Here is a 55,880-nt window from a genome sequence, read left to right on the forward strand (position 1 = left end):
ACTCATGACGATGCTGTCTTCGCCATCGTCCATCAGGTTCGCGGCATTGCCCTCGCCCGCTTTTGCCAGGTCATCCATCAGTCCGCTGAGCAAGGTGTTCACCGGCAATTGCATCTGTTTGGCGAACGACAGAATCAGCGCGCGCTGTAACAGCGGCGTGTTTTTCGCCTGCTTCGAATAGACCTCCAACACCCGCTGCCAGTGCTCTGGCGGCAGGCTCAGCTCCAGCACTTTGCTGGCGTGCCAGTCGGCGTAATAGGCATAGGCGGTCAGGAACGCGTCCGGCTCGCCGTCCATGCCCCACCAGGTGAAACTCGCCGACGGCCCGGCCATTTGCACCAGCCGCAAGCGGCTGTTCTGCATGATCAGGCGCAAGCGGTCGCGGACCTGCGGGTTCGACGCCAAGGTCGGATAGGCCATGCTCAGTGGCAACAAACGACTGGCGGTTTGTTCGACGCCGCCATAGGGGTAGCTCAGCAGATCATCCAGTGCCGAACGGAACAGCGCTTGCGGGCTGTCATCCAGGCGCAGGCGAATATCCGTGGCGTCGGCCGGCAGCGTCAGCGGCGTATCGCCGACGCTCACGTCCAGGCTTTGGCTCTTTGTGACCTGCCACCCTTCACCGGTGGCGGTCAGGCGCACGGCCAAGGCATCAGCGGTTTTGCCGCCCTGCACCAACTCGGCGGTCCACTCGCCACTGGCCAGGGAGAACTCAGGCAACGCGATGTAGTTGATGCCGTTGCTCAGCGTCACGGGCACGCGCTGCTCGTTGCCCGCGTAATGAGTCACCAGCTCGGCCTTGACCGGGTTTTCTGCCTGGCTGAAGGCGAACACGCCGAGATTCGGCTTATCGCCCGTGCGGAATGTGCTCGGCCCGCTCCATTTCAGGTACAGCGGTTTCTCCGAACGCACGAACTGTTTTTTCTGCCCGACCAGACCGTCATCGGCGATGGCCCGGGCGGTGATGCGCCAGCGGGTCAGCGAATCCGGCATCTTGAAGGTGAAACGGGTCTTGCCACTGGCATCGGTCACCAGCTCCGGCTGCCACGCAGCGGTGTCGACGTCTTCGCGGCGCGGCCGTTCCAGCACCTTCACGCCACGTTCGCTGCGGTTGGCCTTGCCCGGTGCACCAGGGCTGCCCGGCAACGCCACGTCGTAGCTGATAAACGACAGGCTGGCGCTGGTACGCACGTTATTGCGCCGTGGGTGGTAGAAGAACTGGTCGATGGTCGGCGAGACTTCCGGCTGCAACGCGTAGACCATTTCGTCGACCACGCTGACCGTCAGGTGCGCCGGGATCGGCTTGCCGGCGAACTGGGTGGTCAGGTCCACCGACACGGTATCGCCGGGTTGATAGGTGTCTTTATCGGTGGCGATGGCCACGTCTATCTGCGGCGCAATCACCTTGATGCCGGCGTTCTGGAAACTGTACTGACCGCCCTTGGTGTACAGCACCGAGAAGGTCAGGTTCGGTGCGAAACTGTCCTTCACCGGAATGCGCGCGCGGTATTGGGTGTCGCTGAGTTTTTCCATCTTCAGCCAGTCACCGCCCCTGGACAGCAACGCGGTGGCCTCGACCTTGTCACGTTCGAGCGACAGCAGTGCATCACTGATCGGCTCGGGGAACGTCATCAACGCCAGGGCTTCGTCGCCGGCCTTGTACTCGGGTTTGTCGAGGACAATTTCAACGGTGCCCGGCACCGCTTTGACGCCGTCTCCGGTGACCGAATGACCGGTGGCGCCAAGGGTTCGGCCGTGGTCATCCCTGAGTGTCAGGTTGTAGGTACCAGGGCGCTCGAACGCCAGGGTGAAAGCCTTGTCGGTGGCCGTCAGTTTGCCTTCGCCGGTGCTCTGGTCCTCCAGACGCACCCAGCCATAACTGCTCGGCGTGACCGACTGGCCCTGCTCGCTTTCATTGGCGTAGCTGAATACCACCTTGTCGCCCACCGCGCTGAAACGCTGCGGCGCGCTCAAGCGGAAATTCGCGGCGCCGCGATCGATGAGGATTTCCTTGGTGGTCTTGACCCGATACGCCGCGCCATCGCTGGCGAACACGGTGAGCATGTAGCGACTCGGTTTCTCCGCAGCCGGCAGTTCGAGGGTGGCGTTGCCCTTGGCGTCGGTGGTCAGTTCGGTGCTGGTCAGCTCCACCGGGAATTGACCGAGGTATTGCAGCTCGTTGTCGACCATCGACAGCTGCTGAGCACGCAAGCTCAGGCTCAATTTGGCATTGGCTACCGGTTTGCCGTCTGGATACAGCAACACGAGACTGCCCTTGACCGCTTCGCCGGTGCGGTAGTCCTGCCTGGACAGGTTCAGTGAAATCTCGAAGTGCGGCTTGATGTACTCGGCGACCCGGAAGGCGCTGCTGTAGGCTTGATCCTTGTAACTGAAACGCAGCTCATAACCGCCGGCCACGGCATTGTCGGGCAACTGGAAACGCGCCTGGGTGCCGGCCTTGGAATCCAGTTTCAAGTCCAGGGTTTGCAGGGCCGTACCGGTGGCATCGAGCACGGTCATGTTGATGTCGGCGGCGCCTGGCGGCACCGAATCCCGGGCGTTCTTGAACTCGCGACCGACGATTTTCAGCGACACCCAATCCCCCGGCCGGTACAGCGGCCGGTCGGTGAAGGCATAGAGTTTGGTGTCGTAGATTTCGCTGTCGTAGTAGAAGTTTTCCGAGACGAATACGCCGCCTTCTTCGTCTTCGCCTATCACGAACGAGCGCTCGGGGCTGACGTGTTTCAGGCGCAGCAGACCCTCGGCATCAGTGGCGCCGCTGCTCATCACGCCGAGGCCGTCGGTCCACAACACATTGACCTTGGGCACCGCACTGCCTTCGTGCTTGCGCGCCGCCCACACCAGCAATTCATCGCCGGCAATCTTGCTCACGGCCACGGTGTTGGAAACGAAGACCATGGTGGTTGCCCGGTACTTGCCGATCAGCGCTTCCACCAGATACAGGCCCGGTTTCAGGTTGCCCAACGGGATATAGACGTTGCCCGGCGCGACGCTGACGAACTCGCTGGAGGAGCCCGCGAGGTTCACCCCTTCCGGTGGCTGGATCGGCTTGGCCTGCCACAACGGGTAGCGGAACTGACTGACCACTGGCAGCCCCGGAATCAATGCGAATTGCGGCTGCGCGTCGTAGGGCGTTGGCGCGGCCATGGCGTTGCCCATCTTCAGTTCCGGCACGTGCTCGGTGACTTGTTTACGCGACTCGTAGGAAAACGCCCGCTGCATCACCCGGCGAGACTTGCGGTACCAGTTGTCCCACAGGTACGCGAGGGTATTGGACAGGCCCTCGCCCTTGAACTGGCCGTCGCTGACCACCCGGTGCAGGTTCTTCTGGCGCTTGAGGAAATCCAGCGGCTTGTCGATGCGATACACGCGAATGTCGGCGCCGCCGTAGGGTTCCATGCGGAACCGGCGATAGTCGCGGCCTGGTGCTTCGAGACGCACCATCGCCTGTTCGTCGCTGGCGAAACTGCTGTCGGCCAGCAGAAAGAAACTCTCCCCGGCCACCGGCGTATAGCCACTCGGTTCAACGGTGTCTTCGGCATTCACCACCGAAAAAGGCAGCGCCATTAGCAACAGCAGAGGCAGAAAACGCAACATGCGGGCACCGATCATTGGGAGAGAAAATTCAGTCGATAAACGCCGATGAAGTTGGGGTTGGCTGCATCGGGTATCCATCGGGTGTCCTTCCATGTCATGAGTTGTTGCAGGCTTGCGGAGCGCATGCCGTTGTCAGTGGGTGTGGTGGTGCCGGTGTGATAGGCGATGTAGCGACCCATCCAGATCATCAGGTGCTGGTCGTCGCCCTGATCGAAAAACATCAGGTCGCCGGGACGCGCCTGGGCCACATCACGGCCGACCAGATGGCTGTTGAACTGAATCAGCTTGATCGCGTTGACGTACGGCCCGACCTTGCCGCCGCCCTGCTGCCATTGCCGGGCGAGACCGCGCTGGGCATCACTCAATGGCAGCTCTGGCGGCAGGTAGCGATTGGACAGGCCATTGCTGCGCAGCCATTTGTCGTCATGGACTTTCAGCGCTTCATTGGCGGCGAAACGCACCAGCCCGGCGCAGTCCTGTTGATACCAGCGCGGGCTCGGGCCCTGGCTCAATTGCTCCTGAGCGATGCGCACGAACCAGGCGCGGAACACTTGGGATTGCTGCGGGTCGAGCGCCGGGGTTTCGACAGCCCGGGCAGCCGCGCTCAGCAGCAGCGCGAGCAGGCCGAGGCTTCGGATCAATCCAGTCACAGGGCTTTCCATTCCAGTGGCAGCCATTGCCAGTGGCCGTCGGGTTCGCTGCCTTCAGGCAAGGTCAGTGCGTACTTGCCGTAACCGCCGAGCTTGCGCAGTTTCGGGATGAGGTAGGTTTGCGCGGCGTTGTAGAACACCGGCTCCATGTCCTGGGGCAGGCTGTCGAGGGTTTCCTGTTGCATCAGCTGGGCCATGGACTCCGGGCCGAAGTAGATCGGCATCAGCAGGTCTTTCGGCACCACGTCGGCCATCGGTGGGAAGCGCTTGTCGAGGGTGCCGAGCGCCTTGTCCACCAGTTTGTCGTCGAGGGAGAACAGCAGCGTCGAACCGTGACGCGCCAGGCTGACGCGCATGAAAGCCTTGCCGGTGATCGCGTCCGGGTCTTCGGCGTCTTTGGCCGCGTACGGACCGAAGTTTGAGCTGACCTGGCGCTGCCACTGATGGGTCGGGCCCTCCTGTTTTTCGACCACCGGGAACGCGTGATCTTCGACCTTGCCTTCGTAGGCGCCGACCATCGAGCCGAACAGTTTGCCCAGATCACCATCGAGTCTGGCGCTGTCCTTATCGTTCAGGCCGGCCACCAGCAGCGGCGTGTACAGCCGCGAATCGGCGTACCAGCACAGGCCCGCGGCTCCGGCCATGTGTTCGGTCAAGGCCTGCGCCACCTTCTCGTCGGCGCCGAGTTTTACCAGCAGCGGTTTCTGTTGTTCGGCGGCAAGCGGCAAGGCCACGCAGGCGCTGGCACCCATGGGCATGGCTTGCCAGATCGGTTTGAAATCGAAGCCCGGCTGATCGTCCAGTTCATCCATGGCGAGGAAGCTGTGCCAGCCCTTGTCGTCCATGTCGAACCGCAGCCCGGCGAAGTTCGGAATGAAACGCTGATACCCCATCGCCAGCACACTGGCGTTGACCGACAGGCGTTGCTTCACTTCAGGCGCGCGCGGCGGCAGGCCGAATGCTTCGGGGAACAGTTTGTCGCCGTTGAGCAGCGCGGCGATGGCGGCTGTCGAGACACTGCCCGGCTCCTCGGCCTGGCCACTTTGCGGGTCGTAGAGTTTCGATGGATTGGACAGCACCACCAGTTTGTCGCCATGGGAGGCAAACACCAGCGCCTTGCTGGCGTTGTAGGTGAGCTGATAGAGCGCGACATCGTCGCTGCCAACCTTCACATCGGCAATTTTGCTCAGCTGTGAATCATCCAGCGCCACCTTGGCCAGTGGTTCCAGCACCTTGGCCAGTCCGCCGCGATCCATCACCAGCAGGAAATCCTTGAGCCGACCATCGGCCCCGCGCCACAGCGCCACGTCGGCGGGTTGATCGAAGAGCTGTTCGATCAGGCTGTCCTGCAACTTCAGGTCATGCTCGTAAATGATCCGCCGCAGACTGCCGATCAGCCCGAGGCGATCCGCGTGGGTTTCGTAATAGAAGACGAAATCTTCGGTGAGGGTTTCCTTGAGGAACGGCACCGCCAGCAGATCCTTGGGCAATTGGCTCAAGGAGTGGGTTTCCAACAGGCCATCCGGCCGGCTCATGCCCAGCTTGTCGCTGGCCAATACGGGCGCAGGCACCTTGGGTTTGTGCAGAAACCACCCCACCCCGCCCGCCACAACGGCGGCCAGGCCCAACCCAAGCAATAGCGCCGGCCAGCGCCGGGAAGGTTTGGCGGCCGATGCATCGGCGGCTGGGGACACGATGTTTTCACTCATTTCACAAAACCCAATTCATCCGTGGTGCGGGATGTTTAATAGTTGAAAGTCTTGACCAGCAGCAGGTCGCCGATCGCACGCAAGGGCACGATGAAGGTTTCGCGTTTTTCGTCGACGGTGTTTTCGTTGAGCACCAGGTTGATCTGCGAGGTGATTACCTCGTTCTGGTTGCTGGCCTCATCGAAGTTATAGCCGCCACTGCCAAAGTTGCCCCAATAGTTCACGTAAACCAGATAGGTGCCATGCAGCGGCGCGGTCATGGTGAACATTTCCGGGCCGGGACCATCGACGCCATCAGGGTCCAGGCCGCCGCCGTTGGTCAGCGCCGTATGAGCCCAGAACGCATGCTGACCATCCGGGGTAATGATGTGCAGGTCGAGCTCAGCTTTCGGGTCGTCCCAACCGAGTACCACCCGAATCCGCGCCGGGGTGCGCAGGTTGTTGGCTTCATAGAACTGAACCCGCTTGAGCGACTGCCCCTCGACACTGCGCACTTCGACGCTGTTGGAGCCGGCGCCGAACGCATAGGGCCGGGCGAAACGCCCCTGATCGTCGGTGTACAGGTTCAACGGATTGCCGTTGACCGCCAGGGTATGGGGGCCGCGTTGCGTGCCAAGGGCCTTGAGCTGACCCTCGATCATCGTGCGATTGCGCTGCACGCCCCTGTCGATGGGCGGCGTGGGATAGGCCACTTGCGGGTTTTCCGTCCGGTCCAGCAGGCCGTTGTAGCGCCAACCACCAATGGGCTCCGACACCTCGGCACTCGGCGCGGCCAGGAGTGCAGGCGCACAGAGCCAGCCGAACAGCAGCAAAAGAATTGAACGCATGTGATGCCTCCTGCCATGCATGACGAAACCTTGCGCCCGATCCTCGGCGCGTTACAGAGGTTGATACTGCGTTTCGTCTGAAAGACCCGTGACTGTCGGGTCGTATAGGGCGCGAAGGTTAGCCGCCATGGCCGCAGCTAACAATCACATCCCTCTGAAAATGCGGCGCAAATCACGCAGGTGAGTGGACGGTGAGCCGAATAAGGGTCATATTCGGCTCAGTATATGAGCCGAATAGCCCTTCTAATCGGCTCACTCACCCCAGAGCATCAAATACATGGCACCTCACTGGATCTGGCAACAGCCTGATTGGCCGAATTTCACTTGGCACGCCGAGCGCTTGGCACCGTTACTGCGCGAGTGCGTCCAGGCACAAGGTCGATTGATGGGCATGGTCAGTTCCGTCGGCAGTTCGCTGAGTGCGCAGAGCGAGCTGGATGCATTGCTGCAAAACATCGTCACCTCGTCCGCCATCGAAGGTGAACAGCTGAATGTCGGCTCGGTCCGCTCTTCACTGGCGCGGCGTTTGGGACTTGAAGTGATGGGTGGCGATAACGTCAGCCAACGCAGCGAAGGCCTGGCCCGCCTGATGCTTGATGCAACGCAGCATTTCGCCGAGCCGTTGACCCTTGAGCGCTTGCTGGATTGGCATGCATGGCTGTTCCCGGATCAGGACACTGATCTCGCCGCACGGAGTATCCGTGTTGGCGCATTGCGCGGCGATGATCCGATGCAAGTGGTGTCGGGCCGTCTCGACAAGCCCACAGTCCACTTCGAAGCGCCGCCCCGCCGGGGCCTTGAACAACAACTCGAAACCTTCCTCGACTGGTTTGAAAGCAGCCGTCATCAGGCCGCGCTCGATCCGCTGTTGCGTGCCGGCGTCGCGCACTTCTGGTTTGTCACGCTCCACCCTTTTGACGATGGCAATGGTCGCTTGACGCGAACCATCACCGACCTTGCGCTGGCTCAAGGCGAGGCTCAGGCAATCCGTTTCTACGCCATGTCGGCGAGCATTCTCGAGGATCGCTCAGGCTACTACCGCGTCTTGGAAACCAGCCAGAAAGCGACGCTGGACATCACCGAATGGCTGCAATGGTTTTTACACACCTTGCTGCGCAGCCTGCAGCAGGCAATGGCGAGGATCGAGTCGGTGCTGGCCAAAGCGCGTTTCTGGCAGGCGCACCGGGAATCCGAACTGTCGGTCGAACAGACCAAAGTACTGAATCGCATGCTCGATGGCGGAGAGCGCGGTTTCGAAAGCGGGATCAGCGCAGCTCAGTATCAGGCCGTGGCGAAAGTGTCCAAAGCCACTGCAACCCGCCATCTGGCCGAACTGTTGGAAAAAGGCTGTTTGCAACGCCTGCCGGGTGGCGGGCGCAGTACCCGCTATAAAATCCGTGATCCGGATGGCTCGACTCCATCACCCTATGGCAAGTGACCTCGCTCCCTCGCCACAGGGTTTAGCCGCCAAATGCCCCGCTCATTTGCCCATAAACCCCATGTCTGCTAGTGTCGCGCCGGTTTAACGTCAACCGGAAATCGCCGCCATGGCCCGCAAAAAAGCTGCACTGGATTTCGAACAATCTCTCGCCGACCTGCAAACGCTGGTCGAGCGCCTGGAGAATGGTGAATTGTCGCTGGAAGACTCGCTGACCGCTTTCGAGCAAGGCATCGGTCTGACCCGCGATTGCCAGGCGGCGCTGGCCCAGGCCGAGCAAAAGGTTCAGGTGCTGCTCGAGCGTGATGGCGAGTTGGCCGAGGAACCCTTCGACGCGGATCAACCAGAATGATTGCAGCGTATTCAGCGACCAGCCAGGCTCGAGTCAATGCGGCTCTGGAAACCCTGTTCACCGCACCCGGCCCTGAGCTGGCGCGCCTGTACGAAGCCATGCGCTACAGCGTGATGAACGGCGGCAAGCGCGTGCGCCCGCTGCTGGCCTACGCCGCGTGCGAAGCCCTGGGCGGCAAGGCCGAGCAAGCCAACGGCGCGGCCTGCGCGGTGGAGCTGATCCACGCCTACTCGCTGGTGCACGACGATTTGCCGGCCATGGACGACGACGACCTGCGTCGCGGCCAGCCCACCACGCACAAAAAATTCGATGAAGCGTGCGCGATCCTCGCTGGCGACGGTTTGCAGAGCCTGGCCTTCAGCGCCCTGCTCGACCCGCGCCTGAGCAACGCCGACGCAGAGATTCGCCTGCAGATGGTCAGCGCCCTGGCATTGGCCGCAGGCCCGGCGGGCATGGTCGGCGGTCAGGCCATCGATTTGGGTTCGGTCGGTCTGAAGCTCGATCAAAAAGCCCTTGAATACATGCACCGACACAAGACCGGTGCGCTGATCGAAGTCAGCGTCAAGCTCGGCGCACTGGCCAGTGGTCACGCGCAGAAGGACGAACTGAAGTCCCTGCAGACTTATGCACAGGCCATTGGTCTGGCATTCCAGGTCCAGGACGACATTCTCGACGTTGAAAGCGATACCGAAACCCTCGGCAAACGCCAGGGCGCCGACATTGCCCGCGACAAGCCGACCTACCCGGCCCTGCTCGGCCTCGAAGCCGCCAAGGCCTACGCCCTGGAATTGCGCGATCAGGCACTGCACGCGCTGCGACCGTTTGACGCGGCGGCAGAGCCTCTGCGCGATCTGGCCCGCTATATCGTCGAGCGCCGCAGCTGACGGCCAATCGGTCAAAAAAGACCAACGCGTGGGCAGGGACCGATGCATCAGGTAAACTGCCGCATCTTTTATACCTATAACGATTCGCCTGATGCCCACGACGTTTCATGAGATTCCCCGCAAGCGCCCAACCACGCCCCTGCTCGACCGCGCGAACACGCCGGACGGCCTGCGCCGGTTAGGCGAAGCCGAGCTGGAAACCCTGGCCGATGAGTTGCGCCTGGAATTGCTCTACACGGTCGGTCAGACCGGTGGGCATTTCGGTGCCGGCCTGGGCGTGATCGAGCTGACCATCGCGTTGCATTACGTCTTCGACACCCCGGACGACCGGCTGGTGTGGGACGTGGGTCATCAGGCTTATCCGCACAAGATCCTAACCGGTCGTCGCGAGCGCATGGGCACCCTGCGCCAGAAGGACGGCATCGCCGCCTTCCCGCGCCGCTCCGAGAGCGAATACGACACTTTCGGCGTCGGTCACTCCAGTACCTCGATCAGCGCAGCGCTGGGCATGGCAATTGCCTCGCGCCTGCAAAACAATGATCGCAAGGCCATCGCGGTGATCGGCGACGGCGCCTTGACCGCCGGCATGGCGTTCGAAGCGCTGAACCACGCGCCGGAAGTCAACGCCGACATGCTGGTGATCCTCAACGACAACGACATGTCGATCTCGCACAACGTCGGCGGCTTGTCCAACTATCTGGCGAAGATCCTGTCCAGCCGCACCTACGCCAGCATGCGCGAAGGCAGCAAGAAAGTGCTGTCGCGCCTGCCCGGCGCCTGGGAAATCGCCCGTCGCACCGAAGAATACGCAAAAGGCATGCTGGTGCCCGGTACCCTGTTCGAAGAACTGGGCTGGAACTACATCGGCCCGATCGATGGCCACGACCTGCCGACCCTGATCGCCACCCTGCGCAACATGCGCGATCTGAAAGGCCCGCAGTTCCTGCACGTCGTCACCAAGAAGGGCAAGGGCTTCGCGCCTGCTGAAGTCGATCCGATCGGCTACCATGCGATCACCAAGCTCGAACCGCTGGACGCCCCTGCCGCTGCGCCGAAAAAGGCCAGCGGACCGAAGTATTCCGGTGTGTTCGGTGAGTGGCTGTGCGACATGGCTGCGGCCGACCCGCGCCTGGTGGGCATTACCCCGGCGATGAAGGAAGGCTCCGACCTGGTGGCTTTCAGCGAGCGCTTCCCGCTGCGCTACTTCGACGTGGCGATTGCCGAGCAACACGCCGTGACCCTTGCCGCCGGCATGGCCTGCGAAGGCGCGAAACCGGTGGTGGCGATCTACTCGACCTTCCTGCAGCGCGGCTACGACCAACTGATCCATGACGTGGCAGTGCAGAACCTCGACGTATTGTTCGCCATTGACCGCGCAGGTCTGGTGGGCGAAGACGGCCCGACGCACGCCGGCAGCTTCGACCTGTCGTTCCTGCGCTGCATTCCCGGCATGCTGGTGATGACCCCGAGCGACGAAAACGAGCTGCGCAAAATGCTCACCACCGGTCATCTGTACGAAGGCCCGGCGGCTGTGCGCTACCCGCGCGGCACCGGCCCGAATGCGACCATCGAGAAGAACCTCGAACCGATCGAAATCGGCAAGGGAGTGGTGCGCCGTCAAGGCAGCAAAGTCGCCCTGCTGGTGTTTGGCGTGCAACTGGCCGAGGCGATGAAAGTGGCCGAGACGCTGGATGCCACCGTGGTCGACATGCGTTTCGTCAAACCACTGGATGAAGCACTGGTACGTGAAATCGCCGCCAGCCATGAGCTGCTGGTGACCGTCGAAGAGAACGCGATCATGGGCGGCGCCGGTGGTGCGGTCAGCGAGTTCCTTGCCCGGGAAAACATCCTCAAGTCGATGCTGCATCTAGGCTTGCCGGACACTTACGTCGAACACGCCAAGCCTGCGCAAATGCTGGCCGAGTGTGGATTGGACGAGGCCGGAATCGAAGCCGCGATCCGCGAACGGCTGCAACTGCTTAACCGCTAAACACACTTTCCCTGTGGGAGCGGGCTTGCCCGCGAAGAGGCCGGCTTATCCAACATCAATGTTGGCTACCGACGCCTTCGCGGGCAAGCCCGCTCCCACAGTGTTTTGTGGGCTCTCAAAACTGTATTTGCCTCAAAGCACCATCGGACTATCAATGAAGTTTGCCCGCGTCGCCCTGCCCCTGCTTCTGCTACCCGCCGCCAATACCCTCGCCGAGACTTTCGAACGCGATCAAGCCCTGAAACTGCCCGACGTGCTGATCAGCGCCAACCGCCAGGTCGAAGCGCGCAACGACAGCAGCGCCGCCAATACCGTGTTCACCCGCGAAGACATCGACCGCCTGCAACCGGACAGCGTCACAGACCTGCTGCGTCGAGTGCCGGGCGTGCAAGTGGCGCAAACCGGTGGTCGTGGCAGCTTGCCCGGGGTTTATATCCGCGGCACTCAATCGGCCCAGAGCCTGGTACTGGTGGACGGCCAACGGATCGGCAACTCGACCTCCGGTGACAGCAACCTGCAACACATCAACATCGAGCAGGTCGAGCGCGTGGAAGTGCTGCGCGGCTCCCGCTCGGCGATTTACGGCAGCGATGCGATTGGCGGTGTGATCCAGATCTTTACCCGTCGCGGCGACCAGCAAGGCCTGCAACCGCGCTTGCACATGGGCTTTGGCAGCAACCAGACCTGGGAGCGCAGCCTTGGCCTGTCCGGCGGCGATGAGCGTACCCGTTTCAACCTGGGCACCAGCCTTGATGAAACCGCCGGGATCAACCGCACCCGCGAGTCGTATCCCAGTGATGGCGATCACGACGAATACCGCAACAAGTCGCTGAGCCTGAGCCTGAGCCACGCACTCACCGACGACATCGAAGTCGGCGCCAACCTGCTGGATAACCACGGCAAAAACGCGTTCGACAACCCGTTCGGGCGCTTTGATCCCGTTACCTTCGAGTCGGTGCAGCAGCAGCCCTACAGCGAATTCGACGTGAGCAGCGTCAGCAGCTACATCGACGCGCGGGTGAATGACCTCTGGAAAACCCGCGTCGAATTCGGCCACAGCGAAAACCGCGACAAGACCCTCGACAAACTCAGCGATGAACGCAGCGTTTTCAACACATACCGCGACTCACTGACCTGGCAGAACGATCTGAAGCTCAACGAGCGCAACAGCCTGATCCTCGGCGGCGACTGGTACGAAGACCGGATCAACAGCAGCACGGACTTCGACGAAGACAGCCGCTGGAACCGGGCGGCGTTCATCCAGCACCGCTATCAGGCGGACAGTTTCTCCACCGAGCTGGGCCTGCGTCACGATGACAATCAGCAGTTTGGCGGCCAGAACAGCTGGAGCGGCACGTTCACCCTGCCGTTGAACCCGGATAACGATGTGCTGCTGAGTTACAGCGAAGGCTTCCGCGCGCCGACCTTCAACGACCTGTATTACCCGGACTTCAGCAACCCGGACCTGAAGCCTGAAACGTCAAAGAGCTATGAGCTGCAATGGCGCAGCCAGTTGACCGAGGACAGTCGCCTGGAAGCCTCGCTGTACCGCACCGATTTGCAAGACGCGATCATCTTCGGCAGCAACTCACGCCCGCAGAACGTGGCTTCGGCACGGATCAACGGCTTCGAAGCGGCGTTGAAACAAGAACTTTTCGGCTGGCAGAGCAATCTCGGCGTGGCAATCATCGATCCCCGCGATCGCGACACCGGCCATACCCTGGCGCGGCGTGCCCGGCGCACCTTGAGCCTGGATCTGGATCGGCAGTTCGACCGGCTGGGCCTCGGCGCCAGCTGGCAAGCGGTGAGCAGCAGCTATGACGATCTGAACAATCAACAGCCCTTGGGCGGCTATGCCTTGTTGGGGCTGCGCAGCAGTTGGGAACTCAATCACGAGATCAAGCTGGAGCTAAAAGTCGATAACCTGCTGGACAAGGACTACACCCGGGTACTGTATAGCCATGAAGGCAGTCAGTATGGGTATCGAGAGGAAGGTCAAACCTGGATGTTCGGGGTGACGTGGACCCCGGAGATCTGATCTGAAATGAGCGGTGTTCGGGCTGGCCTCATCGCGAGCAAGCTCGCACACAGGGGATCTGCGTTGTCATTGCTGACGCCTCGGCCTCAACGATCAGGTGCGATCAACTGGCAAAGCTTGGCGGTCGCTTCGATCATTTGCCCGCTGGGTCGCTCCAGGCCTTTATCCGTCACCAACAGCAACTGCCCCTTCGCCACCGCCTCCACCTGCGGCCATGCCTTCCACGCATCAAGTTGCGCCTGATCGCCGGCCAGGATCACCTGCGGATTGCGCTGCAGCACCGCCTCCACACTGATCTGCGGCGCGGCCAGCGTCTGGTCGCCGAAGACATTCCGCGCCCCACAGACTTCGAGCGCATCACTGATGATCTGCCCACCCCCAATGGTGTACAGCGGCCGATCCCAGACCTGATAAAACACCCCTAATGGTTGATCACGGCGATAACGTTGACGCAATTCCGTCAGCCGTTGCCTTAACCCCGTCGCCCGTGAGACACCGCGCTCCGGACGGCCGAGTTGCGTGGCAATCGCCTCGATTTGCGCGGCGAGTTGGTCCAGGTCATGTGGCTCGGCGACGTAGGTCGGGATGTTCAGGTGCTTTAGTTGTTCACGCTGGGCCGGGCCGACGCTGTCGGGCCACAGCAGCAGCAAGTCGGGCTTCAGGCTGAGCAGCCGCTCCATGTCCAACTGGCCGTAGCGGCCAACGGACGGCAGGTCTTTGAGTTCGGCAGGACGCTCACCGGCATCCAGCACCCCCACCAGCAGGTCGGCTGAACCCAGTTCGACAACGATTTCAGAGAGCGATGGCGCCAGGCTGACCACCCGCTCGACCGCTGCTGCCGAGGCGCTGACGGCCAGCAGCAGAACCGCCAGCCAGGCAGCACGCATCAGCCGAGTTGACGCGGAATGCGGTAGAGGTAGAACAGCACCGTGGTCGACAGTGCCAGCAGCACCAGCGGCACGGCTTCGAGGCCGACGAACACGGCCAGGGCACCGATCCACGCCGGCAGGCCGGCAGCGAGAAATGCCGTACGCCGTGTGGCGGCCAGACTGATCCAAGCGGCAGGTTCTTCAGGGGTATCGAGGGCTTTCTGGGTGGCGATCAATGCGTGTTTGTAACCACCGAAAAACTTCAGGCTGACAAACATCGAAGCCACACCGCCGACGAACAATGGCATCGCCAGCACCGGCAAGATCGCCTCGCTCTGGCCGAACACGCCGTTGATCACGAACAGCGGCAACAAGGCCAGCGCCAGGTATTGCCACCAGTTGACGGCCAGTCGCCGCCGCACCTGACCGCGTGTCACGCCCGGTCAACCTCGCCCTGATGCTCATTGCCCATCATGTGGTCAAGTTTGCTGGCCTTGGTCGCCAGGTAGAGTTTGTTATGGGGATTGTGACCGGTGTGCAACGGTACGCGCTCGGCAACCACGATGCCCATGTCGGTCAAGGCTTTGACCTTGCGTGGGTTGTTGGTCATCAAACGCAGGGATTTCACGCCCAGGTGCTCCAGCATCGGCAGGCACATGGCGTAGTCGCGCTGGTCAGCGGCAAAGCCCAGGCGCTCGTTGGCTTCAACGGTATCGGCACCGCCATCCTGCAGCTCATAGGCGCGGATCTTGTTCAGCAGGCCAATGCCACGGCCTTCCTGACGCAAGTACAGCAATACGCCGCGACCTTCGCGGGCAATCGCCTGCAACGCGGCCTCGAGTTGCGAGCCGCAGTCACAACGCTGGCTGAACAAGGCATCGCCCGTCAGGCATTCGGAGTGCAACCGGCCGAGTACCGGGGCACCGTCGGCAATCTCGCCCAGGCTCAGCACAACGTGCTCACGGCCGGTGGCTTCATCAAGAAAGCCATGCATGGTGAATTGCGCAAAAGGCGTTGGCAGCTTGCAAGCGGCGACAAAAACGACAGGCACCTGTGTGCTCCTGATCTAAAAGTCTGAAGATTCGCAGGCCGGCATTGTAACAGCAGGTTCCGGATGGCGCTTAGGCTGAATTATCGGGGATAACTATCAAAAAGTTTGATATGCCCCCCCTGACGACACCGCCCCTGTGGGAGCCCTTCAGTTCTCATCAAACGGGTAAGGCTGTTTCCAGCGTTCGAAGATGGGCTTGAGCTCGCCGCTTTTCACCAGCTGTTCCATGCGCTGGTCAAACAAGGCCATCAGCGTGCGGGCCTGCGGGGTTTTGGCGAAGCACAGGTAGAGGGGCAGTTCGGCGATATGGGTGCGTCGCAGCTGCGCCGGATCCTTGGCCCGGTTGAGGACGTAATCAACCTCGGTCAGGGCGTCGATGTAAAAGTCGGTACGCTTGTGGGTCAGCATCGACACGATGCCGGTACGCCGCTGCACTTCAGCAAAGTGCTGCACATTGGGCAGGTAATGCTGGTAATCGTAGCCACGCACCCAAGCCAACCGATAATTGCCCAGGGTTTCCGGGGTTGGCACCGGGCTGCTGGTCAGCCCCAAGGCGTAGATGTGGTCGGTATCGAAGTTCCAGCGGGGATAAAGCAGCTCGCTGGATTCGTCGCGATAGGAACCGACACAGGCGTCGACCTCGCCGCGCTCGGCCAGGCCTACCGAGCGCAGGTAGGGTTCAGTGCGAATGTCGAGCTTGACGCCCGCCGGTTCGAAGACTTGTCGCAGCACGTCCCAGCCCAGTCCATGGCCGTCGGCGGCGGTGTAATCCTCCCAGTCTTCGCTGGCCAGGTGAATGACCGCCGGTGGCGTCCCGGTCTCCTGTGCCTGCGCGAGGGAGCAAAACACGGCAAGCACCATCCCTATCAACCCGCGTAGAGCCATCCTTAGTTCTCCCACTTGGCGCCTCATGACCTCTGCGGTCAGGTCAGGCGAAAATCCATACCAGTCCCTGCATCGCCAGCCATGCAAACACACCCGCCAAAACATCATCGAGCATGATCCCGACGCCACCATGCACGTGCCGGTCGATCCAGCGAATCGGCCACGGCTTGAGAATATCGAAGAAACGGAACATCAGGAAACCCGCCAGCAACCACTGCCAGCCTTCCGGCACCAGCCACAGGGTGATCCACATCCCGACCATTTCGTCCCAGACGATGCCTTCATGGTCGTGCACCCGCAAATCGTTCGCGACTTTGCCGCACAGCCAGAAGCCGAACAGCATGGTGATGCCCAGCATCAGCCAGTATCCCCAGTCCGGCAGCATCTGCCACAACGGAATAAAGGGCAGCGCCACCAATGAACCCCAGGTGCCTGGGGCCTTTGGCAAGGTGCCCGAGCCGAAGCCGAACGCCAGGAAATGCCACGGGTTGCGCCAGACCGACGGCGGTACGAACTCCCCCGGGACCTGTTTGGGATGATCTGTCACGGTGACTCCCGAAAATGTTGATAACCCCGGGTTTGCGGGGTGATGTCTTGCCCATCGCTATCGAGCAGCGTCACGCCCTGCCCCGCCACAATCCGCCCGACTACATGAATCGGCCAGCCCTCGGCCAGCAATGGCGGTAACTCGACGGACGGTAGCGTGAAAGCCAATACGTAATCATCGCCACCGCTGAGCGCCGCGTTCTGCGCCCCTGCCTTCCCGAGGAAAGCGACCAGCGCACTGGACAACGGCAAGCGATCGCACTCGACTTGAACGGCGACCTTCGATGCCAGGGCAATGTGCCCACAATCAGCGAGCAAGCCATCGGAGATGTCCAGCGCCGCCGTTGCCTTGCCACGCAGTGCCTGACCCAGCGCCAACTGCGGTTGCGGCGACCAGTAGTGCGCCAACAGCGGATCGGCGATGGCAGGTTCGGCGGTGCGCTCACCGAGCACCAGCGGCAAGGCGCCAGCGCCATTGCCCAGTTCACCGCCGACGCACAACAAGTCGCCCGGTTGTGCGCCGCTGCGGGTCAGGGCCAGGCCGTTGGGCACGCGCCCGAACACGGTCATGGTCATGCTCAGCGGCCCGCGGGTGGTGTCACCGCCGACGAGCGCCACGCGGCAGCTTTGCGCCATCAGGCTCAAACCACGGGCATAGGCCTGCAACCAATCGGTAGTCACCGTCGGCAAGGTCAGGGCAAGGGTAAAGGCGATGGGGGTGGCGCCCATGGCGGCCAGGTCACTGACAGCCACGGCCAGCGAGCGCTGGCCGAGCAGAAAGGGATCGCAAGGGTCGGCGAAGTGCACACCGGCCACCAGCGTATCGGTAGAAATCGCCAGCTGTTCCCCTGTGGGAATAGCCAGCAAGGCGCAATCATCACCGATCCCGAGGGCAACGCCTTCGCCGCCCTGCGCACAAGGCGCGGCGGCGAAGAAATTGCGGATCAGCTCAAACTCACCCATGGTAATGGCAGTTCAAGCGCAGGTTAGCGCTTGAACGCCTTCACTTCAGCTTCACGCAGACGCGGGGCCAGTTTGTCGAGCACACCGTTGACGAACTTGTGGCCGTCGGTGGAACCGAAGACCTTGGCCAGTTCGATACCTTCGTTGATCACAACGCGGTACGGCACGTCGACGCGCTTGAGCAGCTCCCAGGTGGACAGGCGCAGAACCGCCAGTTCAACCGGGTCGAGCTCTTCGATGGTCAGGTCCAGGCAAGGCTTGAGTGCGGTGTCGATTTCGGTCTTGAACTGCGGAACCCCGTGGAGGATCTCGCGGAAATAAGCACCATCGACATCGGTGAAATCGTTATCGACCCGGAACTGCGCTTCGATCTCGTTCAGCGACTGCTTGGCCATGTGCCATTGGTACAGCGCCTGGGTCGCGAGCTGACGGGCTTCGCGACGCTTGACGCTTTTCGATGGCTTGCCGGCATCCGCAGGCTTTGGATCGCGCGGGTTAAAACGATCGCTTTCGTCGCTAATCACTTGGCCTCCAACTGCGCCAGCAGGCTGACCATTTCCAGAGCGGACAGGGCAGCTTCAGCACCTTTGTTACCGGCCTTGGTGCCGGAACGTTCGATGGCTTGCTCGATGGAATCAACGGTCAGGACGCCGAAGGCAACCGGAACGCCGAACTCCATGGACACCTGGGCCAGGCCCTTGGTGCATTCGCCTGCCACGTATTCGAAATGCGGAGTACCGCCACGAATGACCGCGCCCAGGGCGATGATTGCCGCGAATTCACCCTTCTGAGCGACTTTCTGCGCAACCAGCGGGATTTCGAAGGCGCCAGGCGCACGGATGATGGTGATGTCGCTTTCGCTCACGCCATGGCGAACCAGGGCATCAACTGCACCGCTGACCAGGCTTTCAACGACGAAGCTGTTGAAACGGCCCACTACCAGAGCGTAGCGGCCTTTAGGGGCGATGAAGGTACCTTCGATGGTCTTCAGGGTCATTCGTTAGATCTCTTAAAGAGCCGGGACGCGTCTTCTACGCGCCCCTCAGTGATATTTGAACCGCGAATTCAAGGCCGGAAACAACCGGTCATTATTCGGAGGGCACGTATTCTACAACTTCCAGATCGAAACCGGATATCGCATTAAATTTCATCGGTGCAGACATCAGGCGCATTTTGCGCACACCGAGGTCACGCAGGATCTGCGAACCGGCACCGACAATGCTGTAGGTGGTCGGTTTTTTCACGGCCGCGTGGTCCGCGGTTTCGCGGATGTGCGCCAGCAACACGTCGCCATCGAGCGGGTGTCCGAGCAACAGCACCACGCCGCTGCCGGCCTCGGCAACCGCAGCCATGGCGGCGCGCAGGCTCCAGCGACCCGGTTGCTTGACCATCAGCAAGTCGCGCAGCGGGTCCATGTTGTGCACGCGAACCAGGGTCGGTTCCTCGGCGCAGACATTGCCCAGGGTCAGTGCCATGTGCACGTCGCCCTCCACCGAATCACGATAGGTCACCAGGTTGAATTGGCCCAGTTCGCTGTCCAGCGGCTGCTCGGCAATCCGCTGAACGGTACGTTCGTGGATCATCCGGTAGTGAATCAGATCGGCGATGGTACCGATCTTGATGTCGTGTTCGGCTGCGAAAGCTTCCAGTTCCGCGCGACGGGACATGGTGCCGTCGTCGTTCATCACTTCGCAGATCACGCCGCTCGGCTCGAAACCGGCCATGCGCGCCAGGTCGCAGGCGGCTTCGGTGTGGCCGGCGCGAGCCAGGGTGCCACCGGCCTGGGCCATCAGCGGGAAGATGTGGCCCGGGCTGACGATGTCTTCAGCCTTGGCATCACGGGCGGCAGCCGCTTGTACGGTGCGTGCGCGGTCGGCGGCGGAGATGCCGGTGGTCACACCGGTGGCCGCTTCGATCGACACGGTGAACTTGGTGCCGAAGCCGGAACCGTTGCGTGGCGCCATCAGCGGCAGCTTCAGCAGCTCGCAACGCTCGCGGCTCATCGGCATGCAGATCAGGCCACGGGCGTGCTTGGCCATGAAGTTGATGTGCTCGGGCTTGCAGCACTCGGCGGCCATGATCAGGTCGCCTTCGTTCTCGCGGTCTTCGTCATCCATGAGGATGACCATCTTGCCTTGGCGGATGTCTTCAACCAGTTCTTCGATGCTATTGAGCGCCACAAGGCACCCCCTTGAGTCAGGATTTGAGGTAGCCGTTGGCGGCCAGAAAGCTTTCAGTAATGGTGCTGCCAGCCGTAGGCTCTGCGGCCTTGTCGCCCAGCAACAGGCGCTCCAGGTAACGTGCCAGCAAGTCCACTTCCAGATTCACCCGGCGACCCGGCTGGTACGACGCCATGATGGTTTCGCTCAGGGTGTGCGGAATGATGGTCAGCAGGAACTCGGCGCCATCGACCGCGTTCACCGTCAGGCTGGTGCCGTCGACGGTGATCGAGCCTTTATGGGCGATGTACTTGGCCAGTTCTTTCGGCGCGCGGATGCGGAATTCCACGGCACGGGCATTCTCGGTGCGGGCCACCACTTCACCCACGCCATCGACATGCCCGCTGACCAGATGCCCGCCAAGACGGGTGGTCGGGGTCAGGGCTTTTTCCAGGTTCACCGGACTGCCGCTTTTGAGGTCGTTCATGGCGGTGCAGTCGAGGGTTTCGCGGCTGACGTCGGCCGCAAAGCCGTTGCCCGGCAACTCAACGGCGGTCAGGCACACGCCGTTGACCGCGATGCTGTCGCCCAGTTTGACGTCGCTCAGGTCGAGCTTGCCGGTTTCTACATGGACCCGCACATCTCCGCCTTTTGGGGTCAATGCACGAATACTGCCGATGGATTCGATGATGCCGGTGAACATGGGGTTCTCCTCGAGAACAAAGCCAGCGCTATAGCGATGGCCGAAAATTATACGCTCGCTGCTGGCAAAGGAATGGCAGTGATTCGCCAGTCATCGCCAACCGCGCGAATTTCGGTAATTTTGAGCGACGGCGCATCCTTCATTTGCGCAAGCGGCCAGTCCAGCAGCGGACGCGCCAAGGAGCCCAGGAACTTGCCGGCCATGAAGATCACAAACTCGTCGACCAGACCTTGCTGAGCAAAAGCCCCGGCCAGGCGCGGCCCGGCCTCGACCAGCACTTCGTTGACACCGCGAGCGGCAAGTTCGACCAGTAACTGGCGCAAATCGACCTGGCCATCGTAGCCCGGTACGATCAGGCATTCTGGTCCGTTGGCGTATTGCTCCTCCACCGCCATGCACGTGGCCACCAGCGCCGGACCGGCCTTGAAGAATGGCGCATCCAGCGGCACGCGCAGACGACCGTCGACCAGCACGCGCAGCGGCGGACGGCTCATGGCCAGTGCGGTTTGCCCGGCGTCCAGCCCCAACTCGTCGGCACGCACGGTCAAGCGGGCGTTATCCGCCAGCACCGTGTCGGTACCGGTCAATACCACACTGGCCTGGGCACGCAGACGTTGCACCGCCGAACGCGCCGCCGGGCCGGTGATCCATTGGCTTTCACCGCTTTCCATCGCCGTGCGGCCATCGAGGCTCATGGCCAGCTTGACCCGCACGAACGGCAAGCCGTGCTCCATGCGTTTCAAGAAACCTTGATTGAGCGTGCGCGCCTCGCCTTCCAGCACGCCGCTTTCAGTGGCGATGCCGGCCTGCTCCAGGCGTTGCAAGCCACGACCGGCGACTTCCAGGTTCGGGTCCTGCATGGCCGCGACCACCCGCGCCACACCGGCATTGACCAGTGCATCGGCACAGGGTGGTGTCCGGCCGTGGTGGCTGCAGGGTTCGAGGGTTACGTAAGCGGTGGCGCCACGGGCGAGTTCACCGGCGGCGCGCAAGGCGTGGACTTCCGCGTGGGGTTCGCCGGCGCGTTCGTGCCAGCCTTCGCCGACAATCTGCCCGTCCCGCACGATCACGCAACCGACCCGGGGGTTGGGGTGGGTCGTGTAATGACCTTTGCGCGCCAGTTCGAGGGCGCGGGTCATGAAATGGGCGTCGAGGATGGCTTGTTCTGCGGGCAGGCTCATTCTTTCACCGGCTCTCGGGCCAGGCGATCGATCTCTTCGCGGAACTCGTTGAGGTCCTGGAAGCGGCGATACACCGAAGCGAAACGTATGTAGGCGACTTCGTCGAGCTTCTGCAGCTCGGCCATCACCAGTTCACCCACCACGAGGGATTTGACCTCTCGCTCACCGGTGGCACGCAGTTTGTGCTTGATGTGCACCAACGATGATTCCAGGCGTTCTACACTCACCGGGCGCTTTTCCAGCGCGCGCTGCATGCCGGCGCGGAGTTTTTCTTCGTCGAACGGCTGACGACTGCCGTCGGTTTTGATCAGGCGCGGCAACACCAGTTCGGCGGTCTCGAACGTCGTGAATCGCTCGCCGCAGGCCAGGCATTCACGCCGGCGGCGCACCTGTTCGCCCTCGGCGACCAGACGCGAGTCGATGACCTTGGTGTCGTTGGCACCGCAGAAGGGACAGTGCATGGTGGCAGGCAACAAAAAAAGGGAGGGCCATGGTAGCGCATCCCCGTGGCAAGACAAGCCATAGGGTTTGCGGTATACAGACGCCATGATCTTTAGATCCATGGAATTTACCTTTAACGGAGCTGCCAATGTCGCTACGACCGCTCGTTTTGCTCAGCCTGTTCAGCCTGCTGGTGGCTTGCGGCAGCAATGCGCCCAAACCCCAGCCACCGACACCAGGCCCCGCGCCGGAGCAGGCGCAGAAGAAAGCCAGGGAGTCTGCCAATCTCGGTCCGCTGCCGGCCTATCAACGTGAATTGAGCGGCACCCTGCAAGGCGTGCCGGCGGGCGCCGAAGTCGAACTGGCGCTGCTGGTGATCGACGAAAAAGGCCGTCCGCAACAGTTACTCGCCAGTTCGAGCCTGATCGGCAACAACCAGGTGCTGCCGTTTCACCTGCGCTTCAATCCGGAATCCTTCCCGGCCGGCGCCCGGGTCGAACTGCGTGGCCGCGCCAGTCAGTCCGGCCAATTGATCCTGCATCTGCCATCGCAATTGATTACCCAACCGACCACCCAGGTGCTGGGTCAACTGCAATTCGTCACAGCCCCATGAGTACACCGCTCGACCTGCAACAGGCCTTGGGTGAATTGCTCGGTGACGCGCGCCTGGTAGCCGGTGAGCTGCCGGGCACCGACCTGAAGCTCTGGTTGATCGACGGCGACAACATGGACCGCGCCTTCACCCCGGAAGAAACCCGACGGATTCTGCATGAACCGCCTTACTGGTGTTTCTGCTGGGCCAGCGGTTTGGCTGTAGCCCGTTATCTCGCGCAATTTCCCGAGTGGGTCAAAGGCAAGCGTGTCCTGGATTTCGGCGCCGGCTCCGGCGTCGCCGGGATTGCGGCGGTGAAGGCCGGAGCGCTGGAAGTGGTGGCTTGCGACCTCGACCCGCTGGCGATTGCCGCCTGTCGGGCGAACGCCGAACTCAATGACGTGCAGCTCAGCTATTCGACGGATTTTTTCGCTGAAGCCGATCGCTTTGATCTGATCCTGGTCGCCGATGTGCTGTACGACCGCGCGAACCTGCCGCTGCTCGATGAGTTCTTGAGTCGAGGCCAGGAAGCGCTGGTGGCCGATTCGCGAGTCAGGGATTTTCGCCATCCGCTGTATCGTCGAATCGAAATGCTTGAAGCCATGACCCTGCCGGATCTGGCCGAGCCGGAAGAGTTTCGGCATGTGAGCCTCTACCATGCGCGGCGCGCCTGAAAGCATCGCGAGCAGGCTCGCTCCCACAGGATTTGTATTCGACACACAACCACTGTAGGAGCGAGCCTGTCACGCAACGCACCTTTCACGCCCCCGCTTCCGGCCACACCCCGCCAGGCCGTATAGTTGCCCCATTCACGCTTCTACGAGATCCCCCATGAGTCAGGAAACGCCGTACATCTTCGACGCCACGACCGCCGACTTCGACCAGTCGGTGATCGAGAATTCTTTCCACAAACCGGTGCTGGTGGATTTCTGGGCCGAATGGTGTGCGCCGTGCAAAGTGCTGATGCCGATGCTGCAGACCATTGCCGAGAGCTACCAGGGTGAGTTGCTGCTGGCCAAGGTCAACTGCGACATCGAACAGGACATCGTCGCCCGTTTCGGCATTCGCAGTCTGCCAACCGTGGTGCTGTTCAAGGATGGTCAGCCCGTCGACGGTTTTGCCGGGGCCCAACCGGAATCAGCCGTGCGCGCGCTGCTCGAGCCTCACGTGCAAATGCCGCCGCCGGCCGCTGCCGACCCTTTCGTACAGGCTCAGGCGCTGTTCGACGACAGCCGCTTCGCCGACGCCGAAGCCATCCTCAAAGTGCTGCTGGGCGAAGACAACACCAACGCCAAGGCGCTGATCCTCTATGCCCGCTGCCTCACCGAACGCGGTGAACTGGGCGAGGCACAAGCGGTGCTCGACGCGGTCAAGACTGATGAACACAAAGCTGCATTGGCCGGTGCCAAGGCGCAGATCAAGTTTCTCGGCCAGGCCAAGGACTTGCCGGATGCCGCCGACCTGAAGGCGCGCCTGGCAAAAAATCCGCAGGACGATGAGGCGGTCTATCAACTGGCGGTGCAGCAACTGGCCCGCCAGCAATACGACGCCGCGCTGGATGGCCTGCTCAAGCTGTTCATCCGCAACCGCAGCTACAGCGAAGGCTTGCCGCACAAGACCTTGCTGCAGGTGTTCGAACTGCTCGGCAACGATCACCCGCTGGTGACCACCTACCGTCGCAAGTTGTTTGCCGCGCTTTATTAAGCGCGGCCCTGTAGGCGCGAGCTTGCTCGCGATGGACATAAGGGCGCCGCAGTTATGCAGGTAGCCCGCGTCAGGATTGACATCCTTCGCGAGCAAGCTCGCTCCTACAACCAGCGATAGAGCGGCGTATCCCCGCCGCTCTCCAACTTCACGTCCGGGCTATGGCGCAAACGCACCAACAGTCGTTTGCCCGCCGACGCATTGCCGGTCAGCCCTTCCAGTTGCTCCAGCAGATCCGGCCCACTCAACTGTCCAGCCTTGCGCAGCAGGTCCCTGGCGATCTGCCACAGCGCATCATCCTGATTCTGCGGTTTAGCCGGCGCGGCAGTGACCCCGGTTTTCTCAACAGTCAACTGCGCCCCCAGCCGCGCCCAGTCGGCGTCGTCCATCTCCAGCGTCAAATCCACCGGCCAGTCGCCGATGCTTCCGCGAATTCGCAACATGAGTCAGCTCCTGCACATTTCTGTCCGGCATGCTCCCATGGGACTTGTGCAACGCCAAGCAGACGGTCAAACTCTCCGCCATAACGTTATAAGATTACATAACAAATTCTTCATTTTACTTTCGGAGTTACGCCCATGCATCGTCTGCTGCTCGCCTTGCCATTTGCCCTGTTGCCGCTGGCTGTCGCACACGCGGCTGATGAACATGACCACGACCATGAGCACGGTAGCCTCGGCGCCCACGAACACGGTGTCGGTCGCTTGAACGCAGCACTGGACGGTCAGACCCTGGAGCTGGAGCTGGAAAGCCCGGCAATGAATCTGGTGGGCTTCGAACATGCCGCCACCACCGATGCCGACAAGGCCAAGGTTGCTGCTGTCCGTGCCCAGTTGGAAAAACCCTTGGCGCTGTTCGCCCTGCCGAAAGCCGCCGGTTGCGAGATCGCTGGCACGGAACTGGAAAGCCCGCTGTTCGGCGACAAACCGAAGGCTGACGACGATCACGACGAAGACGCCAATGACGCCAAAGACGAACATCACCACGAGCACAGCGAAATCCACGCCCATTACAGCTTCACTTGCGCCACTCCCGCTGCGCTGAAGACTCTGGATCTGGCGAATATCTTCAATACGTTCCCGGCCACCCAGAAAATTCAGGTACAACTGATCGGCCCGAGCGGACAGCAAGGGGTTGAGGTGACGGCGAAGGCGGCGGCCCTGAAATTCTGAATTAGCTGAAGATCACCTGTAGGAGCGAGCCTGCTTGCGAAGGAGTGTCAGCCACGTTGATGTTGACTGACACACCATCGCGAGCAGGCTCGCTCCCACAAGGTTCACCCACTACCAGACCGGTTTCACATGACCCAAGCACTCATCGAACTGTCCGACCTGGGCTTCAGTTGGCCCGGTCACCCACCGTTGCTGGACATCCCGGCGTTTCGCCTGGAGCCGGGGGAAACCCTGTTCCTCAAAGGCCCGAGCGGAAGTGGCAAGACTACCCTGCTCGGCCTGCTCGGCGGTGTGCAGAAACCGAATCGCGGCAGTATCCGCCTGCTCGGCCAGGAACTGACCGAACTCTCGGCCGGTGCCCGCGATCACTTTCGCGTCGATCACACCGGCTACATCTTCCAGCAGTTCAACCTGCTGCCATTTCTCTCGGTGCGCGAAAACGTCGAGCTGCCTTGCCGCTTCTCCAAGTTGCGCGCGCAACGGGCAATCCAGCGCCATGGCAGCATCGATCAGGCGGCTGCCACGTTGCTTGCGCATTTGGGCTTGAAAGACGAAAGCATCCTCAGTCGCCGCGCCGATTCGCTGTCCATCGGCCAACAGCAAAGGGTCGCTGCCGCACGGGCATTGATCGGCCAGCCGGAACTGGTGATCGCCGACGAACCGACCTCGGCCCTGGATTACGACGCCCGCGAAAACTTCATTCGCCTGCTGTTCGCCGAATGCCGCGAAGCCGGCTCGAGCCTGCTGTTCGTCAGCCATGATCAAAGCCTCGCGCCGCTGTTCGATCGCCACCTGTCGCTGGCCGATCTCAATCGCGCCGCCACCCCGTCCGAGGTCTGAGATGTATTTGTTTCGTCTTGCCATGGCCAGCCTGGCTAACCGCCGCTTCACCGCGATCCTCACTGCGTTCGCCATCGCCCTGTCGGTCTGCCTGTTGTTGGCGGTAGAGCGGGTGCGCACCGAAGCCAAGGCCAGTTTCGCCAGTACCATCAGCGGCACCGACCTGATCGTCGGTGCGCGCTCCGGCTCGGTCAACCTGTTGCTGTATTCGGTGTTCCGCATCGGCAACGCCACCAACAACATTCGTTGGGACAGCTTCGAACACTTCGCCAGCAACCCGAAAGTGAAGTGGGCGATCCCGATATCCCTGGGCGACTCGCACCGCGGTTATCGGGTGATGGGCACCACCGAGGCGTACTTCGAGCATTACCAGTACGGCCGCCAGCAACACCTGGAACTGGCCGACGGTCGTGCCTTCGCCACCGACCCGTTCGAAGTGGTGCTGGGGGCCGAAGTGGCCGATGCACTGCACTACAAACTCGGCGACAAACTGGTCCTGGCCCATGGCGTCGCGGCGATCAGCCTGGTCAAGCACGACGACAAGCCCTTCACCGTGGTCGGCATTCTCAAGCGCACCGGCACCCCGGTGGACCGCACGCTGCACATCAGTCTTGGTGGTATGGAAGCCATTCACATCGATTGGCACAACGGCGTACCGGCCAGGGGTGAAGGTCGGGTCAGCGCCGATCAGGCGCGCAACATGGACCTGACGCCGCAAGCGATCACCGCGTTCATGCTGGGCCTCAACAACAAGATTTCGACCTTTGCCTTGCAGCGTGAAATCAACGAATTCCGCGGCGAACCCATGCTGGCGATCCTGCCGGGCGTGGCGTTGCAAGAGTTGTGGAGCTTGATGGGCACGGCGGAAAAAGCCTTGTTCGTGGTGTCGCTGTTCGTCGTGCTGACCGGATTGATCGGCATGCTCACGGCCATTCTCACCAGCCTCAACGAGCGTCGTCGCGAGATGGCGATCCTGCGTTCGGTGGGCGCGCGGCCGTGGCACATTGCAACGCTGCTGGTGCTGGAGGCGTTTGCCCTGGCGTTGTCCGGCGTGGTCGCCGGCGTGGCGCTGCTGTACCTGTGCATCGCCGCCGCCCAAGGTTATGTGCAAGCCAATTACGGCCTGTTTCTGCCGCTGTCCTGGCCGAGCGAATATGAATGGACGCTGCTCGGTGGCATTCTGCTCGCTGCGCTGCTGATGGGCAGCGTGCCGGCCTGGCGCGCTTATCGCCAATCCTTGGCCGATGGCCTGTCGATCCGTTTATGAGGACGTTGAAAATGCCCCGCGCCCTGCTTGCGCTGTTGATGCTGGTCGCCCTGCCCCTATGGGCGGCCGAGCCGAAAGAGCTGACCTGGCCGGAAATGATCCCGCCGGACGCCCCGGCGCAAGTGCCGAACATGAAGCCACTGCACGACCTGTCGCAGATGAGCAGCACACTGTCCGCCGAATCAGCGCCCGCAGCCAAGCAGGAAATGCCCAACGCGCCGGTAGTGAAAGCCCTCGATGGGCAGCGCATTCGTTTGCCGGGTTACATCGTGCCGCTGGAAGTGAGCGAGGAAGGACGCACCACGGAGTTTTTGCTGGTGCCGTATTTCGGCGCCTGCATCCACGTGCCGCCACCGCCATCGAACCAGATCGTGCACGTCAAAAGTGAAGTCGGGGTAAAGCTGGACGAGTTGTACCAACCGTACTGGATCGAAGGAGCAATGCAGGTCAAACCGTCCACCAGCGAATTGGCGGATGCCGGGTATCAGATGGAGGCGGAAAAGATTTACGTGTATGAATTGCCGGAGTGAGTCCGCTGTTTTTTGCGTTGTCAGATCATCCGCCATCGCGGGCAAGCCCGCTCCCACAGGGAATCGCGCAACCCTGTGGGAGCGAGCCTGCTCGCGAAGAGGCCCGCAAAATCGCCCACAAAATTGCGCACACCCCACTTTCATTGAGCTGAGTCAAAAGACGAAATCAAACGGCTGTTTACCATTGGACATCAAACATTTTTAACGTCCTCTGGAGCCCCCATGAACAAGTCCTTGCTCAGCGTCGCGCTGTGTTCCCTAGCGCTCGCCGCCCCGCTCGCCCACGCCCACGAAGCCGGTGACATCATCCTTCGTGCCGGTGCAATCACCGTTAACCCGAAAGACGACAGCTCCAGCGTAAAGGTCGATCAAGGCCCATTGGCGGGTACCGATCTGGGTGGCAAGGCGACCATGAACAGCGACACGCAACTGGGCTTGAACTTCGCCTACATGTTCACCAGCAACTGGGGGATCGAGTTGCTCGCGGCGACGCCGTTCGAGCATGACGTCAAACTCAAGGGCACTGCCCTGGGCGCGGCGAATGGCAAACTCGGCTCGCTGAAACACCTGCCACCGACCCTCAGCGTTGTGTACTACCCGCTGGACGCAAAGTCCGTATTCCAGCCTTACGTCGGTGCCGGTATCAACTACACCTGGATCTATGACGAGCACGTCAGCAGCCAGGCCCAGGCCAACGGCTTCAGCAATTTCAAGGCGGATAACTCCTGGGGCATGGCGTTCCAGGTCGGTGCGGATTACATGCTTACCGACAACATCATGCTCAACGCCCAGATGCGCTACATCGACATCGACACCCGCGCGACCGTGGAAAACGACGCCGTGGCACCGGGCACCCGCGCCCGCGTCAATGTGGATGTGGACCCGTTCATCTACATGGTGGGCCTGGGTTACAAGTTCTAAAGGATGTTCACGTGGTGGTGAACCTGGCTTGTGTGGTGAAGGGGCTCGCCCCTCGCCACAGGAAATACATCGCCCCAGAAGCGATATCCGGGCCACAAAAAAGGCGCCTTCCAAGGCGCCTTTTTTGTGCTCGCAAGAATCTCAGCGCCCCAACAACCGCGCCAGCCCGACACTCAACGGTGTCTGTTGCGGGCGGGTAAAACGCTCCAGCAGACGCTGGTTATTGGCCCGTGAATGGCGGATGTCACCGGAACGCGCCTGGCCATAGCTCACCGGCGGCAGCTTGCCGACCACCGTCTCGAGCGCCGTCAGCATCTGCTTGAGACTGGTCGCCTGGTTCCAGCCGACATTGACCGCCCCGACTTCCACCTGAGGCTTCTCGATACTTTGCACCAGCAGGCCGACCAGATCCTCGACGTAGACAAAATCACGTGTCTGCTCACCGTCGCCAAACACCGTGATCGGCAGGCCGTTCTGCGCGCGCTCGCTGAAAATGCTGATCACCCCGGAATACGGCGAGGACGGATCCTGACGCGGGCCGAAGATGTTGAAGAAGCGGAAAATCACCGGCTCCAGTCCGTGCTGGCGTCGATAGAAATCGAAGTAATGTTCGCTGGCCAGTTTGTCCGCGGCGTAAGGGGTCAATGGCGCCTTGGGCGTGTCTTCATCGATTGACTCACCTTCGCCATTGTTGCCGTACACCGCCGCGCTGGAGGCGAACAGCACTCGCTTGACACCCGCCTGACGCATGGCTTCGCAGACATTCAGCGAACCGATGAAATTGCTCTGGTGCGTTTTCACCGGGTCGTCCACCGAGGCCTGCACCGACGCCACTGCCGCCAGGTGCGCCACGGCGCTGCAACCGACCATAGCCCGGGCCACCAGCGCGGCATCGGCGACATCACCGACGATCAACTCGATATCGGGATTATCCAGTGGCAGATTGCTGCGCTTGCCGGTCGACAGGTCATCGAGCACCCGCACCTTATGCCCGGTGGCGAGTAAGGCATCGGCCAGGTGCGAACCAATGAAACCGGCACCGCCGGTGATTAAAACGGGGCCTTCAGCCATGGCGATAGAACCTGTCGAGTAGGCCCGGAAGGGCCGCACGCCAGGCGCGTGGCTTGATCCCGAACGTGTGCAGAATTTTCTTGCAGGCCAGCACCGCGTGTTGCGGCTCTTCGGCGGCGTCCGGTCGCGCGGCGTGAGCCTGGGCGGTCGGTGCTTCGATGGCCAGCGGATGCAGGGCGCGTGCTTCGGTGAGAATTGCCTGGCCCAGGGCCAGCGGCGTGGTCGCTTCATGCCCGGCGTAGTGGTAGGTGCCCCACAATGGCGCCGCGCAGTCGAGCTGTTTGAGTACGGAAATGATCACCCGGGCGGCGTCATCCACCGGGGTCGGATTGCCCCGGCGATCGTCGGCCATCAACAGCTCTTCGGGACGTTCGGCCCGCTCGAGAAAACGCCCCAGTGTGCCCTCGGGGCTGTCATCGAGCAGCCAGCCGAAACGCAGCAATACGTGCTGCGGGCACGTGGCGCGCACACTTTGTTCGATGCGCCACAATGCCTGACCACGCAGGCCCAGCGGCACCGGTTCATCTTTTTCGCTATAGGCGGTTGCCCGGGAGCCATCGAACACGCGATAGCTCGAAGGTTGCAGCAGGACGATGTTGTGGTGCTGGCACAGTTCGGCCAGGCGCTCGATCGCCCGCTCCTGCGCGGCCAGACGCTGCTCGCTGACCGTCTCCGCCTGAAACCAGTCGAAGTAGTAGGCGAGGTTGATCAGCGCGTCCGGGCGGGTGTCGTCGAGCAGTTGCGTCAGGCTCGCGGCATCCCAGCCGTCTTGCGGTGGGCGGGGGGCGAGGAAACCGATGTCTTCTTCCGCACCGAGGCGAATCAGCGCCTGCCCAAGGGCATTTCCGCCGCCCAGTAACATAAGGCGCATTCGCATAGAGTCAGCAGGCCCAGTCTGATTGGAACGAGGGTTTGTCGACAGCGCTCGCGAGCGGTGTCGTTGAAAGTAGCCAGAATCGTTGCATTTTGCGGGTTTAGTGCGCAACCGTCATCCGTAAAGTGTAGATGTGCGGGAATTGTGGTGCCTTCGCCAGCCCCATCGCGAGCAGGCTCGCTCCCAAATGGGATTTGCGGTGTACTCCAATGCATTGTGGGAGCGAGCCTGCTCGCGATAAGGCCCTAAGACTCAACGAAGGTCTTGAGCGGTACTTGCATCTTACGCCCCCCACCCGCATAAATTGTTGCATGAACCTGCCCATCCCCGCAGACAGTGCCCTGAACGGCTTCCACCCCGCCGTCAGCGCCTGGTTCAGCAAGACCTTCGCGACGGTGACCGCCGCCCAGGCCCGGGCGTGGCCGTTGATCCGCCAGCGTCGCTCGACCCTGATCGCCGCGCCCACGGGTTCCGGCAAGACCCTCACCGCGTTCCTCGCCGTGATCGACGACCTGGTGCACCGTGGCCTGGCCCAGTCCGAAGGCCTGCCGGACGAAACCCTGGTGGTCTACGTCTCGCCGCTCAAGGCACTGTCCAACGATATCCGCATCAACCTGCAAGACCCGCTGGCCGGGATCACCGAACAGTTGCGCGTGCTGGGCTTGCCCGAACTGCAGATCACGACGGCCGTGCGCACCGGCGACACGCCGCAAAAAGAGCGCTCGGCGATGCGCAAGACGGCGCCGCACATTCTGGTCACCACCCCGGAGTCGCTCTACGTGCTGCTCGGTTCCGATTCGGGCCGGCAAATGCTCGGCACCACACGCACGGTGATCGTCGATGAGATCCACGCCATCGCCGCCAGTAAACGCGGCAGCCACCTGGCCCTGAGCCTGGAACGCCTGCAAGCGCTCTGCGCCGAGCCACTGGTGCGCATCGGCCTGTCCGCCACGCAGAAACCCATCGAAGCGGTGTCGCGCTTCCTGGTGGGCCGTGACCGACCGTGCGAGATCATCGACATCGGCCACGCCCGCCCACGGGACCTGGATATCGAAGTACCGCCGGTGCCGTTGTCAGCAGTGATGGCCAACGATGTCTGGGAACTGGTGTACGACCGCCTCGCCGCCCTCGCCCGCGAACACCGGACCACGCTGATTTTCGTCAACACCCGGCGCCTGGCCGAACGTCTGAGCCGCCACTTGAGCGAACGCCTGGGCAAGGACGCCGTGGCCGCCCACCACGGCAGCCTGGCCAAGGAGTTTCGCCTGGATGCCGAGCAACGGCTCAAGCGCGGCGAGTTACAGGTGCTGATCGCCACGGCGTCGCTGGAATTGGGGATCGACATTGGCGACGTCGACCTGGTCTGCCAGATCGCCTCGCCGCGCTCGATTTCGGCTTTTCTGCAACGGGTCGGTCGTTCCGGGCACCAGGTCGGCGGCACCCCCAAGGGCCGTTTGTTCGCCACCACCCGCGACGACCTGATCGAATGCGCCGCCCTGCTCGACTGCGTACGCCGGGGCGAACTCGATACCCTGCAAATCCCCGAGGCTCCGCTGGACGTGCTGGCCCAGCAGATCATCGCCGAAGTCAGTTGCCAGGAATGGCCGGAGGACGCGCTGCTGGCGCAGTTCCGCCAAGCCTCGCCCTACGCCGCGCTCGACGACAAACATTATCAGGCGCTGCTGCGGATGCTCGCCGAGGGCTACAACGGTCGCCAGGGTATCCGCAGCGCTTACCTGCACCGCGATGCAGTGACCCGAAGCCTGCGCGGTCGCCGGGGCGCCAAGCTGACGGCCGTGACCAGCGGCGGGACCATTCCGGACAACGCCGACTACAGCGTGCTGCTGGAGCCGCAAGGGTTGAACATCGGCAGCGTCAACGAAGACTTCGCGGTGGAAAGCATCGCTGGCGACGTCTTTCAGCTGGGCAATACGTCGTACCGGATCCTGCGGGTCGAGACCGGCAAGGTCCGGGTCGAGGATGCCCAGGGGCAGCCGCCGACCATACCGTTCTGGCTCGGTGAAGCGCCGGGGCGCAGCGCGGAACTGTCGTTTGCCGTCGCGCGCCTGCAAGCGCAACTCGATGAACGGCTCGGTGCCACGCCGGGCAACTTGCAGCCGAGTCTCGACTGGCTGACGCAGACGCTCGGCCTGAACCTGGCCAGCGCCGAACAACTGGTGGAATACCTGGCCCGCGCGCGCCAGGCCTTCGGCGCCCTGCCCTCGCAAGACACGCTGCTGATGGAACGGTTTTTCGACGAGTCCGGCGGCACGCAACTGATCATCCACACGCCATTCGGCAGCCGCATCAACCGCGCCTGGGGCCTGGCCCTGCGCAAGCGTTTCTGCCGCACCTTCAACTTCGAATTGCAGGCCGCCGCCAGTGAAGACGCCATCGTGCTGTCGCTGTCCACCAGCCACAGCTTTGAGCTGGATGACGTGTGGCGTTACCTGCACAGCAACAGCGCCGAGCACACGCTGATTCAAGCCGTCCTCGATGCGCCGCTGTTCGGCGTGCGCTGGCGCTGGAATGCCGGGGTGGCGCTGGCGTTGCCACGCTATACCGGCGGGCGAAAAGTCCCGCCGCAGATCCAGCGGATGAAGAGCGAAGACCTGATCGCCAGCGTGTTTCCCGATCAGATCGCCTGCTTGGAGAACCTCGTCGGCGAGCGGGACATTCCCGACCATCCGCTGGTGGAACAAACCCTCGACGATTGCCTGCACGAAGCCATGGACAGCGAAGGCTGGCTTGCACTGTTGCGACGCATGGAGCGCGGCGAGATCCGGCTGATCAGTCGCGACCTGCCGGCGCCCTCGCCATTGGCGGCGGAGATTCTCAGCGCCCGCCCCTACACCTTTCTCGACGATGCGCCGCTGGAAGAACGCCGCACACAAGCGGTGCTCAACCGCCGCTGGAGCGATCCGGAATCGACCGACGACCTCGGCGCGCTGGACGCCGAAGCGATTGCCGCCGTGCGCGAAGAAGCCTGGCCGGCCCCCAATGGTATCGATGAGATGCATGAGGCTTTGATGAGCCTGGCGTGCATCACCGAGGCTGAAGCCAAAGCCACCCCGAACTGGCTCGACTGGCTCAACACCCTGGCCGATAGCGGCCGCGCCTGCCGCCTCGACTCGTCGCTGTGGCTGGCACGGGAACGGCTGACCTGCCTGCGGGCGATTTATCCACAGGCTGATTGGCTGCCGGCACTGGAGGCGCTGCCGGGGTTCGATGAAGACTGGGACGCGGACGATGCGGTGCTCGAAGTCATCCGCGCCCGACTCAGTGCTTTTGGCCCGTTGCCGTTGAAGGCGATTGCCGATCCGCTTGGCTTGCCCGCAACACAGGTCGCCCAGGCACTGGCGCAGCTGGAACGCGAAGGTTATGTGCTGCGCGGCCGCTTCACGCCGGGCGCGACCGAGGAACAATGGTGCGAGCGTCATTTGCTGGCGAGGATTCATCGCTACACGGTCAAGCGCCTGCGTCGGGAAATCGAGCCGGTGGCGTTGCAGGATTTCATGAGGTTTCTGTTCGACTGGCAGCACTTGTCCAGCGCCACTCAGGGCCAGGGCAGTGCGGTGTTGCCGACGATCATCGCGCAGCTCGAGGGCTACCCTGGCGCCGCATCAGCCTGGGACAGCGACCTGCTGCCGGCACGCCTCAAGGACTATGCACCGAGCTGGCTGGATGATCTGTGCCGCAGCGGCAAACTGGTCTGGACCCGCCTCAACGCGCGCCACAAAAGCGCCGGCACCGCACTGCGCAGCACGCCGATTCTGTTGTTGCCGCGCAATCGGGTCGGTCTCTGGAGCGACTTGACCGAGCAAACGCCCATCAGCGAGCTGTCGCCAAAAACGCAAAAGGTCCATGCCGCACTCAGTCAGCACGGCGCACTGTTTTTCGATGAATTGATTCACGAGGCCCACCTGCTGCGCTCGGAGCTGGAAATCGCCTTGCAAGAGCTGGTGGGCGCCGGCCTGGTGAACGCCGACAGCTTCGCTGGCCTGCGGGCACTGATCACGCCGGCCAGCAAACGCCTGAACCGCAGCAGCCGTCGCGGGCGCGGCGCGTTTGTCGGTGGTATGGACGATGCCGGACGTTGGGCACTGTTACGGCGCGGGGCTGTCACGCCAGTTGTGGATAACAAGCGGCCGTCAGTCACGCCTGCCGAGACCCTGGAACACATCGCCATGACCCTGCTGCGTCGTTATGGCGTGGTGTTCTGGCGCTTGCTGGAGCGCGAGGCCGATTGGTTGCCGAGCTGGCGCGAATTGCTGCGCACCTTCCATCGACTGGAAGCGCGGGGAGAGATTCGCGGTGGACGCTTTGTCAGTGGCCTGGCGGGCGAGCAATTCGCCCTGCCCGAGGCGATTGCGCTGCTGCGCGAAGTCCGGCGCCGGCCCCATGACGGCAGCTTGATCGCAGTGTGCGGCGTCGACCCCTTGAACCTCGCCGGCACCCTGCTGCCCGGCCCCAAAGTACCGGCACTGGCGAGCAATCGACTGGTGTACCGCGACGGTTTGCCGGCCGCGGCCGAGATCGCCGGCAAACCGTATTTCTGGCTGGAACTGGATCAACGGGCCATGACTGAAGTGCGCAATCGGCTGATCCAGCACAATCCCCTGTAGCTGGCTTGCCAGCGATGGCGCCGGCAAATCCAACATTGATTCGACTGACATACCGCAATCGCTGGCAAGCCAGCTCCAGATTGAGGTGTTATTGAGGACGCGGCGAATCGGGCATTAACACCGCCGAATGCTCCGGTTCAGCCGCCCCATCCTGCAGCGGCTCGACCCCGCGCTGCCTTGGCATCAAAACCTGCTGTGGATAAGTCTGCGCGAAATGCACCCACGGGCTGTTATCCACAAGCTTTTTCAAACGCTGGTTGAACGCCCGGCTCACTGCGTACTGCCCGCCCGACACGGTGCGAAACTGCGCCGTCAGCACCACGCCGTTGAGGTCCATCTTGTCGACGCCGAAAACATCCAGCGGCCCTTGCAGGTTGTACTTGAGGAACGGGTCGTCGCTGATGGAATACCCGGCCTCGCGAATCAGGCCGATGGCTTGGTCGACATCGGTGTCATAGGTGAACTGCACCGAAAAGAACGCATAGGCAAACTGCCGCGATTGGTTGGTCACGGCCTTGATCTGACCGAACGGCACCGAGTGCACGAAGCCCTTGCCGTCGCGCAGGCGCAAGGTGCGAATGGTCAGGCCTTCGACCGTGCCGGCATGCCCGGAATCGAGCACCACCCAGTCGCCGATGGACAGGGTGTCTTCGATGATGATGAACAAACCGGTGATCACATCCTGCACCAGTTGCTGGGAACCAAAGCCGATCGCCAGACCGATGACCCCGGCGCCCGCCAGGAACGGCGCGACGTTAATGCCCAGGTTCGCCATGGTGGTGATGGCGCAGATCACCACCAGGATGATTTTGATCGCGTTGCGCAGCAGCGGCAGGATGGTTTTGACCCGCGTACTCGGCTGACGCGCCGAGCGTTTGTTGGTCGGTGGTTTGAGGGCTTCCTGAATCGCCGTGTCCAGTACGACCCAGACCATCCAGGTCACCAGGAAAATCAGGCCGATGTGGCTCAGTGAGTCGCTGATGGCACGGCCGAAAGAGTTGCTCACGGCAAAATCGAACAGCGACACGCCCCAGATGCGTCCGAGAACATCGATGAACACGATGGCCATGGCAATGCGCAACAACGCGTGGGACAAGCTCAGAAACCGCTCTTTGTACGCCCCGATGTGGCGCACCTCGGATTCGCTGTGGGACTTGAACAGATGATGCAGTGTGGTGCTCAGAAACACCGTGGCGATCAGCAACACGGTGGTGAGCAGCGCGCTGCGCAGCACTTTCTGATTGTCATCACCAATGCCGATCAGGTTGATGATCGAGACCAGTACCATCAACAGAATCGGCCAGTACCAGATACCGGAAAATATCCGCAGTGTTTCACGCAAGGCCGGCTGCGCCCGACGCTGGGCCAGCGGCAGGATCCGGATCACATGGGCGACCGGGCGACGCATGCGCAATACCAACAGGCCGAAGGCGATCGAGGCCGCCAGCCCGGTAAAGACGGCGATGCTGCTGGTGAGATTGCTACCCAATTGATGGGCGATCTGCGGACTGGTCAGGGCATCGCTCAGCGCCACGAGAAAACCGATCGCGAACAGCGGCCGTGGGCTTTCCTGGCGAATGATGTGTACCGCACGGCGCTTGTGACCGGTATTGAACAGCACCGCCAGGGACATCACCAGGGAGGCGGCGAAGACACCGGCACTGGTGGCGTAGGCAAAGCACAAGGCCAGTGCCCGACCGGCCGACACGGGCAACACCTGACTGGCATAAATCGTCAGCGGCAAACTGATCACTGCAGGGACGCTGTAGGGCAAAACGTAGCCCAGTAACGCCTGACCACGTTCTCGACTGAGCAACACACGATGCTGGCACAGACGTTCGGTCAACCACCTGCCGAGTATCCAGAACAGACCGAAAACCCCGGCCCACACCGCCGTCAGCAGCAGGAAATCCCCCGACACGGCCCAGCCCGAACGGGCCGATGGGCGATTGACCAGTTGATCCACCTCATTGGCCGCACGGTCAGCGCGCAGGCGCCACGCGTTCAGCAGGTCTTCGTTGAGATCGAGCTTGCTCTGGACTTCATCGATGCTGGAACTGATGGCGCCCAACAGCCCGCCTTGCACCAGAGGTTCAGGTTGGGCCGCTGATGTCGCGGCGGTGGCGGCCGCCGGCAGGCCCGGTATCGCCGCTGCGGCTTCCAGCTCCTCGCTGCCGAGTAGCAACAACGCCCCCAGTAATATCGCTGTCTTGAGCTTGATCAACGCTTCGGCTCCTTTGGATAAGACTGTAAGGGACTGATCGGGAAATGCCGGTTAAGTTCGGTGATGGTTCACGGAGGAAGGGGTTGTTTACCCTTCCGTGGTGAGGGACTTGGGCATATTTGACCGCTGCGCAAATATCAAATGCTCATCCCTGTATTTTTCCGCCTGCCTCAAAACCCGACACTGCGCTCCATCGAATCAACCCACCGGAGTTGCAGCCATGCCCATTGCCTTGCTCGCGCTGACCCTCAGCGCTTTTGCCATCGGGACGACCGAATTCGTCATCGTTGGCCTGTTACCCACCATTGGCGCCGACCTGGGTGTCAGCCTGCCGTCCGCCGGCCTTTTGGTCAGCCTGTATGCGCTGGGCGTCGCGGTCGGCGCCCCCGTGCTGACCGCCCTCACCGGCAAAGTACCGCGCAAAATGTTGCTGTTGTCGCTGATGGTGCTGTTCACCCTGGGTAACCTGCTGGCCTGGAAAGCGCCGAGCTATGAATCGCTGATCATTGCGCGGATCGTTACCGGCCTGGCCCACGGGGTGTTTTTCTCCATCGGCTCGACCATCGCCACCAGTCTAGTGCCCAAGGATAAAGCCGCCAGCGCGATTGCCATCATGTTCACCGGACTGACCGTGGCGCTGGTGACTGGCGTGCCGTTGGGCACCTTCATCGGCCAGCATTTCGGCTGGCGTGAAACCTTTCTCGCCGTGTCCGCACTGGGTGTCATCGCGTTCATCGGCAGCCTGCTGTACGTGCCGAAAAACATCGCCCACAGCAAACCCGCGTCGTTGTTGCAGCAATTGCAGGTGCTCAAGCAGCCACGGTTACTGCTGGTGTACGCCATGACGGCGGTTGGTTACGGCGGTTCGTTCATTGCGTTCACCTTCCTGGCACCGATCCTCCAGGACATTTCCGGCTTCAGCGCCAGCACCGTCAGCCTGGTGCTGCTGGTCTACGGTGTCTCGGTGGCCGTGGGCAACATCTGGGGCGGCAAACTGGCGGACAAACGCGGTCCGATCAGCGCCTTGAAAATCATCTTCAGCCTGCTCGCCGCCGTGCTGTTCGTACTGACTTTCACGGCCGGCAACCCATGGCTGGCGCTGGCCACCGTGCTGGTCTGGGGTGCCGTGGCCTTCGGCAATGTGCCGGGGTTGCAGGTGTACGTAGTGCGCCAGGCCGAACATCACACGCCAAACGCGGTCGACGTGGCTTCCGGCCTGAACATCGCCGCGTTCAACCTCGGCATCGCTGGCGGTGCCTGGGGAGGTGGCTTGATCGTCGCGCAGATGGGTTTGATTCATACGGCGTGGATTGGTGGCCTGGTGGTGCTGGTGGCACTGGCGCTGACGGCCTGGAGCGGTCGCCTTGACCGCTTGGGTCCGGTGTATGCCGAATCCTCGACCCGTATCGTCGTCGGTCACTGATCCCCCGTAGGAGCCAGCCTGCTGGCGATGGACTCCAGTGCACCGCGTTTATCCAGATCACACGCGTTATCGTTGACGCCCATCGCCGACAAGCCGGTTCCTACAGGTTTTGCGGTGATCAGTGAAATACCTGCCACCTGTAGTCCCGTCGAAACTTTCGCCCTTGCCCCGCAGTCATCAAAAGACAGGGGCACTCGGACCGGAGGCGACATGGCGGCGATTCATATCGGGATTTCAGGTTGGCGCTACACGCCTTGGCGGGGGGATTTCTACCCGAAGGGCCTGGCCCGGAGGCGCGAATTGCAATTCGCTTCGCGGGCGGTCAACAGCATCGAAATCAATGGATCGTTTTACGCCCTGCAACGGCCAGAGCGCTATGCCGAGTGGTACAACGACACACCGGCGCAGTTCGTTTTCAGCGTCAAGGCGCCACGTTTCATCACTCACATCAAGCGCCTGCGCGACATTCATAAACCCCTGGCGAATTTTTTCGCCTCGGGGGTTCTGGAGCTGAAAGAAAAGCTCGGCCCGATCCTCTGGCAATTCCCGCCCAACTTCAAATTCGATGCCGATCTGTTCGAAACCTTCCTCGAACAATTGCCCCACGACACCGAACAAGCCGCTGCCCTCGCCCGCCAGCACGACGCGCACGTCAATGGCCACGCCAGCCTGAAGGCCTACAAGAAAAAGCCGGTTCGCCACGCCGTGGAAATCCGCCATGACAGCTTCATCGACCCGGCGTTTGTGCGTTTGCTCAAGCGCTACAACACCGCGTTGGTCATCGCCGACACCGCCGGCAAATGGCCGTACCGTGAAGACATCACCAGCGACTTCGTCTACCTGCGCCTGCACGGTGCCGAAGAGCTCTACGCCAGCGGCTACACCCCGCAGGCTCTGAAACGCTGGGGTGACCGGATCGAGGCCTGGCAGCATGGTCGGCAACCGGATGACCTGCATCTGATCGCGCCGAGGCTCAAACCCAAGGCGTGCAAGTCCCGCGAGGTGTTCTGTTATTTCGACAATGACATCAAGGTACGTGCACCCTTCGATGCGCGGCGCTTGCTCGAACGTTTCGACCTCGACAAGGACCTGGCCACCGCCCCCGGCGAGCCGGCAGCCGAAGGAGTGCTGGCATGAGCATTCCCGAGCCGGTTGGCGTCACCGACGAGCAAGCGCTCATCGAGCCCCTGGTGCACCGCTTCACTGTCCTGACGGTCAATACCCACAAAGGCTTCACCGCGTTGAACCGGCGTTTCATCCTGCCGGAATTGCGCGAAGCGGTGCGCAGTGTGTCTGCTGATGTGGTGTTTTTGCAGGAAGTCCACGGCACCCACGAACACCACCCCAAGCGCTATGACAATTGGCCGGCGATGCCGCAATACGAATTCCTCGCCGACAGCCTCTGGCCGCAGTTCGCCTATGGGCGCAACGCGGTCTACCCGGCGGGCGATCACGGTAATGCGCTGCTGTCGAAATTCCAGATCGTGCGCCATGACAATCTCGACGTGTCGATCAGCGGCCACGAGAATCGCGGCCTCCTGCATTGTGTATTGCGCTTGCCCGGCGAAGGCCCGGAGGTGCATGCCATTTGCGTGCACCTGGGCCTGCGTGAAAGCCACCGCACTGAACAGCTCAAGCTGTTGGCCCGTCGCCTGGAACAACTGCCCGGTGACGCACCAGTAATCATCGCCGGTGATTTCAACGACTGGCGCCAGCGCGCCGATGCCTTGCTCAAGCCTTGCGGCTTGCGCGAAGTCTTCGCCGAACACCAGGGCAAACCGGCGCGCAGTTTTCCCGCGCGATGGCCGGCTCTACGCCTGGACCGCATCTACGTACGCAACCTGAAGGCCAGTGGCCCGCAGGTACTGACAAACCGCCCTTGGTCACACCTTTCCGACCACGCACCGCTTTCGGTGGAGATCGAGCTATGAGTGCTTCGCCGATGGATAAAACCACCGTCGCCCCGGTTCCCGCGCCCCCGGTCAGCGAGCCGGCAGCCGTCGATGTCGAATACCGTTGGCACGGCAACAATCGAGTCGAGTTGCTGGAAAACGGCGAAGCCTATTTCCCCCGAGTGTTCGAGGCCATGCGTCAGGCCAAAAGCGAAATTCTCCTGGAAACCTTCATCGTCTTCGAAGACAAGGTCGGCGCAGAACTGCAGGCCGTACTCATCGATGCGGCCCGGCGCGGCGTGCGTGTCACCGCCAGCTTCGACGGATTTGGTTGCGGAGAACTGAGCAGCGGTTACCTCGCCGCCCTCAGTGACGCCGGTGTGCATTTGCAAATGTTCGACCCGGCGCCCAAACACCTGGGCATCCGCACCAACTGGTTTCGGCGCCTGCACCGCAAGATCGTGGTCGTCGACGGAACCTTCGCGTTCCTCGGCGGGATCAACTTTTCCGCCGACCATCTGGCCGACTTCGGCCCGGAGGCCAAGCAGGATTACTCGGTTGAAGTACAAGGCCCGGCGGTGGCCGACATCCATCACTTTGCCCTGCTGCAATGCGGTCGCCCGGTGCACGCCAGGTACTGGTGGCAACGGCGTCGACAACGCCGCTCGGAGTTGGCGTTCAGCGATCACGATGGACAGGTGCGCCTGGTGTATCGCGACAACGGCGAGCATCGGACCGACATCGAAGAGGTTTACCGACAGGTACTGCGTACAGCGCAACGGCGCGTGGTGATTGCCAATGCTTACTTCTTTCCCGGCTATCGACTGCTGCGCGAAATTCGTAACGCAGCCCGTCGTGGTGTCGAGGTGCGGCTGATTCTGCAAGGTCAGCCGGACATGCTGGTGGCCAAGCTCGCGGCGCGCATGACCTACGACTACCTGCTCAAGTCCGGTGTGGCGATCTACGAATATTGCGACCGCCCGCTGCACGGCAAGGTCGCGCTGGTGGATGAGGACTGGAGCACGGTCGGTTCCAGCAACCTCGACCCCCTGAGCCTGTCGATGAACCTGGAGGCCAATGTGTTGATCCGCGACCGAGGGTTCAACCGGCATCTGTTCGAACGCCTTGAAGATCTCAGTGACAACCATTGCAAGGTCATGTCGGTCGACAACGCACCGCGCGGCCGCGTCTGGCACATGACCGTGGGTTTTCTGGTCTTCCACTTCCTGCGGCACTTCCCGGCCTGGGCCGGTTGGTTGCCGGCACATAAACCCCGTCTCAAGGCCTTCACCGCGTCGACCCGGAGTGAGCCATCATGAGCCGCACTGAAGCCCGTGCGATGCGCAACGCCGAACAGCGGGTCAAGTCGCGCTGGAGCCGCTGGAAGCGACCATTGACGCTGCTGTTTTTTCTGGCGCTGATCGTGCTGTTGACGATGTTCGCCCAGCGCATCGAATGGAACGAGGTGTTCGATACCCTGGCCGACTTCAAGGTGCGCACGCTGATCATCGCGTCCGGGCTGACCCTCACGAGTTTTGTGGTGTACGCCTGCTTCGACCTGCTCGGTCGCACCTACATCCGCCAGGACCTCACGTGGAAACAGATCCTGCCCGTCGGGATCATCAGTTACGCCTTCAACCTCAACCTGAGTGCCTGGGTCGGCGGTATCGCCATGCGTTATCGGCTGTACTCACGACTCGGTGTGAGCAAAGCCAACATCGCGAAAATCCTCGGTCTGAGCCTGGCCACCAATTGGTTTGGCTACATGGTGATGGCCGGCGCAGTGTTCAGCAGCGGTCTGGTGCGCATGCCGCCCGGCTGGACACTCAGCAGCGGCGCGCTGCAAGGGGTGGGTGTGTTACTGCTGCTGGTGAGTGCGGGCTATCTGGCCGCGTGCCGGTACTCAACCCGCCGGGAATGGGCCATTCGCGGCGTGGAAATCAACCTGCCGTCGCTGCGCATGGCCATCGTGCAACTGGCCCTCGGGGCCTTGAATTGGTCGTTGATGGCGGCGGTGATTTTCACCCTGCTGCCGAGCAAACTGGATTACCCGCTGGTGCTTGGCGTGCTGCTGATCAGCGCCATCGCCGGGGTGATCACCCACATCCCGGCCGGGCTCGGTGTGCTGGAGGCAGTGTTCGTGGCGCTGCTGCAACATGAGGTGTCGCGGGGCAGCTTGGTGGCGGGGCTACTGGCTTATCGGGCGATCTACTTTCTGCTGCCGTTGTTGATCACTCTGGTGATGTATCTGGTGGTGGAAGCCAAGGCCAAGGCGTTGCGGATCTCGAAAAAGCCCGTGTGACTGCTGCTGTCTGAAAGGACGCCATTGCGGGCAAGCCCGCGATGGCGCTCTTCGAGACACCCACTCTTCGAGACACCCACTATCACCGGGACTGAATGATGCTCAGCCGCTCACCCACCACCATTTCCGTGATCCAGTCCACGAGGATCGAGGTGTAGGCCTGCTGTGAAACGGGATCACTCAGGGCATGGTCCGCCCCGTCGATAATGCGGTGCGTGAGCGAGTGGGTCTGCTGACAGGCCGCGCGATAACTCATGATGGTTGCGTGGGGCACGTAGTCATCGGTCTCGGACTGCACCAGCAGCACATCCCCGGTAAATTGCGAACAGGCATGCAGCGCCCGGTTGCCATCGGCGCGCACCAGGGTGCTGCGATAATCGCGCAGATCGAGCTTGTCCAGATCGCGCTTGGGTGTGTGCCACTGTTCGTCGCGGTACAACGCCGGCACCCGTAGCGCCAACCACCGTACAGGGCGCAACGAGGTCAGGATCGCGGCCAGGTAACCGCCATAGCTGGTGCCGACCACGGCAATCGCCGAGGTATCCAGCGCCGGGTGAGCGAGCAAGCGATCGTAGGCCGCCAGCAGGTCGCGCAAGTTATCTTCACGGGTCACCCGGGACAACGGAATACCGGTGCCGCCGGTATGCCCGCGCAGGTCGAAGGTCAGGCACACACAACCCAAGCCGGCGATGCCTTTGGCCCGTTCCAGGTCGCGCTCCTGACTGCCGCCCCAGCCGTGCACGAACAACACGCCGGGGACCTTGGATTTGGGGCTGAGAAAAGTCCCGCTCATCTGTTCGTCATCGATGTCGATTTGAATGCTTTCGCTTCTAGCCGTCATAGGGTTTGACCGTTACGTACTTGAGGAGAAAATCACTGTCTTGCGCCGGTCCGCGGTACACCTCGATGGCGTGCGCCGGCAAAGGCTGTTCGATGTAGGTTTCCACCGAAGACACACGAATCGCGCGCATATCCGGATCGTTGACGAAGCTCTGCAAGGCCGCCACCTCGGCACTGCTGGCACCGCCCATGCGCCAGGATTGCTCGAGCACGCCGCTGCGTGGCTTGCCGTCGCTGGCCATGCCCTGGGCAATGTCGTAATTGCGCCGCGACGCATAGAAACCGGGGTAGGCTTCATCCGCGGCGCTGTCGAACACTTGTGCCTGCTGGATGGCCAGCCGCACGTCATCGGGCAGGTCCAGCTTCAGTAAATCGTCGTATCCACCCTGCACCACCAACAGGTTGGAACCACCATAGACCTCTTCGCCGTGGGCGTCCTTGGTCAAATATTGATCACCGCAATAACTCAGCACTTTGTCGCCGATGAAACTCTGACCAACGCTGTGGGTAGTGACCTGGTCCAGGTCCTGCTCCAGCACCACGCCTTCGGTGAACAGGGTTTTGGCCTCGGGTCGGGCAAGGATTTCATCGAACTGGTCGAGGCTCCTGATGACTTCCTGACCTCGCCCGGCGCACGCGTGAATCGGCTTGAGGCGGATCGGGCCGGTGTATAGCAGGTGCTCCGCCGCCGGCCGCGCATCGTCGAAGGAAAACACGCTGAGACCATCAAGCACCACATGGCGCACCCGTTCGGAAAACAACGGTGACCAGCCTTGTGGGGCATGGGCAAGGTGGTGGCGCAAACCGTGACTGATGGCTTTGGTGCAGATGAAGTCATGCTCGACGTAACCGCCCCACAAATCCTCAGGCCCCTTGACGCCCAGTTGCCGGGCGGCGGCAGCACCGACCAGGGTTTGCGTCGGCAGCAGGTAAAGTTCACGACCGAGATGCTGCGTCGGGTCGTAACTGCCGCCGTACTTGAGCCCGAGAATATGCGCCAACCAGCGGGCCAGCGAGCGATTGGTTTCGACTTCGTGCAACGGCGCGTCGGAACGCACCGAGTGGGCGACTACCAGTTTCTTGCGGTTTGTTGGGGTCATGCGTCCCCCTTCAATCGGCGCCAGATGAATGTAGCTTTGGGGGTGCAGAGATCAGGCCAATCGCGGCTGAAAAGAAACGCAATTCAAATCAGCCGGTTACGCGAAAGGTGGTGGCATCGGGCCTGTTTTATTCTGCACGACTGCATGTCTTGTTCTGGCATTTTGCATGATCGATGCGTGACACCTTTGGGAGCGCACTACAAGGATTGGCCACGATTGGCTGTATTCGGCGTCACGCCAAATCGCGTCCGGTAATCACTCGGCGCCAGCCCGGTGATTTTCTTGAACGTCGAGCGAAAGGCGCCCGGGTCCTGATACCCCACGGTCCAGGCTATGTGATCGATGGTGCCATTAGTGAATTCGAGCATTTCACGCGCTTTGCCAACCCGCAGGTGTTGGCAGTACTCGGTGGGCTTGAGCCCGGTGGCGGCACGGAACCGGCGCAGGAACGTGCGTTCCTCCAACCCTGCCCGCTCGGCCATGGACGTCAGCGACACATCGGTGGCACCGGTGCTTTGCAGCCAGTGTTGAACCTTGAGGATCGACGCATCGCCATGGTTGAGAATCGGCGCGAAGTTGCTGCCGCACTCGCTGGCGCTGTCACTGTGCTCCACCACCAGAAAACGGGCGGTGCCGGTGGCGATACTCGGCCCCAACAAGCGATTCACCAGGCGCAGCCCCAGCTCCGACCAGGCCATGAGCCCGGCGGTCGTGATCAGGTCGCCGTCATCGACGATGGGGGTATCGGCCTTGAGCTTGATTGCCGGGTAACGTTCGGCGAACGCCTTGGCCGAGGTCCAATGGGTGGTGGCGCTACGGCCGTCGAGCAGTCCGCTTTCGGCCAGCAGAATCGAGCCCACGCAGACACCACCGAGGGTCGCGCCATTGGCATGTTGCTGGCGCATCCAGCGAATCAACGCCTGCGATGCCTGGCCTTCGCGGAACCCGGCAATCGACGGCGGAATCAAGACCGCCACCAAGGCGCCGTCCACCCCTGGATGGCTGTCGTACACCCGCGCTGGCGCCTGCTCGCCGTCCACTTGCCAATGACTGACCCGCAGCAGAGGCAACTGCGCCGCCTGATGTTCGGCGGCGATCCGGTTGGCCACCCCGAACAGGTCCGTCAACCCATGCACCGCCGCCATTTGCGCGCCGGGATAGATCAACACGCCCAGTTCGGCGATTGCCCTTTGTGCATCCATTGTCAGTTTTCCCCCTTCTATTGTCGGTGCCGCCAATCCCCGGAGGGCGTGCGTGGGCCAATACTTGATTCCACATCCAACCCGTACTTCAAGGAAACAGTCATGGCCAAGCAAGCCCTCATCCTAGTCGATATCCAAAACGACTACTTCCCCCAAGGCAAGTGGCCACTGGTCGGCGCCGATGCCGCGGCGGACAACGCTGTACGCCTGCTCAAAGCCTTCCGTGATGCTGGCGATTCGGTGGTGCATATTCGCCACGAGTTCACCTCCGAAGCCGCGCCCTTTTTCACCCCGGGCTCCGAAGGCGCGAAGCTGCACCCCAAGGTCCTCAACCATGCCGACGAACCAGTGGTGCTCAAGCACTTCGTCAACTCATTCCGTGAAACCGAACTGCAGTCGATCCTCGACGAACAAGGCATCAAGGAACTGGTGGTCGTCGGCAGCATGAGCCACATGTGCATCGACGGCATCACCCGTGCCGCCAACGACCTCGGCTATAGCGTCACGGTGATCCACGACGCCTGTGCCTCCCGTGACCTGGAGTTCAACGGCCTGACCGTTCCGGCAGCCCAGGTGCACGCGGCCTTCATGTCGGCCTTGGGTTTTGCGTATGCGAAGGTGATCTCCACCGACGAGTTTCTGTCTGCCAGCCAGGGCTAGTGCCTGAGCTTGCCGTACCCGGTACCGGATTGATCAATCCAGCGCCCACAAAAAAGGCCCGACGCTGTTAGCGCCGGGCCTTTGTATTTAGAGCGGGTGAAGCGGGTTATCAGAACGGAATATCATCATCAAAGCTGTCGAAATCCGGAGCCGGTTGCGGCGCGGCTTGTTGCGGTGCCGGACGCTGTGGCTGCTGTTGCGGTGCAGGACGTGGAGCCTGCTGGCGCGGAGCGGATTGCTGGTAGTTGTTACCGCCGCCCTGGCCTTGTTGGTCGCCCTGTGGACGGCCACCCAACAGCTGCATGGTGCCTTGCATGTCGACGACGATTTCGGTGGTGTAACGCTTGATGCCGTCTTTTTCCCATTCGCGGGTCTGCAGCTTGCCTTCGATGTACACCTGCGAACCTTTACGCAGGTACTCGCCAGCGATCTCTGCAACTTTGCCGAACATCGACACACGGTGCCATTCGGTCTTTTCGACTTTCTGACCGGTTTGCTTGTCAGTCCACTGCTCGCTGGTCGCCAGACTCAGGTTGGTCACGGCGTTACCGTTAGGCAGGTAGCGAACTTCAGGATCCTGGCCGCAAGTGCCGACCAATATGACTTTGTTAACCCCACGGGCCATTACGTTCTCCTAGGTGTCTGAGGGCATTTTTTTTTGTCCGAGAGGGAAAAAAAATGTCCGATAAGCGGTGTGGAGGCAAAAGAAATCTGTCCTATGCTTTGAAATCGTAGGTCAAATTCCTCGAGCAGCTTGGGCCGCTCTCCAGAGAGGTGCAGTCTACCGCACCATGCCCAACTGAGTCCCGTCGACTTTGCCTCTACCCGACAAGATCCAGCAATGGCGAGCTCGGTAATGCTCTCGCCGCGCGATACGGACTCTGAACTGGAGGTGCGATGGCCGGTTCAAAATCGAGGATGCCGTCCGTCCAGACCGTTGAGGGATGGATCCGAGCCGGGTTTGGCCAGGGTGACGGTGCGAAATATAAGCCCTTTCTTTATGTACGCGACGTCCCTTCTTCTGGGACCTCGTGCATGATTAAAAGTAGAACAACCAATCGAACGCATCATTACCTTTCAAAACAAGAATTTAAGACCCATCTGCTAACAGAATATCAAGCGGACACGATAGACATACGAGAACAGTACGCTCTGCTTCCCTGGAATGAAACTCAACTGATCAGTCAGTCGTTAGGCATTCGACATCCCATCTACCCTGGCACTAATACTCCGATTGTTATGACAACGGACCTGCTGGTTTCGATGCAACGCACCGATGGAACAGAGCTGATTGCCCTGAGTGTGAAGCTCACTAAAGACCTTGGTCCGAGAAATTTGGAAAAACTCCTGATAGAGCGATCCTACTGGGAAAGGCGAGGTATTTGTTGGTCACTAGTCACTGAGAAAAACACCCCAAAATACTTGCCCGAAAACCTTCAATTTTTTGAAGCTTCACTTCATGACGAGCGCGTCACCGCCTCTGTAGTTACACCCTTAGAATTCACTAAAGAGTTCGAGAAAAATTGGGCCGACAGCCTATCGTTCAACCAAATAATGGCTCTCACCTCAAAACAAATGGATTTGGACGTGGCCACAGGGCATTCACTATTAGGCGTGTCCGTATGGAGGCATCAAAGTCGTTTGGATATTGCCAATTCTGTGATATCGCACCGAGGTTTTGTTAAGCTTCAACCAAGCGCGGTCAACAAACATGACTACATTTGAAATAAACGATGTGTTTGTTCCCACCGAGCCACTTGAGAACATCAACGGCGCCTTCAGAATTATTGAAACGCTGAACTTAGAAAAAGTTGTAATTATAGAAATAGACTCACAATACAATAGAGGCCCAAAATGGCTTGAATACGATGACTTTGTTAACTTGATTCACTCAGAAAAAATCGTTAACCAAATCGATCCTTACTGGCAGTTATCTTTCTTGTCAGCGCACCTTCCTCCAGCAGCTACTGAGCGCCTAAAAAAAGTTATAGCATTCACCGAAAACTTTTCCCAAACGGAAATTTTCGTCAAACCTAAAGCACTGCGTTCTGCAATAACGGCAGCAGCGACGAGCCTGAATTTAAGCAGAAAAACTATCGAGCGATGGCTTTACGCTTGGTTAAAATCAGGGAGAAACTGTAATGCTGTAGTTGATAAATTTATGACCAGAAAGTCAAGACTTCAACATAACGACCAAACTAGCGGAAGAAAACGCGGCGCTAAAAATCCTACCCTTGGATCGGAATGTGAAGTATCTGGCGCAGAAGTAGCCTCGAAAATTAAGCAAACCTATGAGTGCCTTATCAAAACAGAAAAAATGACATGGAGGTCCGCTTACGACGAAATGATCATCACACGGTTCAATATACCTCCCGAGCTAATCCTTAAAGAAAATAATGAAATCCTCCTGGACCCAGCGATAATTTCAAAATACAGGCTTCCTACATGGGACCAGTTTCGGTATCGCTGCCGCCAGGAAAAGAAAAATACAGTGACTGATGGTGACGAACTACCTCGCGGTAAGCGTGGTCTTGCAAGCGAATCAGTGCCTGGTCCCGGCTTTTTCGAAATCGATGCGACTTTTTTTCAAATTCAACTGGTTTCAAGAATTACCAAAGGATTGTTGGTCGGCAGGCCAGTTGTCTACCTAATCGTAGATCTATTCGATGGAATTATTGCAGGGTACTCTGTAACTCTTGAGAACCCGAGTTGGGCGACCGCCGCGCTTGCGTTACACAACTGCTTCTCACCTAAGCAACCGATATTTGAACGACTTGGTCTTCCCTTCAGCGAGAATGATTGGCCATGTCATCACCTCCCAAACATGCTAAGAGCAGACAGGGCGGAACTTATCTCAAACATGGGGCATCATTTTAATAGATCGGGAATCAGGGTTGAAGTGACCCCATCCATGACTCCAATCGCAAAGGGGACAGTTGAAGGTAAGAACGCCCAGATCAAACACAGAAAAAATGGGCGATTTAATTTGCCGGGACAATATTCAAAAATCCTAAAACGCCGAGAATCCGACGGAAAAAAACAAGCAGCGTTAGACATATTTGAATTCGAAAAAATACTTGTCGAAATAATCATGGAGCTTAATCGCTCACCAGTACGCCCAAAACAAATTCCTCCCGACGCAATACCTTTCGGTGCTTCCGTTGCAACTCGAAAAGGTTTACATGCTTGGGCTCTCGAGCACCGAGCGGGCTTTACACGGCTTATGCCCCCTAATTTTGCATACGAATACCTTCTTACACAAGCAACAGGTACTGTAACAACTCTGGGGATCGCATTCAAAGGGGAAGTCTACATTAGTGACAGGCTAAGAGAGGTTGGCTTTCTTAACCGAGCATTAGACGGCTCATACAAAATAGCAATAAGTTACAATCCACTTTTTGCAGCAGAGATTTTCTTTTTCGACCGCGACGAGTCAAAGTGGTGTGGTGCCTATAATACCGACCCTGAGGTTTATCGAATCAAGGCGTCCTTTAGCGAAGCGAAAGAATACCGAACATTACAAAAGCAGCTAGTAAATCAAGCCAAACTGGAAGGGCACATTGCCAGTAAAAAACGGCAAACATATATAAGAAAGTCGATTAGAGAAGCAATAAAACTCAGAAATTTTGACAAGGAAAACTCCTCTAAAAACGCTATAGATATAATCGCAAACAGGGCAGAGGAAAAAGCGTTGCATCGGGCAGAAAGCATGAATGGCGCCCTTAATGACAACAAAGAAATTTTGGTGTCAGCCGAGCTCCACCCCACACCTGAAAAAAATAATGTTTGCAATGAGGGGCGAGACACTCTTTGGGAGAAAGTCAATGCAGTCAGTCGATCCTGAACAACACCCAACCTATAAACTTATTGGAATGCCTGAGGTCGACAATAACCCTTTACTAGCACATCTTAACTTGCCACCTGGGACAGACGACGAGGCATTCATTGCGCTAGGTTTACGGCCTGACTTCCAGGTAGAAGACAGGCTTTTGCCTTCCATTTTTCGAAGAATACGAATTAATCGACTTCGTAATTTTTTTGTGCCCGCGCAACCAGTGCACCGCGAAGCTCTTATTGGAATTGCATCTCAAGTGTTCCACGGCTATATCCAGCGCAACCCTCTTACCCCCGAGGGGCAGAGAAGACTGTTAGGTGCACCTAAAGAACAATCCTACAAACCCACAATCTCCTTTATTGCCGGGCATTCAGGCATGGGGAAGTCAACCTTAGTTGATCGCATTCTTGCCAGCTTGGGTCAGCAGGTGTACCACCATACGGAGTTCAATAAACAGCCTTTCCCGGAGTGCCAAATTCTTTGGTTGCGCCGGAACGTTCCTGAGCACTGTACAGTAAAAACTCTGTGTTCATCCTTTGGTGACTACACTGACAGGGTTCTTGGCAACACACTGTATGAAAGATTATTTACTTCAGCACGACGTGATCATAGAGATCAACTGATAACTGAAATCAGAAAGATAATAACTAACCATCATGTTGGGCTTCTGGTTTTTGATGAATTTCAGAATTTGTCGTTGATGGGGGTGGGCGCCGAAAAAATTATAGCCTTGTTGGTGAACCTTCGTGACGAATTAGGGATTCCTATTCTAGTAGTTGGCACTTATAGTGCACTCCATCTACTTGAGCGCAACCTGAGTACAGCACGTCGATTAGCTGAGGGGGGATATTACGATCTTCAGCGACCCACCTCGGTCGCTAACGAAGATTGGCAGCAACTTTGTCGAATTGTATGGCCATATCAATGGGTACAGAACCCGCTTGATTACAGTGAAAAAATATGTGATGCCCTTTATGAGGTGAGCCAAGGAATAACAGGCATTATGCTATCCGTCTTTGCTAGCGCGCAAATTGTTGCAATAAATAATGGAAGCGAGCAAGTAGATGCCAATCTCATACTGAATGTCTTCAATGAACGCATGAAACCTTTACATCCCGCCATACGGGCACTGAAAGCCGGAAACGTGCTAGAACTTACGAAATTTGAAGGGCTGTACAAAAGCTTTTACCCAGATAAAGAGCTTCCAGAAACTGCGAGCCCTCATCTAATAGAAAGCCCACCTGCAATCATTAACCCACCATCTTCCAACACAAAGAAAAGCAAAAGGAAATCCTCAGTCTCTCGCACTAAAGTGCTAACCCCAGAGCAAATAAAGAGTCGAGTACTAGATGACTGCGCATCAGATATCGTTTCGGTGCTTAAAAGCAAATGAAAATCCCAAATTTCCCGGTGCCTGTCGTAAACGAAACTTATGCTTCAGCCATCGCCAGGCATTTAGCAAGAACTGCAGGGTCAAAGGCTCGACATCTTCGTCACTTGAGTCTTTGGCATAGTCAACCCAATACCATCGCGCCACATAATTCGCATAATTTGTGCGCTTTAATGCCTAACGGGCACCCTTGGGCCGACAACCCTGAATACCTAATAAATCACAACACCTTAGTACCAATGTGTCTTTACTTTGCGCCCAAATCCAGACGAGAGAAAGTCGTCACGGAAATTACTTCTAAACTATCTCGCCCTAACTCGATGCTTGGTTTATCTGTAATTGCCGGCCGGTCGATTCGTCCACCTTTGAATGCAAAACACTGCTCAATTTGCGTACAAAACGATCTTGATATTTTCGGGTTTTCGGTCGCGTACCGACAACATCAGCCTTCATTCGTCAAAATTTGCACTATACACAACCAAGTCCTAAGCTCCAACTGCGTGAATTGCTTTCCAAACAAACCATCTGAATTCTGGCGAATGGCCGGTGTGTGCAGTTGCAAAATACCAAATACCCCTCCTGTCCTGAACAAGTGCTCGCCCTCAGATTTCGAAAGTTGGCTGTGGCTGGCAAGACAGGTGGATTACATATTGGCTGATAGGAGTACAAAGCAAGACGATCATCAACTCCACCTTGATTTAGCGCTACGCGAACGAGGGTTCCAGTTGCCCAATGGGCATATCGACAGAAAAAAAATAGATTTAGAAATCATTGATAAGTTTGGGTATGGCATTTTGTGCGAATTAGATATGTTTTCTGACCCAAGCAAAGAATCATCGAAAACGCTTCAGTTCTCTAAGAGTTCGAGAGCCAATACTGCGAATTACATTCCGAACGCCATGCAGATGCTTTTATTAACTCGTGCGGCGAGGGACTCCATCCTTGACTTAGAGGAACGGCCAGCACCAATGATTTCACCTGCTCAGACTGTTTCATTGACGTATGTACCACGCACCCACTTAACATGCTTAACCGAGCAGGTTATTCGAGAAGCACTCAAAAAAAATCATTACAAAATCGAACCGACAGCGACATCATTAAATATAACCAGCTCCAAACTTAGAGGCGAATTATGCCACTTTCAAATATCACTACCAATATCAGCACAGATAATAAAAAAGATCGGTGCGGACAAGCTGGGCACAACACTAGAGCTCTTAAAAAATGGTTACGACAGAGTTTACATTAGCAAGAAATTAGAAATTTCGATATACACAATTAGATCAATTGAATTAGCTAATCCAAGCCTCCACTGCAACCGACATTTAGCGAGGTTCGCTCGCCACCAGACAACTAACCGTACGAAATATTTACGGCTTTGCGCTCAGCATCCCTCAACAAGCTTAAATGAACTTCGCAAAAAGTCACCTACCTGCGTGGCGTGGCTGGAGAGGTACGATAAAGAATGGCTTCAACAACAACCTAGAGGCAAAGGCAGGCCTCGTCTGGCTAAAGTAAATTTAGCAAAGAGGGAGCGCATGGACAGCATTGCAACCGAGCGCATTATCACAACCGTTCGCGAAGAGCTGTCAAAGCTCACACGGCCCATTAAACTTTCGAAAACTCGATTGCTTCTTGCGGGGAACATATCTATAAATTACAACTCTGAAAATATGCTCGCCCGCTTTCCAAATGCCTTTGCGGCTGCCGAGCTTCACACAGAATCGAAGGATATGTTTTACAAGCGCCTTATAAAATGGACTTTGACTGAACACAAAAAAACAGGGAAAAACTTATCACAATACACCCTCAGCCGTCTAACCAGCATTAGCCCCAGCAACATAAAGCAATTAAAGGTCTTTATTTTTGATTTGGCTCAAGAGCTGGGCATTCACATTGCAACAGGGTCTATACTCAACTAACAAAACGAAACTCATCTCCTAGACTCGAATCATCCATATCATTGCGAATGACAATAAAAAACAAAACAGCGAGAGAACTCTCGGCTGTATTTTTTTGCAAAAAATCAAAAACTCAATTGACATAGTAATCGTAGCTCCGTCTTCATTTCCGTAAACTGTGGAGTAATTATGCATTGACTGTAAAAGATTGCTCTCCCAAACCTCTGAAATGAAGTTCTGTAGTTGAAAATTAGCACCGGTTGTGAGCCATATTGAACAACCCTCGCAACTGCCGGCTGGGATGGGTGACAGGCAGCAATCGGCCGATTGTGTTGAAAAAGTCGATCCTTCCAGACTGCCCACATACTGACTGCTGAAAACGCCTTTTTTGCGCGCAGCTATGCGAAATCTGAGCCTGGAATCCTCTAATCAAGGTGAAGATTTCAATCTCAAGCGCGTACTTTTCTGCTGTGGAAACCATGGCCGACTTTTTCAACACAATCGGCCAAAAACGGACATATCGAGTGCCAGCTCGATATGAATTCTAAACTGAGCGAAATCAATTTTGATCGACTTCAAGTTCTGGCTCCGATTCGGGATCCATTAGAGAGTTGATCCAGAACCCTAGAGGGATCGGTAACTGCCTTCCTTGATAGCCTTCTCGATACGATCAGTGTCCCTATCTGACACCTCACCGGTTTCGCTCACATGAGCTTCCATCGCTAGAAAGGTCCCGTTTAAGCCATTTCACACGACTTTCCAACCATAAAAAACGCGTCGTTACTTCGCCCCAATTAGTAACTCAAAGTAAACAGTGAAGTAACCAAAACCACATTCAATCCTTTCAGCTGAACTGATAACTTTAACTTCGTGCATTAACCATACGCTCTATACGGAATTATGCCTTGGGCATGCCGGTGCCTTTTCGCACAACCAAAAGCTCCAAACAAAAAAACAAGCCTTGAGATGCAGTGAGGAAAATGAAGTGGATAAAGACTCAGCCGTTGATTCGCTGACCGATGTAATGGCCAAGTTTACGGCCTATATCGGCAAGCGCCTTCCGACCGACGTGAAGAAAAAGACTGCCCAGTTGCGCGCTGCGGAGACCAATCCGCTGGCCATTGCCGTCTACGACTCCATGGCCGAAAACCAGGACTACGCCGACAAGCTGGACCGCCCCAGCTGCCAGGACACTGGGGTGATTCAGTACT

The 55,880-nt window shown here is 59.6% G+C and carries 49 protein-coding genes (1 of these 49 cut by a window edge); 25 read left to right on the forward strand and 24 right to left on the reverse strand.

Going from position 1 to position 55,880, the window contains the following annotated elements:
* The 4 genes in view from F7R06_RS22070 to F7R06_RS22085 are tightly spaced (at most 35 nt apart) and all read right to left on the reverse strand, a layout consistent with a single transcriptional unit that may run on beyond the window.
* Positions 1-3,633, reverse strand: partial view of an alpha-2-macroglobulin family protein gene (locus tag F7R06_RS22070; protein ID WP_090325532.1) — the 5' portion only. It extends 927 nt beyond the left edge of the window; only the first 3,633 of its 4,560 coding nucleotides appear in the window; the start codon lies at positions 3,631-3,633; its stop codon lies beyond the left edge, outside the window.
* Complete coding sequence (locus F7R06_RS22075) at positions 3,630-4,280, reverse strand: DUF1175 domain-containing protein (RefSeq protein ID WP_090325533.1); 651 nt, start codon at positions 4,278-4,280, stop codon at positions 3,630-3,632. Before F7R06_RS22075 ends, F7R06_RS22070 begins: the two co-directional genes overlap by 4 nt.
* Positions 4,265-5,977, reverse strand: coding sequence for a DUF2138 domain-containing protein (locus tag F7R06_RS22080; RefSeq protein WP_090325534.1), 1,713 nt, complete (start codon positions 5,975-5,977; stop codon positions 4,265-4,267). Before F7R06_RS22080 ends, F7R06_RS22075 begins: the two co-directional genes overlap by 16 nt.
* 35 nt (positions 5,978-6,012) lie before the next feature.
* The gene (locus tag F7R06_RS22085; protein WP_090325535.1) at positions 6,013-6,804 is read right to left on the reverse strand and encodes a YfaP family protein; all 792 of its coding nucleotides are present in this window, start codon (positions 6,802-6,804) and stop codon (positions 6,013-6,015) included.
* Positions 6,805-7,081: 277 nt separating this feature from the next.
* On the opposite strand from F7R06_RS22085, the gene F7R06_RS22090 reads away from it, so the two are divergent.
* The 5 genes from F7R06_RS22090 (at position 7,082) to F7R06_RS22110 (ending at position 13,506) form a co-directional block, all read left to right on the forward strand.
* Positions 7,082-8,242, forward strand: coding sequence for a Fic family protein (locus F7R06_RS22090; protein ID WP_090325536.1), 1,161 nt, complete (start codon positions 7,082-7,084; stop codon positions 8,240-8,242).
* 109 nt (positions 8,243-8,351) lie between these two features.
* Positions 8,352-8,594 carry an exodeoxyribonuclease VII small subunit gene (locus F7R06_RS22095; RefSeq protein ID WP_007894317.1) on the forward strand — a complete coding sequence of 81 codons (243 nt, stop codon included), beginning with the start codon at positions 8,352-8,354 and terminating at the stop codon, positions 8,592-8,594.
* Positions 8,591-9,478 (forward strand): (2E,6E)-farnesyl diphosphate synthase, encoded by an 888-nt coding sequence (gene ispA, locus F7R06_RS22100; protein WP_090325537.1) that lies wholly within the window; start codon positions 8,591-8,593, stop codon positions 9,476-9,478. The genes F7R06_RS22095 and ispA overlap by 4 nt, the downstream gene beginning before the upstream one ends.
* Before the next feature lie 91 nt (positions 9,479-9,569).
* Positions 9,570-11,468, forward strand: a complete 1,899-nt coding sequence (dxs, locus tag F7R06_RS22105; RefSeq protein WP_090325539.1) for a 1-deoxy-D-xylulose-5-phosphate synthase — start codon at positions 9,570-9,572, stop codon at positions 11,466-11,468.
* A gap of 154 nt (positions 11,469-11,622) precedes the next feature.
* The gene (locus tag F7R06_RS22110; protein ID WP_090325541.1) at positions 11,623-13,506 is read left to right on the forward strand and encodes a TonB-dependent receptor domain-containing protein; all 1,884 of its coding nucleotides are present in this window, start codon (positions 11,623-11,625) and stop codon (positions 13,504-13,506) included.
* An 86-nt stretch (positions 13,507-13,592) separates the two neighbouring features.
* Here F7R06_RS22110 and F7R06_RS22115 read toward each other — a convergent pair whose 3' ends face one another.
* The 12 genes from F7R06_RS22115 to nrdR all read right to left on the reverse strand — a co-directional run bounded on the left by F7R06_RS22115 (position 13,593) and on the right by nrdR (position 22,324).
* Positions 13,593-14,393: a cobalamin-binding protein gene (locus tag F7R06_RS22115; RefSeq protein ID WP_090325543.1), complete on the reverse strand. Its 801-nt coding sequence runs from the start codon at positions 14,391-14,393 to the stop codon at positions 13,593-13,595.
* A complete protein-coding gene (locus tag F7R06_RS22120) occupies positions 14,393-14,812 on the reverse strand; it encodes an MFS transporter (RefSeq protein WP_090325545.1) in 420 nt (139 codons plus the stop codon). The genes F7R06_RS22115 and F7R06_RS22120 overlap by 1 nt, the downstream gene beginning before the upstream one ends.
* Positions 14,809-15,426, reverse strand: a complete 618-nt coding sequence (ribA, locus tag F7R06_RS22125; RefSeq protein ID WP_090325547.1) for a GTP cyclohydrolase II — start codon at positions 15,424-15,426, stop codon at positions 14,809-14,811. Before ribA ends, F7R06_RS22120 begins: the two co-directional genes overlap by 4 nt.
* Positions 15,427-15,573: 147 nt before the next feature.
* Entirely contained in the window at positions 15,574-16,311 is a 738-nt protein-coding gene (locus F7R06_RS22130) for a substrate-binding periplasmic protein (RefSeq protein WP_090325548.1), read from the reverse strand.
* A gap of 43 nt (positions 16,312-16,354) precedes the next feature.
* A complete protein-coding gene (locus tag F7R06_RS22135; protein ID WP_090325550.1) occupies positions 16,355-16,858 on the reverse strand; it encodes a phosphatidylglycerophosphatase A family protein in 504 nt (167 codons plus the stop codon).
* Entirely contained in the window at positions 16,855-17,820 is a 966-nt protein-coding gene (thiL, locus tag F7R06_RS22140) for a thiamine-phosphate kinase (RefSeq protein ID WP_090325552.1), read from the reverse strand. Before thiL ends, F7R06_RS22135 begins: the two co-directional genes overlap by 4 nt.
* Positions 17,821-17,843: 23 nt before the next feature.
* The gene (nusB, locus tag F7R06_RS22145) at positions 17,844-18,344 is read right to left on the reverse strand and encodes a transcription antitermination factor NusB (RefSeq protein WP_008000432.1); all 501 of its coding nucleotides are present in this window, start codon (positions 18,342-18,344) and stop codon (positions 17,844-17,846) included.
* Positions 18,341-18,817: a 6,7-dimethyl-8-ribityllumazine synthase gene (gene ribH, locus F7R06_RS22150; protein ID WP_003228649.1), complete on the reverse strand. Its 477-nt coding sequence runs from the start codon at positions 18,815-18,817 to the stop codon at positions 18,341-18,343. Before ribH ends, nusB begins: the two co-directional genes overlap by 4 nt.
* A 91-nt stretch (positions 18,818-18,908) precedes the next feature.
* Positions 18,909-20,000 (reverse strand): bifunctional 3,4-dihydroxy-2-butanone-4-phosphate synthase/GTP cyclohydrolase II, encoded by a 1,092-nt coding sequence (gene ribBA / locus F7R06_RS22155; protein ID WP_090325554.1) that lies wholly within the window; start codon positions 19,998-20,000, stop codon positions 18,909-18,911.
* Positions 20,001-20,016: 16 nt separating this feature from the next.
* Positions 20,017-20,682, reverse strand: a complete 666-nt coding sequence (locus F7R06_RS22160; RefSeq protein ID WP_008059524.1) for a riboflavin synthase — start codon at positions 20,680-20,682, stop codon at positions 20,017-20,019.
* Between the two features lie 47 nt (positions 20,683-20,729).
* Complete coding sequence (gene ribD / locus F7R06_RS22165; RefSeq protein WP_090325556.1) at positions 20,730-21,863, reverse strand: bifunctional diaminohydroxyphosphoribosylaminopyrimidine deaminase/5-amino-6-(5-phosphoribosylamino)uracil reductase RibD; 1,134 nt, start codon at positions 21,861-21,863, stop codon at positions 20,730-20,732.
* Positions 21,860-22,324: a transcriptional regulator NrdR gene (gene nrdR, locus F7R06_RS22170; protein WP_003228656.1), complete on the reverse strand. Its 465-nt coding sequence runs from the start codon at positions 22,322-22,324 to the stop codon at positions 21,860-21,862. Before nrdR ends, ribD begins: the two co-directional genes overlap by 4 nt.
* Positions 22,325-22,452: 128 nt before the next feature.
* Here nrdR and F7R06_RS22175 point away from each other — a divergent pair, with 128 nt between their 5' ends.
* The 3 genes from F7R06_RS22175 to trxA all read left to right on the forward strand — a co-directional run bounded on the left by F7R06_RS22175 (position 22,453) and on the right by trxA (position 24,600).
* Complete coding sequence (locus F7R06_RS22175; protein WP_090325559.1) at positions 22,453-22,917, forward strand: YbaY family lipoprotein; 465 nt, start codon at positions 22,453-22,455, stop codon at positions 22,915-22,917.
* Positions 22,914-23,570, forward strand: coding sequence for a class I SAM-dependent methyltransferase (locus tag F7R06_RS22180; protein ID WP_090325561.1), 657 nt, complete (start codon positions 22,914-22,916; stop codon positions 23,568-23,570). Before F7R06_RS22175 ends, F7R06_RS22180 begins: the two co-directional genes overlap by 4 nt.
* Before the next feature lie 157 nt (positions 23,571-23,727).
* Complete coding sequence (gene trxA, locus F7R06_RS22185; RefSeq protein ID WP_090325563.1) at positions 23,728-24,600, forward strand: thioredoxin; 873 nt, start codon at positions 23,728-23,730, stop codon at positions 24,598-24,600.
* Between the two features lie 104 nt (positions 24,601-24,704).
* On the opposite strand, the gene F7R06_RS22190 is transcribed toward trxA, so the two are convergent.
* Positions 24,705-25,043: a hypothetical protein gene (locus F7R06_RS22190; RefSeq protein ID WP_090325565.1), complete on the reverse strand. Its 339-nt coding sequence runs from the start codon at positions 25,041-25,043 to the stop codon at positions 24,705-24,707.
* 135 nt (positions 25,044-25,178) lie between these two features.
* On the opposite strand from F7R06_RS22190, the gene F7R06_RS22195 reads away from it, so the two are divergent.
* From F7R06_RS22195 to F7R06_RS22215, 5 genes are all read left to right on the forward strand, one after another.
* Positions 25,179-25,772, forward strand: a complete 594-nt coding sequence (locus F7R06_RS22195; protein ID WP_090325567.1) for a DUF2796 domain-containing protein — start codon at positions 25,179-25,181, stop codon at positions 25,770-25,772.
* A 129-nt stretch (positions 25,773-25,901) separates the two neighbouring features.
* Positions 25,902-26,612, forward strand: coding sequence for an ABC transporter ATP-binding protein (locus F7R06_RS22200; RefSeq protein ID WP_090325568.1), 711 nt, complete (start codon positions 25,902-25,904; stop codon positions 26,610-26,612).
* Between the two features lies 1 nt (position 26,613).
* Positions 26,614-27,879, forward strand: coding sequence for an ABC transporter permease (locus F7R06_RS22205; protein ID WP_090325570.1), 1,266 nt, complete (start codon positions 26,614-26,616; stop codon positions 27,877-27,879).
* Entirely contained in the window at positions 27,876-28,409 is a 534-nt protein-coding gene (locus F7R06_RS22210; protein ID WP_090325572.1) for a DUF3299 domain-containing protein, read from the forward strand. The genes F7R06_RS22205 and F7R06_RS22210 overlap by 4 nt, the downstream gene beginning before the upstream one ends.
* Before the next feature lie 222 nt (positions 28,410-28,631).
* The gene (locus F7R06_RS22215) at positions 28,632-29,330 is read left to right on the forward strand and encodes an OmpW/AlkL family protein (protein ID WP_090325574.1); all 699 of its coding nucleotides are present in this window, start codon (positions 28,632-28,634) and stop codon (positions 29,328-29,330) included.
* 141 nt (positions 29,331-29,471) lie between these two features.
* On the opposite strand, the gene F7R06_RS22220 is transcribed toward F7R06_RS22215, so the two are convergent.
* Positions 29,472-30,401, reverse strand: coding sequence for an NAD-dependent epimerase/dehydratase family protein (locus F7R06_RS22220; protein WP_090325575.1), 930 nt, complete (start codon positions 30,399-30,401; stop codon positions 29,472-29,474).
* Positions 30,394-31,278, reverse strand: a complete 885-nt coding sequence (locus tag F7R06_RS22225; RefSeq protein WP_090325577.1) for a sugar nucleotide-binding protein — start codon at positions 31,276-31,278, stop codon at positions 30,394-30,396. The genes F7R06_RS22220 and F7R06_RS22225 overlap by 8 nt, the downstream gene beginning before the upstream one ends.
* 308 nt (positions 31,279-31,586) lie before the next feature.
* Here F7R06_RS22225 and F7R06_RS22230 point away from each other — a divergent pair, with 308 nt between their 5' ends.
* Positions 31,587-35,900: an Lhr family helicase gene (locus F7R06_RS22230; RefSeq protein ID WP_090325579.1), complete on the forward strand. Its 4,314-nt coding sequence runs from the start codon at positions 31,587-31,589 to the stop codon at positions 35,898-35,900.
* Positions 35,901-35,988: 88 nt separating this feature from the next.
* Here the strand turns inward: F7R06_RS22230 and F7R06_RS22235 are convergent, their stop codons facing one another.
* Positions 35,989-38,124 (reverse strand): mechanosensitive ion channel family protein, encoded by a 2,136-nt coding sequence (locus tag F7R06_RS22235; RefSeq protein ID WP_090325580.1) that lies wholly within the window; start codon positions 38,122-38,124, stop codon positions 35,989-35,991.
* 220 nt (positions 38,125-38,344) lie between these two features.
* Here F7R06_RS22235 and F7R06_RS22240 point away from each other — a divergent pair, with 220 nt between their 5' ends.
* The 5 genes from F7R06_RS22240 to F7R06_RS22260 all read left to right on the forward strand — a co-directional run bounded on the left by F7R06_RS22240 (position 38,345) and on the right by F7R06_RS22260 (position 43,741).
* The gene (locus F7R06_RS22240; RefSeq protein WP_090325582.1) at positions 38,345-39,547 is read left to right on the forward strand and encodes an MFS transporter; all 1,203 of its coding nucleotides are present in this window, start codon (positions 38,345-38,347) and stop codon (positions 39,545-39,547) included.
* A 210-nt stretch (positions 39,548-39,757) separates the two neighbouring features.
* Complete coding sequence (locus F7R06_RS22245) at positions 39,758-40,684, forward strand: DUF72 domain-containing protein (protein WP_090325586.1); 927 nt, start codon at positions 39,758-39,760, stop codon at positions 40,682-40,684.
* Positions 40,681-41,478: an endonuclease/exonuclease/phosphatase family protein gene (locus tag F7R06_RS22250; RefSeq protein WP_090325588.1), complete on the forward strand. Its 798-nt coding sequence runs from the start codon at positions 40,681-40,683 to the stop codon at positions 41,476-41,478. Before F7R06_RS22245 ends, F7R06_RS22250 begins: the two co-directional genes overlap by 4 nt.
* Entirely contained in the window at positions 41,475-42,758 is a 1,284-nt protein-coding gene (gene clsB, locus F7R06_RS22255; RefSeq protein ID WP_090325590.1) for a cardiolipin synthase ClsB, read from the forward strand. Before F7R06_RS22250 ends, clsB begins: the two co-directional genes overlap by 4 nt.
* Positions 42,755-43,741 carry a lysylphosphatidylglycerol synthase domain-containing protein gene (locus tag F7R06_RS22260; RefSeq protein ID WP_090325592.1) on the forward strand — a complete coding sequence of 329 codons (987 nt, stop codon included), beginning with the start codon at positions 42,755-42,757 and terminating at the stop codon, positions 43,739-43,741. Before clsB ends, F7R06_RS22260 begins: the two co-directional genes overlap by 4 nt.
* Positions 43,742-43,823: 82 nt before the next feature.
* Here the strand turns inward: F7R06_RS22260 and F7R06_RS22265 are convergent, their stop codons facing one another.
* The 3 genes from F7R06_RS22265 to F7R06_RS22275 form a co-directional block, all read right to left on the reverse strand.
* Complete coding sequence (locus F7R06_RS22265) at positions 43,824-44,582, reverse strand: alpha/beta hydrolase family protein (RefSeq protein ID WP_090325593.1); 759 nt, start codon at positions 44,580-44,582, stop codon at positions 43,824-43,826.
* Entirely contained in the window at positions 44,572-45,681 is a 1,110-nt protein-coding gene (locus tag F7R06_RS22270; RefSeq protein WP_090325595.1) for a DUF3182 family protein, read from the reverse strand. Before F7R06_RS22270 ends, F7R06_RS22265 begins: the two co-directional genes overlap by 11 nt.
* A 197-nt stretch (positions 45,682-45,878) precedes the next feature.
* On the reverse strand, positions 45,879-46,883 hold the full coding sequence (locus tag F7R06_RS22275; RefSeq protein WP_090325598.1) for a GlxA family transcriptional regulator: 1,005 nt from the start codon (positions 46,881-46,883) through the stop codon (positions 45,879-45,881).
* 102 nt (positions 46,884-46,985) lie between these two features.
* On the opposite strand from F7R06_RS22275, the gene F7R06_RS22280 reads away from it, so the two are divergent.
* Positions 46,986-47,543: a cysteine hydrolase family protein gene (locus F7R06_RS22280; RefSeq protein ID WP_090325600.1), complete on the forward strand. Its 558-nt coding sequence runs from the start codon at positions 46,986-46,988 to the stop codon at positions 47,541-47,543.
* 109 nt (positions 47,544-47,652) lie between these two features.
* Here the strand turns inward: F7R06_RS22280 and F7R06_RS22285 are convergent, their stop codons facing one another.
* A complete protein-coding gene (locus F7R06_RS22285; protein WP_007970128.1) occupies positions 47,653-48,168 on the reverse strand; it encodes a single-stranded DNA-binding protein in 516 nt (171 codons plus the stop codon).
* 272 nt (positions 48,169-48,440) lie between these two features.
* Here F7R06_RS22285 and F7R06_RS22290 point away from each other — a divergent pair, with 272 nt between their 5' ends.
* From F7R06_RS22290 to F7R06_RS22310, 5 genes are all read left to right on the forward strand, one after another.
* Complete coding sequence (locus F7R06_RS22290; protein WP_090325602.1) at positions 48,441-49,268, forward strand: TnsA endonuclease N-terminal domain-containing protein; 828 nt, start codon at positions 48,441-48,443, stop codon at positions 49,266-49,268.
* Entirely contained in the window at positions 49,255-51,387 is a 2,133-nt protein-coding gene (locus F7R06_RS30800; protein WP_159437821.1) for a hypothetical protein, read from the forward strand. The genes F7R06_RS22290 and F7R06_RS30800 overlap by 14 nt, the downstream gene beginning before the upstream one ends.
* A complete protein-coding gene (locus F7R06_RS22295) occupies positions 51,368-52,771 on the forward strand; it encodes an ATP-binding protein (protein WP_159437823.1) in 1,404 nt (467 codons plus the stop codon). Before F7R06_RS30800 ends, F7R06_RS22295 begins: the two co-directional genes overlap by 20 nt.
* A 635-nt stretch (positions 52,772-53,406) precedes the next feature.
* The gene (locus tag F7R06_RS22300; protein ID WP_159437824.1) at positions 53,407-54,690 is read left to right on the forward strand and encodes a TnsD family Tn7-like transposition protein; all 1,284 of its coding nucleotides are present in this window, start codon (positions 53,407-53,409) and stop codon (positions 54,688-54,690) included.
* Between the two features lie 964 nt (positions 54,691-55,654).
* Positions 55,655-55,880 (forward strand): fumarate hydratase (locus F7R06_RS22310; RefSeq protein ID WP_212613251.1); only part of this gene is annotated, 226 nt, incomplete at its 3' end.

Origin of the sequence: Pseudomonas moorei, from assembly GCF_008801475.1 — a bacterium.
In the GTDB taxonomy this organism is placed as follows: Bacteria; Pseudomonadota; Gammaproteobacteria; order Pseudomonadales; family Pseudomonadaceae; genus Aquipseudomonas; species Aquipseudomonas moorei.

Coding starts and splice junctions, on each gene's coding strand:
- ribH (WP_003228649.1), bottom strand. CDS start 18,817: ATGACCCTGAAGACCATCGAAGGTACCTTCATCGCCCCTAAAGGCCGC.
- F7R06_RS22090 (WP_090325536.1), top strand. CDS start 7,082: ATGGCACCTCACTGGATCTGGCAACAGCCTGATTGGCCGAATTTCACT.
- F7R06_RS22095 (WP_007894317.1), top strand. CDS start 8,352: ATGGCCCGCAAAAAAGCTGCACTGGATTTCGAACAATCTCTCGCCGAC.
- F7R06_RS22210 (WP_090325572.1), top strand. CDS start 27,876: ATGAGGACGTTGAAAATGCCCCGCGCCCTGCTTGCGCTGTTGATGCTG.
- F7R06_RS22190 (WP_090325565.1), bottom strand. CDS start 25,043: ATGTTGCGAATTCGCGGAAGCATCGGCGACTGGCCGGTGGATTTGACG.
- F7R06_RS22110 (WP_090325541.1), top strand. CDS start 11,623: ATGAAGTTTGCCCGCGTCGCCCTGCCCCTGCTTCTGCTACCCGCCGCC.
- thiL (WP_090325552.1), bottom strand. CDS start 17,820: ATGGGTGAGTTTGAGCTGATCCGCAATTTCTTCGCCGCCGCGCCTTGT.
- ribD (WP_090325556.1), bottom strand. CDS start 21,863: ATGAGCCTGCCCGCAGAACAAGCCATCCTCGACGCCCATTTCATGACC.
- dxs (WP_090325539.1), top strand. CDS start 9,570: ATGCCCACGACGTTTCATGAGATTCCCCGCAAGCGCCCAACCACGCCC.
- F7R06_RS22075 (WP_090325533.1), bottom strand. CDS start 4,280: ATGGAAAGCCCTGTGACTGGATTGATCCGAAGCCTCGGCCTGCTCGCG.
- F7R06_RS22085 (WP_090325535.1), bottom strand. CDS start 6,804: ATGCGTTCAATTCTTTTGCTGCTGTTCGGCTGGCTCTGTGCGCCTGCA.
- F7R06_RS22290 (WP_090325602.1), top strand. CDS start 48,441: ATGGCCGGTTCAAAATCGAGGATGCCGTCCGTCCAGACCGTTGAGGGA.
- F7R06_RS22295 (WP_159437823.1), top strand. CDS start 51,368: ATGCAGTCAGTCGATCCTGAACAACACCCAACCTATAAACTTATTGGA.
- F7R06_RS22115 (WP_090325543.1), bottom strand. CDS start 14,393: ATGCGTGCTGCCTGGCTGGCGGTTCTGCTGCTGGCCGTCAGCGCCTCG.
- F7R06_RS22175 (WP_090325559.1), top strand. CDS start 22,453: ATGTCGCTACGACCGCTCGTTTTGCTCAGCCTGTTCAGCCTGCTGGTG.
- F7R06_RS22285 (WP_007970128.1), bottom strand. CDS start 48,168: ATGGCCCGTGGGGTTAACAAAGTCATATTGGTCGGCACTTGCGGCCAG.
- F7R06_RS22200 (WP_090325568.1), top strand. CDS start 25,902: ATGACCCAAGCACTCATCGAACTGTCCGACCTGGGCTTCAGTTGGCCC.
- F7R06_RS22160 (WP_008059524.1), bottom strand. CDS start 20,682: ATGTTCACCGGCATCATCGAATCCATCGGCAGTATTCGTGCATTGACC.
- F7R06_RS22275 (WP_090325598.1), bottom strand. CDS start 46,883: ATGGATGCACAAAGGGCAATCGCCGAACTGGGCGTGTTGATCTATCCC.
- F7R06_RS22225 (WP_090325577.1), bottom strand. CDS start 31,278: ATGCGAATGCGCCTTATGTTACTGGGCGGCGGAAATGCCCTTGGGCAG.
- clsB (WP_090325590.1), top strand. CDS start 41,475: ATGAGTGCTTCGCCGATGGATAAAACCACCGTCGCCCCGGTTCCCGCG.
- F7R06_RS22230 (WP_090325579.1), top strand. CDS start 31,587: ATGAACCTGCCCATCCCCGCAGACAGTGCCCTGAACGGCTTCCACCCC.
- F7R06_RS22205 (WP_090325570.1), top strand. CDS start 26,614: ATGTATTTGTTTCGTCTTGCCATGGCCAGCCTGGCTAACCGCCGCTTC.
- F7R06_RS22195 (WP_090325567.1), top strand. CDS start 25,179: ATGCATCGTCTGCTGCTCGCCTTGCCATTTGCCCTGTTGCCGCTGGCT.
- F7R06_RS22265 (WP_090325593.1), bottom strand. CDS start 44,582: ATGACGGCTAGAAGCGAAAGCATTCAAATCGACATCGATGACGAACAG.
- F7R06_RS22180 (WP_090325561.1), top strand. CDS start 22,914: ATGAGTACACCGCTCGACCTGCAACAGGCCTTGGGTGAATTGCTCGGT.
- ispA (WP_090325537.1), top strand. CDS start 8,591: ATGATTGCAGCGTATTCAGCGACCAGCCAGGCTCGAGTCAATGCGGCT.
- F7R06_RS22270 (WP_090325595.1), bottom strand. CDS start 45,681: ATGACCCCAACAAACCGCAAGAAACTGGTAGTCGCCCACTCGGTGCGT.
- F7R06_RS22260 (WP_090325592.1), top strand. CDS start 42,755: ATGAGCCGCACTGAAGCCCGTGCGATGCGCAACGCCGAACAGCGGGTC.
- nrdR (WP_003228656.1), bottom strand. CDS start 22,324: ATGCACTGTCCCTTCTGCGGTGCCAACGACACCAAGGTCATCGACTCG.
- F7R06_RS22240 (WP_090325582.1), top strand. CDS start 38,345: ATGCCCATTGCCTTGCTCGCGCTGACCCTCAGCGCTTTTGCCATCGGG.
- F7R06_RS30800 (WP_159437821.1), top strand. CDS start 49,255: ATGACTACATTTGAAATAAACGATGTGTTTGTTCCCACCGAGCCACTT.
- F7R06_RS22245 (WP_090325586.1), top strand. CDS start 39,758: ATGGCGGCGATTCATATCGGGATTTCAGGTTGGCGCTACACGCCTTGG.
- F7R06_RS22280 (WP_090325600.1), top strand. CDS start 46,986: ATGGCCAAGCAAGCCCTCATCCTAGTCGATATCCAAAACGACTACTTC.
- F7R06_RS22080 (WP_090325534.1), bottom strand. CDS start 5,977: ATGAGTGAAAACATCGTGTCCCCAGCCGCCGATGCATCGGCCGCCAAA.
- F7R06_RS22130 (WP_090325548.1), bottom strand. CDS start 16,311: ATGGCTCTACGCGGGTTGATAGGGATGGTGCTTGCCGTGTTTTGCTCC.
- F7R06_RS22250 (WP_090325588.1), top strand. CDS start 40,681: ATGAGCATTCCCGAGCCGGTTGGCGTCACCGACGAGCAAGCGCTCATC.
- trxA (WP_090325563.1), top strand. CDS start 23,728: ATGAGTCAGGAAACGCCGTACATCTTCGACGCCACGACCGCCGACTTC.
- F7R06_RS22220 (WP_090325575.1), bottom strand. CDS start 30,401: ATGGCTGAAGGCCCCGTTTTAATCACCGGCGGTGCCGGTTTCATTGGT.
- F7R06_RS22215 (WP_090325574.1), top strand. CDS start 28,632: ATGAACAAGTCCTTGCTCAGCGTCGCGCTGTGTTCCCTAGCGCTCGCC.